The sequence below is a fragment of the Stenotrophomonas sp. YJH_SMC_12-1 genome, assembly GCF_059370935.1.
Genome location: NZ_JCAFUD010000011.1, coordinates 55669 through 102288 on the forward strand (window position 1 = coordinate 55669; position 46620 = coordinate 102288).

Sequence of the window (46620 nt, forward strand, 5' to 3'; positions counted from 1 at the left end):
CGTCGTTGCCACCGAGCATGCCGGCGGCCTGGCAGGCCAGTGCGCCGAGCCAGCCGGACGGATACTCGAAGTCCTGTGCGCGCATGCCTTCGATATCGATGCGCGCGGTGTCTTCATGCGCGGCGCAGTCGGTCCAGTGGCGCAGGATGATCGCCTTGGCGCGCTCCATCGAGCCGAACACCTCGACCATCTGCGCGCGCGAGTCCTGCAGCACGAAGCTGCGGTGGCGCACCTGGATGCCGAGTTCGGCCGAGACCTGCTGCAGGCGCGGGGCCAGCACGAAGCACCAGCCGCAGACCACGTCGTGGAAGAAATCGACCACCGGCGCTGCGGTGGCGGGGGAAGGAACGGAAGACATCTGCCTGCCATCGGTGAGAGGGGAGGCGGCAGATTAGGCAGCGCGGCGTAGCCGAAACAGCACGCCGCGGGCAGCTCAGTTTTCGCTGGCGGTTACGAATCCAGGCCGGCGCAGCCGGGCAGCTCGGCGTGCAGGAAATCGATGAAGGCACGCACCTTGGGCTGCAGGTGGCGCGAGGTCGGGTAGACCGCATGCACGAAGCGCGGCGGATAGTGGTGGTCGGGCAGCACCTGCTGCAGTTCGCCATGGGCCAGTGCGGGTGCCGCCAGGAACGAGGGCAGGGCGCCGATGCCCATGCCGGCCACCAGCAGGTCGCGCAGCAGCAGGCTGTTGTTGACGGTGACGCGCGCTGGCAGGGTGATCGTCACCTGGCCATCGGGGCCGAGCAGCGGCCAGCTGCCCGGTGAGTCGGACAGGCTGTAGGCCAGCACGCTGTGCGCCTGCAGATCGTCCACCGCCTGCGGTGCCGGATGCTGCCGCAGGTAGGACGGGGCCGCGCACAGCACCTGCTGCAGCGACGCCAGCCGGCGCGCCACCAGGCGTGAATCATCCAGCTCGGCACGCAGCCGCAGCGACACATCGAAACCCTCACCGACCGCGTCGAGCAGGCGATCTTCCATCACCAGGTCCAGCGACAGCTGTGGATGCTGCTGCAGGAAGCGCGGCAGCAGCGGCGACAGCGTGCTCAGTGCGAACGACTGCGGCGCATTGACGCGCAGGCGCCCGGCTACGTCGCCGCGCTGTTCGGCGATGCCACGTTCCAATGCGTCCAGCTCGTCGAGCAGGCGGCAGCATTCACGGTAATAGGCGTGGCCGGTCTCGGTCAGGCTCATGCGCCGCGTGGTCCGCTGCAGCAGTACCACGCCCAGATGCGCTTCCAGCGTGCGCAGCTGCTTGCTCAGGCCGGCGGGCGACATGCCGAGGTCTTCGGCAGCGCGGGCCAGCCCGCCGCGTTCGACGATGCGGCGGAAGGCACGCATCAGGTTGAAGGAATCCATGCCGGCCCCGGGCGCGATGAGGGCGCCATTGTAGAGCCGCGCCATGCGTGGATGTGGGAAACGCGGCGCCGACCAAGGTCGGCGTCTACCCGGTGCGTGCGGGTTGCGTCGTTTGTTCAAGCCAGCACCCCATACGCGGCGCCAGCATGCAGGCCCCTCACTTTCCGGGTTGCCCATGAAGCACTGGATGCTCCGCCTGTATGCCCCGCTGTTCCTGCTGGGCTTCGTTGCCACTGCCGTCGTCTGGGTCGGCCATTGCCACGGTGATCCGTTGTGGCTGCTGGCCTTGCTGGCGGCCGCCATCGCGGTCTCGTTCGCCGCCGAGCGTGCCTGGCCGTACGACCCCGCGTTCAACCACGACCACGGCGACAGCCTGCGTGACACCCTGCATGCACTGGTCAACGAAAGCCTGAACCTGCTGTCGATCGCGGCGGTGCCGCTGCTGGCGGCAATCATTCCGTGGCAGTTGTGGCCGGTGCAGTGGCCATTCGCGCTGCAGGTGCTGCTGGCCATCGTCTGCGCTGATCTCGGCATCACCCTGGTGCACTACGCCAGCCATCGCATCGGCTGGTTGTGGCGGCTGCATGCGGTGCATCACAGCGTCACCCGCATGTACGGCTTCAACGGGCTGATGAAACACCCGCTGCATCAGGCGGCCGAAGCGGTGGGCGGCGTGCTGCCGCTGCTGCTGTTGGGCCTGCCGATGCCGGTGGCTGCGGTGCTGGCTTTCGCCATTGCCATCCAGCTGCTGCTGCAGCACTCCAACGTGGACATGCGTCCCGGCGTGCTCGGCCGGGTGATGGCCTGGGCGCCGCTGCACCGCTTCCACCACATGCGTTACGGCACCGCGGGCGACGTCAACTTCGGCCTGTTCCTGACCGCCTGGGACCATCTGCTGGGGACCGCCTTCGATGCGCCGGGTTATCGGCTGCAGCAACGCGACCTTGGCATCGGCAGCCAGCCGGACTATCCGCGCGATTATCCGGGGCAGCTGCTGGCGCCGTTCCGCGAACTGCCGCATGGCGAGGTGCCGGAGTTGCCGGAAGGTCTGCGCAGGCGCGAATGATCGAACATGTCAGGCCGCGTGCAGCTGCAGGCCCTGCAGCTGCGCTGCACCGATGCCGAACATGCGGCGCAGGCTGCGCGAGAGATGGGCCAGATCGGCGAATCCAGCGGCATGCGCACTGTCGGTCAGGTTGTGACCGCTCAGATGATGCATCAGCGCGCGGCGCAACCGTTGCCACAGCACCCAGCCGCGCAGGGTCACTGCCAGCTCGGACTGGAAACGCCGGTGCAGCTGACTGGTCGACAGGTGCGCCGCCTCGGCGATATCGGCGGCCGGCACCGGGCCGGGCAGGTGCTGGGCGATCCTGGCCAATGCCGCCTGCACGCGGCGGTCCAGCGGTTGCGGGCGGCTCAGTCGTGGCAGCCAGTCGTGCAGTTCCATCGCAGTGCCGGGCAGCGAGTGCAGGTGCTGCTGGATCTGTTCGAGGTCGGCATGCGCCGGCTCAAGGAACACCGTACAGCCCGCTTCCGGTGCCGACAGGATTGCGTGCGGCTGGAAGGACGGCAGCCACAGCCGTTGGCCCTGCTGCCGTACGCCATCGACTTCGACCTGCCAGGGCGTACCGTCGCTCAACAGCAGTTGATGGGCGTAGTGCGCATGCGAGGCGCTGCCACCGGCATGGCCCTGCAGCACGGCCACGTGAGCATCCAGCAGCAACGTGCCATTCCAGGCCAGGGCGGGGGAGGACATGGAGGGATTGTAGATCCACGCCATGCGTGGATGAATCTCCATCGAAATCAAATATTTCGACAATGAAACGAAGAGCATCCACGCATGGCGTGGATCTACTGCAGGTCGCGAAAGACTGTCGAAGGCGGGGTGGGTCCGGTTGCGGGGGCGTGAGCGCCATGGATGGCGCGACCGAGCTTACATGGACGTACTTGCAGCGCCCCCGCAGCCGGACCCACCCCGCCATCCCACAGGAAGCCCGCTTTTGCTTCGGCTGTTGCTTCTGAGGTTGCCGGCCAGCGGCCGGCACTACCTCGGGTGCTGGGCGCAGCCTGGCCGTTCGCCCCCTCACCGCCCCTGCGGATCCGGCCGGTGATGCACGTACTCGACCACCGTGCCATCGGGATGCACCGCATTGAACGCCGCCCCGGTCGGGACCACCTGCAACGGGAAGATGATCTCGGCGCCGGCGGCAACCAGTTTGTCGTGATAAGGCCGAACGTCATCGACCAGCAGTGTCCCCGTGGTCGAGGTGAACGGCGCCAGCGCCGCCTCGCTGCCCTCGATCAACAGGAACGCACCGACCATGGCCAGGCGCAGCCCGGCCTCCGGAAACGGAAAGCCCGCATCGGCCACCACGCCCTGCAGCTGCTCGTAGAAGGACACGCTGCGCTCCAGCTCACCCGGGGCCACGAACACCCGGATCAACACGCGCGGCGCGCGCTGGCTGGAGGTGTCACAGCGGTCGCGCCAGAGATGGTCGAAGTCGCGATGGACGGTCATGGGCTCGGTTCGTGGCCAGGGACCCTCATTATCGGCAGCCTCGCGCGGCGCGCTGATGACCGCCGGTGATGGCCTGATAACCGCTGGCCGGGTTGCCCCTGTGACTTAGGTCCTGTTGACAGGTGTGAACGCCCTCGCACAATCTTCACAGGATTGGGTCGCCCTGCGCGGCCCGGGCAGGCAGGTTGTCACGCCGGGAGGAGGGTCCCGCGCGCAGACCGGCCCGTCCATCGGCCTGCGGGACGTTGCCTGGCAACCCCTGCGCGGCATGAACGCTGCACCCTTCGGCGGCACTTTCCCTGGACCGATTGCCTTGGCAACGGAATTACGCCTGCCGATGAAAACGTTTACAAAGCCGCTTGCACTGTCCCTGGCCCTGTCTGCCGCACTGGCCGCCCCGGCCTGGGCCGACCCTGCCGCGTTCACTGTGCTGACCCTGGAACAGGCCCCGACCGCCGAGGCGATGCCGGCCCTGGCCGCCCAGTTGAAGACCCTGCAGGTGGACGCGGTGAGCGTGCGCCAGGTGCAGCGCGGCATCGGCCAGGTCGATCCGCTGCAGGTGCTGGCCGATGGCCTGGGCTACGCGTACCGCTTCATTGCTGCCGGCAAGGATGATGGCCAGACCCAGCGCGGCCAGGCCGTGCTGACCCGGTTGCCGATCGCCGCTGAATCCGGCCCCGACCAGCCGGGCCTGAACTACCTGCGCCTGGACGACGGCCGCCACACCGTGGCGGTCTATACCGATGCCGGTGCAGGTGCGGCGCAGCTGCCGGCGCTGGTCACCCGTTCGCGGCTGGGTGCACCGGCGGTGCTGCTCGGCGCGGTGGCCGGTGAATCGGCCAAGGCCGCAGGCTTCGATCCGGCGCGTGTCGCGCTGGAAGCCGATGCCAGCTATTTCAGCGATGGCTTCCAGGCCGCCAGCAGTGCGCCGTTCAAGGTGGAAGGCAGTACCCTGCGCGCCACCCTGCTGACCCTGGCCTACGCCGCCGACACGCATGGCGACAGGCCGTGGATGGACACCACCCTCAACGCCGACGCGCGCGCTGCGCTGCTGCTGAAGGCGATGACCGAGGATGAGAAGTTCCAGATGCTGCACAGCTACTTCGGGCTGGGCAAGGACGGTGGCCCGCTGCCGCAAGGCGCGGTCGGTTCGGCCGGTTTCGTGCCGGGCGTGGCGCGGCTGGGCATTCCGTCGCAGCAGTCGGCCGATGCCGGCGTTGGCGTGACCAATCCGGGTGGCATCCGCCCGGGCGATTTCGCCACGGCGATGCCGTCGGGCCCGTCCACCGCATCGAGCTGGAACCGTGAAGTCGCCTTCGCCGGTGGCGCCACGATGGGCCGCGAGGCATGGCAGCAGCGCTTCAATATCCTGCTGTCGGGCAGCGTCAACCTGCAGCGCGACCCGCGCAACGGCCGCAACTTCGAATATGCCGGTGAAGATCCGCTGCTGGCCGGCTCGATGGTTGGCGCGCTGATCCAGGGCGTGCAGAGCCAGCACGTGATCTCCTCGATGAAGCACTTCGCGCTGAACGACATGGAGACCCGCCGCAACTTCCACGACGTGCGTATCGGCGAACAGGCCATGCACGAGTCGGACCTGCTGGCCTTCGAGATCGCGCTGGAAGCCGGTCGCCCGGGCGTGGCGATGTGCTCGTACAACAAGATCAACGGCACCTACGGCTGCGAGAACGGCTACCTGATGAACCAGGTGCTGAAGCAGGAATGGAAGTTCCCCGGTTTCGTGATGTCCGACTGGGGTGGCGTGCACAGTGGCTCGAAGGCGGCGCTGGCCGGCCTCGATCAGCAGTCGGCCGGTGAAGTGTTCGACGCGGCGGTGTTCTTCGACGAACCGCTGCGCTTGGCCGTGCACGGTGGCGTGGTGCCGCAGGCGCGCCTGAACGACATGGTGGCGCGCATCCTGCGCACGATGTTCCTGCATGGCAACTTCGACAACCCGCCGCAGCACCAGAAGGTCGATGCCGAGGCCGGTTTCGCCGTTGCCCAGCGCACGGTGGAAGAGGGCAGCGTGCTGCTGCGCAATGAGGGCAACCTGCTGCCGCTGGCCGACAGCGTGAAGCGCATCGTCATCATCGGCGGCCATGCCGACAAGGGCGTGATCGGCGGCGGTGGTTCGTCGATGGTGGGCGTGACCGCAAAGGGCACCAATGCGGTGCCGGGCGTGATGCCGACCACCTGGCCGGGCCCGGTGATCTTCCACCCGTCCTCGCCGCTGGAATCGCTGCGCGCCGCGCGCCCGGACGCGACCATCGAGTATGTGGACGGGACCAATGCCGCCGCTGCGGCCAAGGCCGCCGCGCAGGCTGACGTGGCCATCGTGTTCGCCACCCAGTGGGCCGCCGAATCGGTGGATCTGCCGGACATGCAGCTGCCGGACAACCAGGATGCCCTGATCTCGGCAGTGGCCAAGGCCAACCCGAAGACCGTGCTGGTGCTGGAAACCAATGGCCCGGTGCGCACGCCGTGGCTGGCGCAGGTGCCGGCGATGCTGCAGGCCTGGTACCCGGGCATCCGTGGTGGCGAAGGCATCGCCGCGCTGCTGACCGGCCAGGTCAATCCGTCCGGCCGCCTGCCGGTGACCTGGGTGGTGGATGAATCGCAGCTGCCACGCCCGCATATCGACGGCCTCGGCTTCAAGCCGGCCAAGCCGTTTGGTGATGTGTTCGATTTCGATATCGAAGGCGCCAACGTCGGCTACAAGTGGATGGCGGCCAAGGGCCTGACCCCGACCTTCGCCTTCGGCCACGGGCTGTCCTACACCTCGTTCGCCTATGAGAACCTGAAGGTGAGCGTGGAAGGCTCGCGCATGGTCGCCAGCGTCGACATCCGCAACACCGGCAAGCGTGCCGGTGCCGACGTGGCCCAGCTGTACCTGAAGCTTCCGGCTGGCAGCACCACGCCGATCCGCCTGATCGGCTATGACAAGGTGAACCTGCAGCCGGGCGAACAGCGCCGCATCCGCATCGAAGCCGAGCCGAAGACCCTGGCCCACTACGATGCACAGGCGCGCCAGTGGAAGATCGACGGCGGCACCTACCAGGTGCAGCTGTCGCGCAATGCGGCCGAGCCGCTGCAGAGCGTGGACGTGCAGCTGGTGGAGCAGGTGCTGCGCTGATGCCTGAAGACACGGCCTGCACAGGGCCGTGTCTGAAAAAGGGGACGGAGGGGATTAAGTCGTTTATGCACAAACGACTTAATCCCCTCCGTCCCCTTTTTTCATTTGCCAAACCACCCGCGCAGGAAATCGATCAGCTGCCGCACCTTCGGTGAGGGCTGCGTGCTGTGCGGGTAGACCGCGTATACGCTCTGCTGCGGGAAGCGGTGCTGGCGCAGCACCGGGCGCAGGCGGTCCTGGGCCAGGTCGTCCTCGATCAGCCAACGTGGCAGCACGGTGACCCCGGCGCCGGCCACGGCGAAGGCGCGCAGGCTGCTGGCACCATCTACGCGCACCACCGCATTGCCCGGGTTGGTGGCAAACAGGGCGTCGCTGCCATCCGGCGCCACCACCGGCACGTCGGCCAGGCGCGGGTAGCCGAGGCGGGGCAGGGTGCCCAGCTGCACCGGGTCGTCGGCAGCATCGGCAGAGGGCAGGCGTGCCAGCAGGGACGGAGCCGCCACGGGGCACAGTGGATGGCGTTCCAGTTCGCTGGCGTGCAGGCCCGAATCCGGCAGACGGCCAAGACGGATCGCCAGGTCGAAGCGCTCGGGAATCAGGTCCGCCGGCGCGGGAGACGTGGACAGGTGCAGCTGCAGCGCCGGGTGCCGCGCACGGAACGCCTCCAGCGCAGGAATCAAGCGTAGCTGGGCGTACTCCGGCGTGGTGGTCAGGCGCAGCACGCCCTGAAGCTGGTGCTGGTCGCGGCGCGCGGCATCGATCGCTGCCTGTGCGGCGTCCAACGCCTGCACGCAGTGCTGCAGGAACTGTTCGCCGGCCTCGGTCAGGGCCAGGTGGCGGGTACTGCGCAACAGCAGGGTCACGCCCAGCTCCTGCTCCAGCCGCTTCAGGTTGAAGCTGACCACCGCGCGGCTGAGGCCGAGCCGATCGGCTGCTGCGGTCAGGCTGCCGGCCTCGACCACGGCGCGGAAGATATCGAAGCGATCGAGGCTGACCATGGCAATTCATTGTCAAAATGGATTTGACAGTGTTGCAGTTGCTGTCGTGTTTTTCCAACAAGGCCCGCACGGCATGCTGGCCGCTTCCCTGCTGGAGCGCCGCCGATGCCGTCCCCCCGCCTGCGCCATGAGGCGATCTTCCTGCTGGTGTTCGCCCTGGATCTGGTCAACATGTTCATCGCCACGGTGGCCTATCCGGCACTGGCAGCGGAACTGCACGCTGATGTCGGTACCCTGGCCTGGGTGGGCACCGCCTACATGCTGGGCCTGAGCGTGGTGATTCCGCTGGCGCCCTGGTTGGCCGCGCGCTGTGGTGAGCGTCGCCTGCTGCTGGTGGCGTTGCTGTTGTTCGCGGTTGCCGCTGTGCTGGCCGGCGCAGCACCGGGTATCGGCTGGCTGCTGGGCTGGCGCCTGCTGCAGGGGCTGGCCGGTGGCCTGCTGATTCCGGTGGCACAGGCGGCAGCGTACCGACAATGCACGTCCGACCAGCGTGGCGCGCTGACCCGCCGCATCCTGCTGGTGGCGCTGCTGGTGCCGGCACTGGCGCCAGCGCTCGGTGGGCTGCTGGTGCAGTGGTTGTCCTGGCGCGGCGTGCTCTGGGCCAGCCTGCCGTTGGCGGTGGTGGCGATCAGCCTGGTGCTGGCCTGGATGCCGGCCGATGGCGCGCGCAGTGCGCCGCGCCTGCAGGCCTATGCGCTGTCCACCGCGATGCTGGCGCTGGGCGCGCTGCTGCTGGCGTTGACCTGGCTGGGTGAACCCGGCCATCGGGCCGCCGGTGCCGTACTGCTGTTGATCGCAATGCTGTTGGCGGCGGCCCACCTGCGGCATGCACGGCAGCAGACGCAGCCCCTGCTGCGCTGGTCGCTGCTGTCCCATCGGGGCCTGCGCCTGGCGATGCTGGTCTATCTGGCAGTGCCCGGTGTGTTCATCGGCAGCCAGCTGGTCAGTACCCTCCAGCTGCACCAGGCCGGTTACAGCGCGGCACGCATCGGCGGGTTGATGCTGCCCTGGGCGTTGGCCTCGGCCATTGCGATCACGGCCAGCAAGCGCCTGCTGGCGCGCTTCGGCCCGGCCACGGTACTGCGTGCGGGCATGCTCCTGCAGGCCAGCGGCCTGCTGTTGATGGCGCTGCTGCCGCAGCCGGCCTTCGCGTTGGCCGGGCTGCTGTTCGCGCTGATGGGCGCCGGCGGCAGCCTGTGCAGCAGCACCGCGCAGACGCTGGCCTTCCAGGGTGTGGAAGGTGAGGCGCTGGGCGATGCCAGTGCCCTCTGGAACCTCAACCGTCAGCTCAGTTTCTGCCTTGGTACTGCCGCCATTGCGCTGCTGCTGGCATTGGCCATGCAATGGCTGCCGGCCCACGCCACCGGCATGGCGCTGGGTCTGGCCGCGGTACTGACCCTGCTGCCCCTGGCGCTGTTGCGTCGGCCGCAGAGGATCACCCTTTCGCAACCGGAGAACACTTGATGGCTACCACCGCAGAACATGAAATCCACCACCTGCACGACAAACTGCAGGCCTGGTTCCGGGCCGAGGTGGCTGCGGATGCGCTGGAGGATCTGGTGGCGCACTTCTGTGCAGACTTCAGCATGGTCGGCATCGCGGGTCGCAGGCTGGACCGGAAGGCCGTGCAGGCACTGTTCGCGGGCGGTCATGGCGCGCGTCCAGGACTGCAGATTTCCATCGACGCCGTGCAGGCGGTGGAAGCGCCATCACCGCTGGCGGTGCTGCGCTATCGCGAAGGGCATTCGCTCGATGGCGGCCAGCCCACATGGCGAGAGTCGCTGGCGGTGCTGCGCCAGGAGCAGGGGCGTTGGCGTTGGCTTGCGTTGCACGAAGTGCCGATGGCCTGACCGGTAGTGCCGGCCGCTGGCCGGCAACCGCGTAACGCGCCCCAGGATCATGAAGTTGCCGGCCAGCGGCCGGCACTACCGGTTGTTGGCGAGCGCGGCGGCACTGCGGGCACATGTGCCATCAGTCCTGCCTGCATCCGCCGCAGAATGCAAAGCCCGCCCACACCTCACGGCTCAAGGCAGGAGTAGGCTTGAGGCTTTCCTGCCGGGAGGGGTTGTCCATGCGTGTGCGTGCCGTCGCTGTAGCCATTGCCCTTTGCCTGTCCAGCACCGTGCTGGCTGCCGATACCCCGCCGATGACCCCGGACATCAGCGGCAAGCCCTTCGTTGCCCCCGATGTCGGTCGTGACTACGACAAGCGCGTGGTGATGGTGCCGATGCGCGATGGCACCAAGCTGTATACGGTGATCGTGGTGCCCAAGGGCGCCCGCAATGCCCCGATCCTGCTGACCCGCACGCCCTACGATGCCGCTGGCCGCGCCAGCCGCAGTGATTCGCCGCGCATGCGCGACCTGCTGCCGCAGGGCGACGAGGTGTTCGTCGACGGCGGTTACATCCGCGTGTTCCAGGACATCCGTGGCAAGTACGGCTCCGAAGGCGATTACGTGATGACCCGGCCGTTGCGCGGGCCGTTGAACAACACCAAAGTCGACCACTCCACCGACGCCTGGGACACCATCGACTGGCTGGTGAAGAACGTGCCGGAGAGCAATGGCAAGGTCGGCATGCTCGGCTCGTCGTACGAGGGCTTCACCGTGGTGATGGCGCTGACCGACCCGCATCCGGCGCTGAAGGTGGCCGCACCGCAGAGCCCGATGGTCGATGGCTGGATGGGCGACGACTGGCTCAACTACGGTGCGTTCCGCCAGGTCAACTTCAACTATTTCGCGATGCAGACCGAGAAGCGCGGCAAGGGTACGCCGCTGCCCAGCCTCGGCTATGACGACTACAGCACTTTCCTGCGGATCGGTTCGGCTGGCGACTACGCGCGCTTCACCGGCGTGGACCAGCTGACCTGGTGGAAGAAGCTGGTCGAGCACCCGGCCTATGACGGCTTCTGGCAGGGTCAGGCGCTGGACGCGGTGATGGCGAAAACACCGTTGAAGGTGCCGACCATGTGGCTGCAGGGCCTGTGGGACCAGGAGGACATGTGGGGCGCCAACCACGCCTACCAGGCAATGGAAGGGCGCGACAGCGGCAACAACCGCAATTACCTTGTGATGGGGCCGTGGCGGCACAGCCAGGTGAACTACAGCGGCAGTGAGCTGGGCGCGCTGAAGTTCGACGGCGATACCGCGCTGCAGTTCCGCCATGATGTACTCAAGCCGTTCTTCGACCAGTACCTGGTGGACGGTGCGCCGAAGGCGGACACGCCGCCGGTGCTGATCTACAACACCGGCGAAAACCACTGGGATCGCCTGAAGGGTTGGCCGCGCAGCTGCGACAAGGGCTGTGCCGCCAGCAGCAAGCCGCTGTACCTGCGGGCCGGCGGCAAGCTGGCATTCCAGGCGCCGGCGGCGGGCGAGGGTGACTTCGAGGAGTACGTGTCCGACCCGGCCAAGCCGGTGCCGTTCGTGCCGCGTCCGGTCCGCTTCGGTGACCGCGACATGTGGACCACCTGGCTGGTCAAGGACCAGCGCTTTGTCGATGGTCGCCCGGACGTGCTGACCTTCATCACCGAACCGCTGACCGCGCCGCTGCGCATCGGCGGCGCGCCGGTAGTGCACCTGCAGGCCTCGACCAGTGGCACCGACAGTGACTGGGTGGTGAAGCTGATCGACGTGTATCCGGACCAGGAAGCGTCGACGCCGGAGATGGGTGGTTACGAGCTGCCGGTGTCGCTGGCGATCTTCCGTGGCCGCTACCGCGAAAGCTTCAGCGATCCGAAGCCGCTGGCGGCGAACCAGGTGCTGCCGTACCGCTTCGACCTGCCCAACGCCAACCACACGTTCCAGAAGGGCCACCGGGTGATGGTGCAGGTGCAGTCCAGCCTGTTCCCGCTGTACGACCGCAACCCGCAGACCTACGTGCCGAACATGTACCTGGCCAAGCCAGGCGATTACCAGAAGGCCACGCAGCGGGTCTGGCACAGCGCGGCGCAGGCGAGCTACATCGATCTGCCGGTGTATTGAGGCGGAGAGGATGACGCCGGGCATAGCCCGGCAGCACGCGGTAGTGCCGGCCGCTGGCCGGCATCCGCGATGGCGCGGGAGCGTGTCGACCAAGGTCGACACCTACCAGGGCACAGGCCTCACCCCACCTTCGAAGGGCCCGTGCGCCAGCGGCTGGGGACCAGGCCGAAACGCTTGCGGAATGCCGCGGCGAAGTTGCTGGGATGACGGTAGCCGCTGGCGGCGGCGGCCTGCTCGACCGTCCAGCCGTCCTCGCGCAGGCCCTGTTCGGCGTGGCGCATGCGCTGCTCGTGCAGGTAGTCGAACACCGAGCAGCCGTACTGCTGGGCGAAATGACGGCGCAGCGAGCTGGGGCTCATGCAGGCCAGCTGGGCCAGCTCGACCAGGCTATGGGCGTGACTGGGCTCGTCATGCAGGTAGGCACGCACGCGCTCCAGGCGCTCGCGCTGGCCGGCCCGCAGCGTTCGTACATGGTCGGTCTGCAGATCCTCGGCCTTCAGGCCAACGGCCAGCAGCTGCAGAGCAACGCCCTCGCGCCACAAGGCGTCGATGCCATCTTCCCATGGGCTGTCGAACAACTGGCCGAGTACCGGCAGCAGGGTATGCGGAATGGCCCAGTGGCGGCATTCCAGGTGGCTGTTGAGCGCGGTCTCCAGCTGCGGCAGATGGAACAGATCCGGATCGATCTGGCCGGGCACCATGACGCTGACGCCGCGCATGCGCGTTTCGCCGGGATGCGCACCGGTCATCTCGACCTGCTCGCGGTGGTGCGCGGTCATCGCCGTGCCGGCGCGCAGGGTGAAACCACCGCGTCGCGGAATGCGCACATCGACCTGGCCCTGCAGCATCACGCGGATGGCCAGGCCGGGACTCTGCTGGGCGGTCGCTACATAAGGAAAGCGATTATGGACGTCGGAGGCGATCAGGCTCATGCCGCCGCGCAGGAACTGCTCGTTGACCTCGCCATGGCCGGCCCACTGGTCGTCGCGCAGGTGTTCCGGGTCAGCGCGGTAATCGAAGCCATGACGGTGGCCGAAGCGGCGGTAATCGGCAAAAGTGAAGTATCGGGACATCGCTCGGCACGTACTTTGGAGGTGGACGCTGGCATTACCTCGCCCACGCGCTCTGCAACGCAGATGCAGATCCGGTCGTTACCCGCGCAGGCATGCTGGGAAGCAGTGGCGTGGGCACTCTGGATGGCTGGGGAAACGCCAGATTGAATGGAGTGTGTCGAAGAAACTGGAAACGTTTCCCATTGTCGCCTCGATTCGCGCGCTTTTGATTCCAATAGGGTCAAAACGATTGACGATTACGGCCAAAGTGAAAATGCCGCCGAGCATACGCCGGCGTTTTGCATGCATATCCGTACGTAATTCCATACATCAACTTGAGTTGAGGTTTCATGGGTGGAACGATCACCCGTAGACGCGGTGTCAGCCAGGCCATCACAGGCACGCGCGTAGGGTGGGGTAGTTGGCTGCTGCAGGCCACTTCGATACCCCCACTGATGGAGAACGCAGATGATTGATTACCAACTCACCGGCAAGACCGCGATCGTGACCGGCGGCGTGTCCGGCATTGGTCTGGCCGTGGCGCAGACCTTGGCGGCGTCCGGCGCGCGGATCTCGGTCTGGGACCTGAAGCAGGATGCGGTGGATGCCACCGTGGCGCAGTTGCGCAATGCCGGTGCACAGGCGATTGGCATCGCGCTGGACGTCACCGACGACGCAGCGGTGGAGGCGGCGGTGCAGCGCACGATCAAGGAACTCGACGGCCTGCATGTGGCGGTCAACAACGCCGGTATCGGCGGGCCGGCCGCCAGCAGCGGTGACTATCCGATCGATGGCTGGCAGCGGGTCATCGACGTCAACCTGACCAGCGTGTTCCTGTGCCAGCGTGCGCAGATCCGGGCAATGCGAGCCGCTGGAACCGGCGGCAGCATCATCAACATGGCCTCGATCCTGGGCCAGGTGGGGTATGCCGGTTCCACCGCTTATGCGGCCGCCAAGCACGGCGTGGTCGGGCTGACCCAGACCGCCGCCTGGGAACATGCCGCCGACGGCGTTCGTGTCAACGCGGTCGGCCCGGGCTTCATCAGCACACCGCTGCTGGAGAAGATGGACCCGAAGGTGCGCGCCACGTTGGAAGGCCGTCACGCCTTGAAGCGGCTGGGTACTGCCGAGGAAGTGGCGGCGCTGGTGGCCTGGCTGGCCAGCGACGATGCGTCGTTCGCGACCGGCGCGTACTACGCCATCGATGGTGGCTACCTGGCGCAGTGAGCGAATGCGGTCAGTAGATCCACGCCATGCGTGGATGAATGCGCGCGGTGAAGAAGGCGTGCCATCGCCTTCACCGCCGTCCCACGACCGCCGAGCAACGCTCCGGGAAAAACCCCCGGAGCCTTTGCCATGGAACTCACCCAGGATGTCTCGATCCTGCTGCGCGTTGCCGCAGCGATGCTGTTCGGCGGCGTGCTCGGCGTCGAGCGCGAGATGGGCAAGCACGCCGCTGGCCTGCGTACGCACATGCTGATCGCAGGGGCCGCCGCGTTGATCGTCGGCCTTGGCGACTCGGTGGCCGAGCATTTCCAGCAGGAGCGTTACCGCGACCTGCTGCAGGTTGATCCGGTGCGCCTGATCGAAGCGGTGGTGGCCTGTGTCGGCTTTGTTGCCGCTGGCACCATCCTGCGTGGGTCACGCGAGGACCAGGTCAGCGGCCTGACCACGGCCAGCTCGCTGATCATGGCGGCGGCCATCGGGATTGCGGTGGGGATCAGCAAGTACGTGATCGCGATCGGGGTGAGCGTGCTATGCGTGCTGGTGCTGGCGGTGATGCGGCGGTTGGAGAAACGGATCTCGTAGGGAATCTCGAATTGCCGGCCAGCGGCCGGCACTACCATGGCGATCTTTATGGTCGGACCAATATGGCATCTAGCCCTATGGTCTAATAGGCTCTCCGTCGGAGTGGCGGTTAAATCCGCTGCAAGTGGTCTGATCGAAACCATTATTGGTACGACCAATAATCAGCCACGGCGATCCACCGCCTGCGGTGGGGCACCTTCCGCATCCAGTCGAGAGTCTTCATGCAGCCCTGGCAACACCTGTACGACCCCGCCGGCAACCTGTGGTTGTCCAGCCTGATCGCGCTGCTGCCGATCGCGTTCTTCTTCGTTGCCCTGGCCGTGCTGCGCATGAAGGGCTGGCTGGCCGGCACCATCACCGTGGCCATCGCGCTTGGCGTGGCCCTGCTGTTCTACCGCATGCCGTTGAGCCAGGCGCTGGGCGCGGCCGGCTTCGGCTTCGTCTACGGCCTGTGGCCGATCGCGTGGATCATCATCGGCGCGGTGTTCCTCTACAAGGTCTCGGTCAAGACCGGTCAGTTCGACATCATCCGCGCCTCGATCCTGTCGGTGACTGAAGACCAGCGCCTGCAGATGCTGATGGTCGGTTTCGCGTTTGGTGCCTTCCTGGAAGGCGCGGCCGGTTTCGGTGCGCCGGTGGCGATCACTGCGGCGCTGCTGGTCGGGCTGGGCTTCAAGCCGCTGTATGCCGCCGGCCTGTGCCTGATCGTCAACACCGCGCCGGTGGCGTTCGGTGCAATGGGCATTCCGATCATCGTGGCCGGGCAGGTCACCGGCCTGGATGCCTTCGAGATCGGCCAGATGGCCGGCCGCCAGCTGCCGTTCCTGACCGTCATCGTGCTGTTCTGGATCATGGCGATCATGGATGGCTGGCGTGGCATCAAGGAAACCTGGCCGGCGGTGCTGGTGGCCGGTGGCTCCTTCGCCATCGCGCAGTACCTGACCTCCAACTTCATCGGTCCGGAACTGCCGGACATCACCGCCTCGCTGGCGTCGCTGGTCTGCCTGACCCTGTTCCTGCGCCGCTGGAAGCCGGTACGGATCTTCCGCTTCGATACCGAAACCAGCGCCGAGGCGACCGCACAGGCACTGGAGGCGCCGCGCTACAGCGTCGGCCAGATCGCCAGGGCATGGTCGCCGTTCCTGATCCTCACCGCGATGGTCACGCTGTGGAGCATCAAGCCGTTCAAATCGCTGTTCGCGGCGGATGGCCCGCTGGAAGGCTGGGTGCTGAAGATCCCGGTGCCAGGCTTGGACCAGCTGGTGCAGAAGATGCCACCGATCGTGGATGCGCCGCTGAGCTATGACGCCGTCTACAAGTTCGACTGGTTCTCGGCCACCGGTACCTCGATCATCCTGGCCGGGGTGATCGCCATCATCGCGCTGCGCATGCCGGCCCGGTCGGCGCTGCAGACCTTCGGCGAGACCGTGCGTGAGCTGCGCATGCCGATCTACTCGATTGGCATGGTGCTGGCGTTCGCCTTCATCGCCAACTACTCGGGACTGTCTGCCACGCTGGCCCTGGCGCTGGCGCATACCGGCGACGCGTTCCCGTTCTTCTCACCGTTCCTGGGCTGGCTGGGCGTGTTCCTGACCGGCTCGGACACCTCGTCCAATGCGTTGTTCTCGGCGTTGCAGGCGACCACAGCACAGCAGATCGGCGTGTCCGACGTGCTGCTGGTGGCGGCCAACACCACCGGTGGTGTCACCGGCAAGATGATCTCGCCGCAGTCGATCGCCATTGCCTGCGCGGCGGTCGGCCTGGCCGGCAAGGAGTCGGACCTGTTCCGTTTCACGGTCAAGCACAGCCTGGTCTTCACCACCATGGTCGGCCTGATCACCCTGGCCCAGGCCTACTGGCTGACCTGGATGATCCCCTGAGCCATGCACGGCTGGCCGACCACCCGCTGCGCGCTTCGGGCCACAATGGCGCCATGAGCATGCAACGCATTTCGGACAAGGTGGCCGCACAGCTGCGCGGCCTGGTGCAGGAACAGCGGCTGCAGCCGGGTGACCGGCTGCCGGCCGAGCGCACCCTGGCGGTGCAGCTGGGGGTCTCGCGCACGGCCTTGCGCGAAGCCATCGCGCAGCTGGCCAGCCAGGGCCTGCTGACCGCACGGGTTGGTGGCGGTACCTACGTGGCCGAACCGGCGGCGCGCGCGCGGCAGGCGCTGGATGAACCGCTGGCGCCGTACCTGCCGCTGTTCCAGGGCGACCCGGAATACCGCTTCGACGTACTGGAGATCCGCCATGCGCTGGAAGGCGCCACCGCCTGGCATGCGGCGCTGCGTGCCACCGACGAGGACCGCACGCGCATCGCGCAGGCCTTCCAGACCATGATGGACGCGCACGGCAAGGACGACCCCACCGGTGAAGCGGAGGCCGACGCAGCCTTCCACCTGTCCATCGCCGAGGCCTCGCACAACCTGGTCCTTCTGCAGGTGATGCGCGGCCTGTTCGAACTGCTGCAGACCAACATCTCGCAGAGCCGCGAAAAGCTCTACACCTCGGCGAGGACCTTCTCGCCGCTGTCCGACCAGCACCGCGAGATGATGGACGCGGTGCTGGCCGGCGACCCCGAACGCGCGCGCGCCGCCGCGCATGCCCACCTCGAGTTCGTGCACACCACGCTGCGCACGCTCGATGACAACGAAGCCCGGCGTGCGCGGGCCTCGCGTCTGCCTTCCCCACACGGTTGACCCCATGATCATCTCCGCCTCCACCGATTACCGTGCTGCAGCGCAACGCCGGCTGCCGCCGTTCCTGTTCCACTACATCGATGGCGGCGCGTATGCCGAGCACACGCTGAAGCGCAACGTTTCCGACCTGTCCGACATCGCGCTGCGCCAGCGCATCCTGCGCAACATGTCCGACCTGAGCCTGGAAACCGAGCTGTTCGGCGAAACGCTGGCGATGCCGGTGGCGCTGGCGCCGGTCGGCCTGACCGGCATGTACGCCCGGCGCGGTGAAGTGCAGGCAGCGCGCGCGGCCGACAGCCGCGGCATTCCGTTCACGCTGTCGACCGTATCGGTGTGCCCGATCGAGGAAGTGGCACCGGCCATCCAGCGGCCGATGTGGTTCCAGCTGTACGTGCTGCGCGACCGTGGCTTCATGCGCAACGCGCTGGAGCGGGCGCAGGCCGCGGGCGTGACCACGCTGGTGTTCACCGTGGACATGCCGGTGCCGGGCGCGCGCTACCGCGATGCACACTCCGGCATGAGCGGCCCGAATGCCTCGCTGCGCCGTATCGGCCAGGCCATCACCCATCCGCACTGGGCGTGGGACGTGGGACTGTTCGGCCGTCCGCATGATCTGGGCAACATCTCCACCTACCGTGGCAACCCGACCGGGCTGGAGGATTACATCGGCTGGCTGGGCAGCAACTTCGATCCCTCCATTTCCTGGAAGGACCTGGAGTGGATCCGCGAATTCTGGAAGGGCCCGATGGTGATCAAGGGTATCCTCGACCCGGATGACGCGCGTGATGCGGTCAGGTTCGGTGCCGATGGCATCGTGGTCTCCAACCACGGTGGCCGCCAGCTGGACGGCGTGCTGTCCACCGCACGCGCACTGCCGGCGATTGCCGACGCAGTACAGGGCGATCTGAAGATTCTCGCCGATTCGGGCATCCGTACCGGCCTGGACGTGGTGCGCATGTTGGCGCTCGGTGCCGATACCGTGCTGCTGGGGCGTGCCTTCGTCTATGCGCTGGCCGCGCAGGGCGAGGCCGGCGTGGCCAACCTGCTGGACCTGATCGCCAAGGAGATGCGCGTGGCGATGACACTGACCGGTGCGCGTCGCATCGCTGACATCGGCCGCGATTCGCTGGTCAGCCTGCCATGAGTGGCCACGATGCCGTGCTGGCACAGTTGCGCGACGCGGTCGGCAGCCGCCATGTACTGACCGGCGACAAGGCCACGCGCCGCTTCCGTCGCGGCTACCGCTTCGGCGATGGCCCGGTACTGGCGGTGGTGCGCCCGGGTACCTTGCTGGAACTGTGGCGCGTGCTGCAGGCAGCGGTGCAGGGTGGGGTGGCGATCATCCTGCAGGCGGCCAATACCGGGCTGACCGGTGGCTCGACCCCGGACGGCGATGACTACGGCCGGCCGATCGTGCTGGTCAGCACGCTGCGCCTGACCGGCATCCAGCTGTTGAACGAAGGCCGCCAGGTGCTCTGCCTGCCCGGTGCCACGCTCGACCGCCTGGAGCAGACGCTGGCACCGCTGGGCCGTGAACCGCATTCGGTGATCGGCTCGTCCTGCATCGGCGCCTCGGTGCTGGGCGGCATCTGCAACAACTCCGGCGGCGCGCTGGTGCGCCGTGGCCCGGCCTACACCGAGCTGGCGCTGTACGCGCGGGTCGATGCGCAGGGCCAACTACAGCTGGTCAACCATCTCGGCATCGCGCTGGGCGATACGCCCGAGCAGATCCTGCAGCGCCTGCAGGCAGGCGACTACAGTGCGTCGGATGTGGGGGACGGCGACGGCCGCGCAGCCTCCGATCCGCGCTACGCCGACGAAGTGCGCAAGGTCGACGCCGATACCCCGGCGCGCTTCAATGCTGATCCCAGCCGCCACTACGAGGCTGCCGGTTCGGCCGGCAAGCTGGCGGTGTTCGCGGTGCGCCTGGATACCTTCGAAAAGGAGGCCGCCGAAGTCTTCTACATCGGCAGCAACCGCACCGACAGCCTCACGGCGATCCGTCGCCAGCTGCTGACCGGCTTCAAGCGCCTGCCGATTGCCGGTGAGTACATCCACCGCGATGCCTACGACATCGGCGAGCGCTACGGCAAGGACAGCTTCCTGCTGATCGACCGCCTCGGCACCGCACGTGTACCTGCCGCGTTCGCATTGAAGAGCCGCGTCGACGGCTGGTTCGAACGGCTGGGCCTGCGTGGGGTGACCGACCGGGTGATGCAGGTGCTGACCGGCCTGCTGCCTTCGCACCTGCCCAAGCGCATGGGCGAGTTCCGCCAGCGTTATGAGCATCATCTGTTGCTGAAGGTCTCCGCGCAGGACGCAGCAGAAACCGAGGCCTGGCTGCGCGACTTCTTCACTGGCCACGAAGGTGGCTATTTCCACTGCACCGCGGAGGAGGGGCGCAAGGCGTTCCTGCATCGCTTCGCCGTGGCCGGTGCCGCGGTGCGCTACCGCGAAGTGCATCGCGGGCAGGTGCAGGACATCGTGGCGCTGGACATTGCCCTGCGCCGAGATGATGCCGATTGGTTCGAGCAGTTGCCGGCCGATATCGACGGTCGCCTGCTGCACAAGCTGTATTACGGGCACTTCCTGTGCCACGTGTTCCACCAGGACTACATCGCGCGCAAGGGTGAAGACCCGATGGCGATCGAGCACGCAATGTGGGCATTGCTGGACCAGCGTGGTGCCGAGTACCCGGCCGAGCACAATGTCGGTCACCTGTACCCGGCCAAGCCGGCGCTGGCCGGGTTCTACAGGCAGCTGGACCCGAGCAATACGTTCAATCCGGGTATCGGCCAGACCTCGAAGAAAAAAGGGTGGGGTGGCTGCGACTGCGGATGATGTAGAGCCGAGCCGGCGCTCAGCTGGTGTTTGTGGTGAGAAGCAGTCGAGCAGGCTCGACGCCGCCCGGTCAACGGTTACCATCGGAAGCCCATACGCAGGAGCCGTCCATGCCCACCGCTGCCGCCCGCGCCACCCTGTGCACTGCATTGCTGGCGACCCCGCTGCTGGCGCTGGCCCAGGGCGCGATCCTGCCGCAGCAGCGCGATGCCGCCGGCAACGTGATGGAGCCGCTGGGGCAGGTGCTGATCGCGAGTGAGACTGGACCGTCGGGGCTTTACGACTGCACCCGGGACGGCAACTGGTGCGTGCGCGTGCAGCCGGTCTCCGAGGAAGGGGACCGGCCCACCATGCTTGAAGTGCTGGAAAAGGTGCAGGGCCAAGGCAAGCCCCACAGCTATCACGTCAGCATCGATGTGCCGCAGGAAAGCGAGCTGAAACTCTGGCCCTGGATCGTACGCCTGGCCCCGGGTGTCGGTAGCGATGAACCGGTGACCGACCCGCAGCAGCGCGCCCGCCAGAACGTGCTGGTGGGCGGCATCGTCACGTTCAGCGCCATGTACTCCGGTGGCGGTGCCGATGCGTCCACGCTGCAGTTGGCACGGTTGCGCCATCTGCAGGACGACATCCAGGTGGACGATGATGTGCTGACCCTGCCATGGCTGGGCAACGCGATGATCCGTGCCTGCTTCAGCGAACAGGACAGCAAGCAGCGCGCAGGCGCCTGCCACGACGAGTACGGCTTTTCGGCGAAGCTGGCGCTGGACGTTGCAGAGCAGGGGATGCCGGTGCTGCGCTACCAGACGGTGGCGACCCGGTTCCCGGCCGGTGTTTCGCGCTTCGAGGATTCGCTGGCCAGGGGGCCGTTGAAGAAGCAGGATCTGCGCATCGAACAGGACCCGGCGTGTACCTACACGCGGCTGTTCCGCTTCGGGGCGGGGATGTTCCACCCGGACCAGGCACTGCCGGACTGTGCCGGCTATACCGAACCCTGAATTGTAGAGTCGAGCGATGCTCGACGGGTCTTCGGATGGGCGGCGCGAAAAGCCAGTCGAGCATGGCTCGACCCTACAAATGCGGTGGTGGCGCTTACTCGCAGCGCGTGGACGTGATGATGTTGTCCTTGTCCACGAACACGCGCAGGCGGTCCTGGCGGATGTCCTTGGTGGTGATGGTGCTGGGGCCGATCGGGTTGACCAGGCCGGCACCACTCTCGCGGGACAGGCGGCGGATGTTGGGCTCGTTGGCCGGCTGGCCGATCGCCCAGCCCAGCTGGCTGGCGTCGCAGCGGCCGCTGCCTTTGACCTCCGGGCCAGGGGTGCTGACGCAGGCCGACAGCAGCAGGGCAGAGGCTGGCAGCAACAGGGACAGACGGAATGCAGACATGCGAGCGCTCCTGCGCAGGGGAAGATGGCGGGAACGATAGCACCGAGCGTGCGAAAGGCGTCAGCACCCCGGTCATTGCCGGCACAGCGTGGTCATTGCATAGTGGGAGCAATGGCTGGCAATACGCCAGCGGGCAGGCCGGGCCTTTCCGGCGCAGGTGTTGGATACGGTATGACGGCAGGCAGTTTCCGCGGCAAGGACAAGACGATGACGGCGCTGGTGTTGTCGTTGCTGGGCGTAGCGTTTGCCGCCTCCGCCTCCGCCTCCGCCTCCGCCTCCGCCTCCGCTGCCGATCCGGAACCCGCGCCGGTCGAAACCCCGGTATTCGGTGCCTGGCGCAACCTGCAGACCGAATCCGGCTACGCACCGGCCCAGCGTAACCTGGCCTTCGCCATGCTGCCGCAGGCGGCCACCCGCGGTGACCGTTTCGCCATTCTTGACCGCGAAGGCAAGCGCACGGTGTGCTGCCTGCAGGTGGCCAGCCCCTCGCTGGGCGTGGCCGCGCTGCGCGAGCAGTACCACCTGCCGCAGGCCTGGGTGACCGACCTGAGCAATGGCCGCAGCCCCGCACGTCCCTATGTGCCGCACGTCTATGCGATGCAGCGGGTGGACGAGCTGGCCGACTACAGCTTCGCCGATGTGCCTGGCGCCTACAGTGACCTGGGCGGGCTGCTGATTCCGGAAGGTGCCGCGCTGGAGGCCGACGGCAGCGCCGTGCGCCTGGGGGACACCCGCTACCCGCTGCATTTCCAGCGCCAGCCGCACGCCGATGACGATGGGGCGCTGGACCGCTACAGCCTGCAGGCCGGCGAGGGTGCCGCCCCGATCGTGGTTGAAGTGCCGTTCGGCACCTACTGATTGCAGCTTCGCACTGGCTAGAATGCAGCGCGGCGCTGTCTGCCGTGCCTGCTTCGTGAGTCGTTGCCGTGTCCCTGCGCCCCTTCCTGCTGTCGTCCCTGCTGCTGTTGTCCGCCTGTGCCAGTGCGCCGCCGCCGCCCGCCCATTCCGATGCATTGTGGCGATTGATCGAACGTGACTGCCGGGGCCCCGAAGGTCCACGCGGCGACTGCCTGCACGTGGAGACAGCCGCAGACCGCCGCGATGTGCTGGTCAAGGATGCGCACGGCGACTACCAGTTCCTGCTGATGCCGCTGGACAAGGTGAGCGGTATCGAGAGCCGCAGCCTGTACCAGCGTGGTGCACCGAACTACTTCGCTGCCGCCTGGCAGGCGCGCAGCCACACCGAACAGGCCTTGCGGCAACCGCTGCCGCGCAACGTCGCCAGCCTGGCGTTGAACTCGCCGCACGGCCGCTCGCAGCACCAGCTGCATATCCACGTGGATTGCCTGCGTGCCGACGTGCTGCAGGCGCTGGACACGCATGCTGCCGCCCTCGGCAGCCGCTGGGCACCGCTGCCGGTGCTGCTGCGCGGCCATCAATACCAGGCACGCCTGCTGGCGGGCGCGGAACTGACCGCCAATCCGCTCAATCTGCTGGCTTACGACCTCGCAGGCGTGGACGACGTTGGTCAGTGGAGCCTGGTCGTGGCCGGCCGGGACGCCGTGCAGGGCGGCCCGGGCTTCATCCTGCTGGCGACCCGGGTGGACGCAGGCACCGGCAACGAGGCCAGTGCCGAAGAACTGCAGGACCACGTCTGCTCGGTGCTGACCGGCGCAGGCGACGCGTTGGAGCGGGTCCGCTAACCCGGTGGCTGCTGGCGGCTGCGCCAGACCGGTGCAGTCAGCGCCAGCAGCTGGCGATCCTGCCAGCCATCCAGATCCAGATGATGGTCGCGCAGCAGGCCTTCGTGCTCGAAGCCGAAGGCGTGCAGCGCAGTGGCGAACGGGTCACTGCAGTCCGGTGGCAGCATCACGAACAGGCGGTGCACGCCCACATCCTCGAACAGGAACGGGCACAGCGCGCGCAGCGCTGCATCCACGTGCGGGTGCCAATGCTGCAGCGACAGCAGCTCGGCGCAGCGCGTATGCAGGGACTGCAGGCGGACATGCAGCTGGTCCAGGACAGTGCCGTGCTCGTCATCGAACACACCCAGCAGCAGCTGGTCGTTGTCCTGCTCCAGCCGCGAGCGATGCATGTGGGCAAGGAAGCGGGCTTCTTCGTCGATACCGGCCGGATGGCGGCGGCCGCGCCGGCGGCGGTCATCGAACAGGCGCCAGCGCGGCAGGTCGGTACGCTGGAACGGGCGCAGGGTGACCGGTGCGGCCTGCAGCTGCAGCAGGTGACGGCGCAACACCGGGCGCAGCGGGGGGAGGGGGGATGTGGGGTACGGGGTCATCATCCCCGGAACGATGGCAATGCCCGGTTCGCCAGACCATTCAAAAGATTGCAAAAACGCGACGACCACCGGGCGGAGCCTGATTCGGTTCAGGCATAAGTCCATCAGGGCTGGTCATTTCCGTTGAAACCATCCATTCAGGACACTTTCGTTACGGGATCGTTATGCGCCGCGCAGGCCTCCGGTCCCATACCACCCGTCCAACTCCCCCAGGAAGCCCATGTCTGCCTCCCACAAGGCGCTGCGCCCGCGTCCGCTGGTGCTCGCGCTGTCGTCCCTGATGCTGGTCTCGTCGCCGGCCTTCGCGCAGGAAAGCGCACCCACCTCATTGCAGGAAGTGAAGGTCACCGGCTCGCGCATTCCGCGCGCCAGTGTCGAAGGGCCGTCGCCGGTGACCGTGATCAGCCGCGAGCAGATCGACGCGCAGGGCTACCGCAACGCGTTCGACGCGCTGAGCGCCCTGACCGAAAACACCGGCAACGTGCAGGGTGAGGACTTCGGCAACACCTTCACTCCGGCCGCCAACACCATCAACCTGCGCGGGCTGGGCCCGAACCGCACGCTGGTGCTGGTCAACGGACGCCGCCAGGCCGACTACCCGCTGGCCTACGAGGGCTCGGTGAACGTGGTCAACCTGGCCAACATTCCCAGTGCGCTGATCGAGCGCATCGAGGTCTTGGCGGCCGGTGCGTCGGCGGTGTATGGCTCCGACGCCATCGCCGGCGTGGTCAACATCATCCTCAAGGACCGCTTTGAGGGTGTGGACGTGAACGTGCGGGCCGGCGGCACCCAGCAGGGCGGTGGCGACAACCAGCGCGCGCAGGTGGTTGGTGGCAGTTCCGGCGAGCGCTGGGATGCGCTGTTCGGCTTCGAGTTCGATGTGCGCAAGGCGATCCATGCGCGCCAGCGCGATTTCATGGACTCGCTGGATGATGACCCGGCTGGCAAGGCGCCGCAGGCGACCGCGATCGCGTATCGCCGCAACGCCGCGACCGGTCGCAACATCGATCCGGGCGCCAATGGCTGCGACGCGGCGTCGGATATCTATGGCGGCAGCGTGTTCCGTGCCTTCAACCCGCGCCAGGGCTGGTATTGCGGCAGCAACGAGGCCGCCGCCAGCTACTGGACGGTGCAGACCGAGAAGCGCAACCTCAACGGCTACGGCCTGCTGACCTTCCACGTCAACGAGACCACCGACCTGTTCGCCGATCTGGCCGTGGGCAGCGCACGCATCACCAACAACACCCGTGCGCCCACCTGGACCTCGGCCCGCAACTACTTCTACAACCAGACCACCGGCAACCTGGAAAGCTGGTACCGCCGGTTTGCGCCCGAGGAAATCGGTGGCCTGCCGCGCAATGCCAACCGCTTCCTGGAAAACTCGTGGTCATTCAACGTCGGCGCGCGCGGCCAGATCGGCGACAGTGGCTGGGACTATGAGGCGGTCTACAGCCGTTCGCGTTACGAGAACCGCACCCGCCGCCCGGTGCTGCTGGCCGGTATCAACGAATACCTGCTGGGCCCGAAGCTGGGCGTGCGCAATGGCGTAGAGGTCTATGCGCCGGATCTCGCGCGCCTGTTCCAGCCGCTGAGCCCGAACGAGTACCAGAGCCTGTCCGGCTACCAGGAGAGCCGCAACGCGGCGTGGCTGCAGACCGTCAGCGCCAGCGTCAACGGCCGGCTGTTCGCACTGCCCGGTGGCGACGCTGCGCTGGCCGCGGTGGTCGAAGCTGGCAACCAGGGCTATCGTAATCGACCGGACCCGCGACTGGGCACCGGTGAATTCTGGAACACCAGCGCCGGTATTGGTGCCGGTGGCGAGCGCGACCGCTATGCTGCCGGCGTGGAGCTGCAGCTGCCGTTGCTGCAGTCGCTGACCACCACCCTGGCCGGGCGCTATGACCAGTACCGAGCCGGTGGTGAGCACATCGGCAAGGCGACCTGGAGCTTTGGCGTCGAGTTCCGCCCGATCGAGAGCCTGCTGATCCGTGGTACCGCTGCCACCAGCTTCCGGGCGCCGGACATGAACTACGTGTTCGCGACCGAGACGCGTGGTTACAACCCGGGCATGACTGATTACTGGCGCTGCCGCACCGCAGGCCAGTCGTATGACAACTGCGACTACAACGGCCTGTCGATCGATTACAGCAACCGTGCCAACCCGCAGCTGCAGCCGGAATCGGCCAAGTCGTATGGCTTCGGCGTGGTCTGGTCGCCGGCGGCTGGCTTGGATTTCAGTGCCGATTACTACGACATCCGCATCGACAACGAGGTGACCAGCCTCGATACCAGCCGCATCCTGCGCGACGAGGCCGATTGCCGGTTGGGAAAGACGCTGGGCGGCGAAGCGCGTGACATCGGCTCACCGCTGTGCCAGGACGCGCTGTCGCGTGTGATCCGCAACCCGTCCAATGCAACCGTGCAGCCGGACCAGGTGACCCGTGTGCTGATCAATCCGATCAACGCCGCCTCTGAATCGGTTCGCGGCCTGGACCTGAAGGGCAACTGGCGATTCGATGCCGGTCGCTATGGCCGCTTCACCACGCGCCTGGCCTACACCGTGGTGCTGGAGCACAAATACCGGCAGTTCTCCGATGATCCGGAGCGTGACATCCGCAATTCGCTGGATGACTACCAGTGGCGCAGCAAGGCCAACGGCAGCATCACCTGGAACCAGGGTGACTGGACCACCACGCTGTACGGCAACCGCTTCGGCTCGCTGCCGAAGACCGATGGCAGTGGCCGCATCGCGCCGTACATGACGTACAACGCCAGCGTGTTCCGCCAGTTCGGCGAGAACCTGTCGGTGGGCGTGATCGTCAACAACCTGCGTGACAGCCGCCCGCCGGCGGACAAGAACGGTGGCGGCTGGCCGTTCTACCCGGTCGGCAACTACGACCCGTATGGCCGCCAGTACTGGGTGCAGCTGGACTACCGGTTCCGCTGATCCGGCAGGCGAACGAAAGGCCCGGCATTGCCGGGCCTTCTGCTGTGTCGATATCCGCCGTGATGGCGCGCGCCGCTCGCCTAGGGCAGTGCCTGCTGCAGGTACGACTCGATGACGTAGCTGAAAGGCTGCTGCTGGCGGTCGCGCAACAGGGCACGCACCTCCAGGATCACGCCGCGGTCGCCTTTGCCCCGCGGCGGCCAGAACGTCTGGTCGGCCAAGGTCTGGCGCTGGAAACCGAGCGGGCCGACCACGCGACCGAACGGTTCATCGGTGCTGTCCAGCACCTGGTTCATGGCCGGGCTGAGGTGGCCAGGCAGGTACCAGTTGTCGGCCTCGGACAGTACGCGGCTACCGCAGACCAGCTGCACGCGGCGATAGCGCAGGTCGGTACCCGGCTTCACGCCCAGCGCCTGCAGCACGTCGGTGGGGGCAGGCTTGTCCTGGCCGTGTACGCGCACTGCACGCACCCGCGCCTGTTCGGCCAGGCCGTGTTCGGCACACCAGTGTTCCAGCGTGGCGGTGGCGCTCTGCCCGGACAGCACGCGCTGGTGCAGGCGCTCGACCAGCGCTGCCGGGGCGATGCGCTGCTGGCCCGGCGGTGACTGCAGCGGCGCGGCAGCCGCTGCATCGGTGGCGGACAGGCTGGCGATCGGGGCGGCGGCAAGCAGGGACGCGGCCTGCCAGCGGCGGAGACGATCGTGGCGGTCGGACGGGCCCATGCGGCATCACAGCGGAAACAGGTGCCCATGTTACCCGTTCAGGGGTGTGCACGGCGTGGCTGCGACCGGTTGTCGCAGGGCAGTCATCGTTCTGGTGAATGCGTGCCATCCAGATATTTCGTTGGCCGATGGCTGCGGCGAGGCGCACGATGGCGCCATTCTTGGCATTCCGGGAGTTCCCGATGACCCTCCAGTTCGTCCATGGCGGTGTCGACCGCGACGGTGCGCCACTGCATTTCCATATCCGTGATGGCCGCATCAGCGGGCTCAATGGCGAGGCCACGCCCGTCGAAGGGGCGGAATGCGTCGACCTGCAGGGCTTCGCGGTGCTGCCCGGGCTGATCGACGGCCACATTCACCTCGACAAGAGCTTCGTCGGCGACCGTTGGCACCCGCACCAGCCGGTGAACAGCCTGCGTGAGCGGCTGGCGGTGGAGAAGGCGGCGGTGGCGGGTGCGGCACCGATGGTGGACCGTGCCGAGGCGCTGATCCGCCAATGCAGTGCTTTCGGTACGGTGGCGATGCGCTGCCATGTCGATATCGACGGCAGCACCGGTCTCGGCCATCTCGAAGCGGTGCGCGAGGCGGCACTGCGCTGCGCCGACATCATGCGGATCCAGCTGGTGGCGTTTCCGCAGGCCGGGGTGATGTCCTGTCCCGGCACCGCCGCCGTACTGGAGCAGGCGCTTGCCGCGGGCGTGGAGGTGCTCGGCGGCATCGACCCGACCACGCTCGATGGTGATGCCGAAGGCCAGCTGGCGCTGCTGTTCGGCCTGGCCGAGCGTTACGGCGTGCAGCTGGACATCCACCTGCACGAGCCCGGCGAAACCGGCCTGGCCCAGCTGCTGCGCATCGCCGCGCGGACGCGGGCCGCCGGCCTGCAGGGGCGGGTTGCGGTCAGCCATGCCTATTCGCTGGGCGAAGTGCCGCTGGCGCGCGCGCTGCAGGTGGGCGAAGCACTGGCCACGGCGGGTGTGGCGATCATGAGCAACGCGCCGGGCGATCATCCGTTCCCGCCGCTGCGCGCGCTGCATGATGCCGGTGTGCGCGTGTTCGCAGGCAATGACAACATCCGCGACTGCTGGTGGCCGTATGGCAATGGCGACCTGCTGCAGCGCGCGATGTTGCTGGGCTACCGTTCCGGGTTCTACACCGACGCCGACCTGATGCTGGCGCTGGACATGGTCACCACCCACGCCGCGCAGGTGATCGGCCTGCCGCAGCATGGCATTGCCGAAGGCCGGCCGGCGACGTTCGTGGCCGTGCGTGCCGACCACGGCCCGGCCGCTGTGGCCGGGGTGCCGGTGGAGCGCCGCGTGGTGGTCGACGGCCGCTGGCTGTAGATCCACGTCATGGCGTGGATGGCACCATCGCGTGGTCTCATTCATCCACGCATGGCGTGGATCTACCCCGATGTGCCGTCAGGCGTAATCGTCGGCGCGGGTGGCGACGAATTCCTCAAGCCACGCAAGCAGGTGGGCGATGTCGATGATCTCGCCCTGCTCGGCGCGCTTGAGCAGCAGCGTGCTGGCGCCGATCTGCAGGCTGCTGTTGGCATAACGCAGCACCGCGTCGATGCCCCAGGCATCGGTGACCTGCATCCAGGCCAGGCCCGGCACGCGCTGGGCCAGGGTGTCACCGAATGCCACGCCCAGCGCTTCCCAGCCATCGCAGTCGGCACGATCGATCAGCTCGGCATCGACCACGCGCTGCAGTGTGCTGGCCGCCAGCGGCCACTGCACCGGCAACGTCGGGAAGCCGGCCGCCACGCGCGCGGCGATCAGCGAGCGCTGGTGCTGCAGATGCGTCTGCAGCGCCGCAGGCAGCGGATCGAAGCGGGTAGGGATTTCATCGGACATGGCAGGGCGCCGTGGGGCACGGAAACAACAGGCACTCTACGAGGCGATTGTTGCCCGCTATACGGCCGGAGTGACCATGTTTCGATGCGTGATGCGCGAAAGGCATCCACGCAAGGCGTGGATCTACTGTGGTCAGTCCGGTTCGCGTTGCACCTGCCGCCACAGCTCGCTGGCCAGTGCGCGCACGGCATCATCGGCGTCCGCGCGATGCAGCAGGCCGATCTCGTAGTTGTCGATCACCGGCAGCTCGCGCTCTCCATCGATGATGCGGTGCTCGCGGCTGACCGCGCGGCGCGGCAGCAGGCTGATGCCGATGCCATCGGCCACCGCGCCCTGGATGCCGCTCAGCGACGAGCTGGTGAAGGCGATGCGCCAGCGCAGGCCCAGCGCTTCCACGGCATGGATCATCTCGTCGCGGTACAGCCCGCGCGGGGGGAAGGTGACCAGCGGCAGCGGGTCCTGCTGCAGGCAGCTGCTGCGCAGGCTGTCGATCCAGTGCATCGGCTCGCGCCGGCAATGCACCGCCTGGCGGCTGTTGCGGCGTTGCTTGACCAGCACCAGGTCCAGCTCGCCGTGGTCGAAGCCCTGCGCCAGATCGCGGCTGAGGCCGCTGCTGATCTCCAGCTTCACCTGCGGGTGGCGACGGCTGAAGGCGGCCAGCATACGCGTGGTCTGTGCGTTGACGAAGTCCTCGGGAACACCGATGCGGACCGCGGTCTCCACCGTTGCACCGGCCAGCGCCTGCGCCATTTCCTCGTTCAGGTCGAGCATGCGCCGCGCGTAGCCGAGCAGGGTGTGGCCGGCATCAGTGGGGTGCACGTCGCGATGGCCGCGTTCAAGCAGGCGATGCCCGGCCAGTTCCTCCAGCCGGCGCACCTTCTGGCTGACCGTGGACTGGGTCGAATGCAGGCGCGTGGCCGCCGTGGTGAAGCTGCCGCAGTCGGCCACCATCACCAGCGCCCGCAGCAGGTCCAGTTCGAACAGGGTTCTATTCGATTTGGCACTGTCTTGCATTTGAACATTTCACTTCTGGATACCCAGGCCGACTTCTACCATGCAGGGCAGGGGCCGGCAACGCCCGGCTGTTGCTACCGTCGCACGGCGTTCCGTGGCGACGGACATGAGGAGACACTGTCATGCGCGTCCATCATTCCGCTGGCTGGCCTGCGCCGTTCACGCGCGTGCTGCTGTTGTGCCTGCTGGCCATGGTCACCCCCGCCTGCACCGCCACGTCCAGGGCCGACGCAGACGCGCGCCTGCAGGATGCTGCCAGCCGCGGCGACGCCGATGCGGTGCGACAGGCGATCGAGGATGGCGCCACGCTGGAGGCGCGCGATGGCCAGGGCCGCACCGCGCTGCTGCTGGCCACGCATGGCAACAACGTGGATGCCGCGCGTGAGCTGATCGAGGCCGGGGCAGACGTCAACGCCAAGGACGCTTTGCAGGACAGCGCCTACCTGTACGCCGGTGCGCGCGGCCTGGACGAGATCCTGGCGATGACCCTGGCGCATGGCGCCGATCTGCGCAGCACCAACCGCTATGGCGGCACCGCGCTGATTCCGGCCGCCGAGCGCGGTCACGTCGCCACTGTGCGCACGCTGCTGCGGGCCGGTGTGGCGGTGGACCATGTCAACCGGCTGCACTGGACCGCGCTGCTGGAAGCGATCCTGCTTGGCGATGGCGGTGCGCGCCAGGTGCAGATCGTGCAGCTGCTGCTGGAGGCCGGTGCCGACCCGGAGCTTGCCGACGGCGACGGCGTGACGCCGCTGGCGCACGCGCGCCAGCGCGGCTATACCGGAATTGAATCCCTGCTGCGCCAGCACGGCGCGGTGCGCTGAGCCGCAACCCCTTCCACCCGCACGCTAGGCGTGCCCACCAGGATGCTGTCCATGTTCCGTTCCCGTCCGTTGTCCCTTGCCATCCTCTTTGTGGTGGCGCCGCTGTCGGCATCTGCTGCCGAGCGCGCCGACCTGCTGATCCGTAATGCCACCGTGGTCGACGTCGAGCACGCCAGTACCCTGGCTGGTCAGAGCGTGGTGATCCGCGGCGACGACATCGTCGCTGTCGGCCCGGACGCGCAGCTGCGCAGCCAGTGGAGCGCGACCCGCCAGATCGATGCCAAGGGCAAATACCTGATCCCGGGGCTGTGGGACATGCACGTGCACTTCGGTGGTGGCCCCGCGCTGATCGAAGAGAACAAGGCACTGCTGCCGCTGTACATCGCGCATGGCATCACCACGGTGCGTGACTGTTCCGGCGATCTGCCCGAGCAGGTGCTGCAGTGGCGTGGCGAGATCGCCAAGGGCACCCTGTTCGGCCCGCGCCTGCTGAGTTCCGGCGCGAAGATCGAAGGCATCAAGCCGGTCTGGAAGGGCACGATCGAAGTGGGCAGCGAGGCCGACGCCGACAAGGCAATCGCCCGCCTGCAGCACGACAAGGTCGATTTCGTGAAGATCACCGACAGCACGCTGAAGCCGGAACTGTTCCTGTACTCGGCCAGTGCCGCGCGCAAGGCCGGATTCAAGGCGTCGGGCCACATCCCGATGGCGCTGACCGTGGAGCAGGCGGTCGATGCCGGCCTGGCCTCGATCGAGCACCTGGACTACGCGTTCAAGGCCGGCAGCAAGGACGAGGCGCAGATTGCCGCCGACTTCGGAGCTGGCCGCATCGACCGTGCCGAAGCCAACCGCCGCCTCGACGCCAGCTTCGACCGTGACACCGCAATGCGGGCCTACCGTGATTTCGCCAAGCGTGGCGTATTCGTGACCCCGACCCTCAACGGCGGTCGCATCCTCGACTTCCTCGACCAGGATGACCACGCCAACGACCCGTACCTGGCCTACATCGGCCCGGGCCTGCGCGCGACCTACCAGTGGCGCGTGGACCGCGCGGCGAAGGCGACGCCGGCGCAGATCGAAGCGCGCCACGCGCAGTACCACCAGGTGGCCGCCGTGCTGCCGCTGCTGCAGGAAGCGGGTGTGACGATCATTGCCGGTACTGATGCGGGCTTCCTCAACTCGTTCAACTTCCCGGGCATCGCCCTGCACCAGGAACTGCAGCTGTTCGTGAAGGAAGGCCTGAGCGCACCGCAGGCACTGTCGGCCGCAACCCGTTCCGGCCCCGCCTGGTTCGGCCAGATGGACCGCTACGGTGGTGTCGCACAGGGCAAGGCCGCCGATCTGGTGCTGCTGACCGCCAACCCGCTGCAGGACATCGCCGCCACCGGGAAGATCGACAGCGTGATCCTGCGTGGCAGCGTGTATGACCGCGCCGCACTAGACAAGATGCTGGCCGAGACCAAGGCCAAGGTCGCGGCGTGGAATGCCGAGGCGGCGAAGACGCAGTGATCGACAGGGTCAGAGCCCTTCCCGGGTGGGAAGGGATCCGACCCATGGAGTTGGACGGCATCCACGCCATGCGTGGATGACACGGCCGTTGGCCTAACGCGGTGCCGGCCGCATGCCATGCAGCTGCGGCAGTGCGGCCTTCATCGCATCGATGAAGGCGCGCAGCCGCGGCGGCTGCTGGCGCGCAGCAGGAAACACGACATGCACCGGCAGTGCCGGCGCCTGCCAGTCCGGCAGCAGCTGCACCAGCCGCCCTTGTGCGAGGTCGTCGGCCACCAGCCAGGCCGAGACCACGGCCGCTCCCAGCCCGGCACATGCGGCCTGCTGCACCACGAACAGGTTGTCGCTGAGCAGGCGCGGGCTGATCGAAAGGGTATGCGCGTGCCCCTGCGCGTCATGCAGCAGCAGTCGTTCGCGGTAGTAGGTGACCAGCGAGATCCACGGCAGTGACTGCGCCTGCTCCGGCGTATTGACTGCCGTGGCGTCCACCAGCGACGGCGCCGCCACGACGATGCGCGGCACTTCGGCCAGCGGCAGTGCGACCATGCGCGGTTCGTCGACCGGTCCCACCCGCACCGCGCAGTCGATGCCTTCTGCGATGAAGTCCGGGCGCCTATCTTCCAGGATCCACTCCAGGCTCAGCTGCGGGTGCTGGGCCAGGAATGCCAGCATGGTCGGCAGCAGCTGCGCCTGGCCGAACGCGTGCGGCACCATCACCCGCAGGCGTCCGCGCAGCGTTTCCGGTTCGCCGTGCAGTTCGGCCTGCAGCGACTCCCATTCGTCGACCACGCGTTGCGCATGGCGCTGGCAGCGCAGCCCATCTTCGGTCAGCTGCAGGCCGTGGGTGGAGCGCTGCAGCAGGCGCAGGCCGAGCTGTCGCTCCAGGGCCTGCAGGCGTCGGCTGACTGTCGGCTGGGTGGTGCCCAGCTGCACGGCCGCGGCAGACAGACTGCCGGCATCGACGATGCGCAGGAAGGTGCGCAGCAGATCCAGGCGATCCGCGCCGGTGGCGAGGTCATTCATGCGTTTCACGTATGAAGTGTATGTGCAGGAGCCTACTACAGACGCCGGGCGAATACCGGCAGGATACGTCCACTTCCTCCACCGGACTCCCCCATGTTTACCCCTTCGCTATCCGTCGCCGCCGCGCCCGCGACCGCACCCTCCACCCCGCTGGTGCTGGCAATGGCGGCCGGCGCCGGCTTCTCGGTCGCCTCCCTCTACTACAGCCAGCCGATGCTGGGCCTGATCGCCCAGGACCTCGGCGCAGGCGAGCGCGCCGCCGGCCTGGTACCGACCCTGACCCAGCTCGGCTATGCACTGGGCATCCTGCTGCTGGCACCGCTGGGCGACCGCTTCGACCGCCGCACCTTGATCCTGTTGAAGTCCGCGTTGCTGGCGCTGGCACTGGGCGCCGCAGCGATGGCCGGGCACCTGCCGGGGCTGCTGATGGCCAGCCTGCTGGTCGGGCTGATGGCCACGCTGGCGCAGGACATCGTGCCTGCCGCTGCGGTGCTGGCACCGGATGCACAACGCGGCCAGATCGTCGGCCGGGTGATGACCGGCCTGCTGCTCGGCATCCTGCTGTCGCGCGTGGTCAGTGGCGTGGTGGCTGAAGCATGGGGTTGGCGCACGCAGTTCGTACTGGCCGCGGTATCGGTGGCGGCGATGGGCGCGGTGATGGCGCGCGCGCTGCCGCGTTTCGTACCGACCAGCACGCTGCGCTATCCGGCGTTGTTGGGTTCGTTGCTGGCGTTGTGGCGCGAGCAGCCGCAGCTGCGCCGTGCGGTGGCCAGCCAGTCGTTGCTGGCAGTGGGCTTCAGCGCGTTCTGGTCGACGCTGGCGCTGATGCTGCATGCTCGTCTGGGCCTGGGCAGTGCGGCGGCGGGTGCGTTCGGTATCGCCGGTGCGGCCGGCGCATTGGCTGCGCCGTTTGCAGGACGTTTCGCCGATCGCCTGGGTTGCCATGCGGTGGCGCGGCTGGCGATCGCAGTGGCGCTGCTGGGTTTCGGGCTGCTGCTGGCCGAAGCCTGGTTGCCGGCCGCTGCGCTGCTGCCGCTGCTGGTGGTGAGTGCGCTGCTGTTCGACTTCGGTTTCCAGTCGGCGCTGGTGGCGCACCAGACGCTGGTCTATGGCCTGGTGCCGCCGGCCCGCAGCCGCCTCAATGCGCTGCTGTTCACGGGTATGTTCATTGGCATGGCCGCCGGTGGCGCGTTGGGCAGCCTGGCGCTGGCACAGTGGGGGTGGCACGGCGTGGCCTGGCTGGCGGTGGTGTGTGCGGGCGGCAGCCTGCTTCTACGTTTGAAGTAAGGGGTGGTGTTCGGCAGGGCTTGCAGCTCTGCACCTGCTGGAGGCAACAGCAACGGCGGGGTTTCTGTAGGTGGGCGGGGTGGGTCCGGTTGCGGGGGACGCCGTAAACCCCGCTTCGCGGTCCGGCCCAGCCGCTGGCGGCTGTGCGTTCGGGCGCTTGCGAAGCAGTGCTTCGCAAGCAAAGCGCCCTCACCCATCGGGGCTTGGCCGCGGCATCCATGCCTCGGACACCCCCGCAACCGGACCCACCCCGCCTTCGACAGTTTCCTGCGGTCTGTTGGAACGGCTCTTGGGGTCAGATCCGTTTTCCGGAGGAAAACGGATCTGACCCCTGATTGATTTCGATATCTGACCGCTTTCAGCCACGCGTGGCGTGGATCTAGCGTGTCGACCAAGGTCGACACCTACCAACAGCCATCGGAATCTGTCAGAGGTGGGGCGGTGTCGGAGTGCGGGGTGTCCGCGGCATGGATGCCGCGGCCAAGCCCCCAAGGATGGGTTCACGGCGTCCCCGCACTCCGACACCGCCCCGCCATCTCACGGAAAGCCCGCTTTTGCTGTTGAGGTTGCCGGCCCGCGGCCGGCACTACCGTGGGTGCAGGGCCGCAGGCCCTGCCGAACACTCCCTAATCGTGACCGCTGTCGTCCAGGCTGATGATGCCGCGCCGCAGCGCCTGGGTCACCGCGTGCGTGCGATCGCCCACGCCCAGCTTGTCCATCAGGCTCTTCATGTGCGCCTTCACCGTCTGCTCGGAAATCTGCATGCGCTCGCCGATGCGCTTGTTCGACAGGCCACCGGCCACGTGCCGCAGTACTTCGGTCTCGCGCGGCGACAACCGGTCTTCCACCACATGCGCGGCGATGCTCGCCGCCACCGCTGGTGGAATCGGCGCGCGCCGGCCGCCCGCAACCATGCGGATCGTGTCGACCAGCTCGTGGCGCAGCATGTCCTTCAGCAGGTAGGCGCTGGCGCCGGCCTGCAACGCCCGCACCGCACGTACGTCACCGCGGTAGGTGGTCAGCACGATGATGCGCGCGCGCGGGTCCATCGCGCGGATCCGCACGATGGCTTCCACACCATCCAGGCGGGGCATCTGCAGGTCCATCAGTACCACGTCGGGCTGCAGCTGCTGATAGCGTGCGATGGCTTCCTCGCCATCGGCGGCCTCGCCGAGCAGGCGCAGATCGGAATGGGCGCCCAGCAGCGCAGCCAGGCCGTCACGCAGCAACGGGTGATCATCGACCACCAGTACGCCGATCGGGGTAGGGGATTCAGTCATGGCTCGTTCTACTCCAGGGCCAGCGCCAACGCGATGGGCGGCGGTGATACAGGCGACGGGCGGGAACCGCCAGCGCGACCTCGGTGCCCAGCCCGGGGCGGGTCCACAGCTGCAGTTCCGCGCCGAGGCGCTGCGCGCGTTCGCGCATGCCCTGCAGGCCCCAATGGCCGTGGCCGGCATTTTCGTCGGCGATGCCCACGCCATCATCGCGTACGTGTAGAAGGAAGCACCGCGTGCCGTAGGACAGCTCCACTTCGATGGCGCTGGCATTGGCATGGCGCAGCGCATTGCGGATCGCCTCGCGTCCGATCAGGAACACTTCCTCGGCGGTATCGGCCTGCAGCGGTGGAGGGGTGCCTTCCACGGTCAGGCGCAGCGGATTGGTGCCGTGCCCGGCATACTCGGCGTGCACATCGGCCAGTGCCGAAGCGAGGTCGCGACCCGCGAACGGCCCCTCGCGCAGCGCATTGACCCGCTCGCGGCCCTCGGCCAGGTTGCGCTCGGCCAGCTGCATCGCCGACTCCAGCTGGCTGCGCACCGGCTCGGGGGTCTGGGGTGACTGGCTGATCGCATGCAGCCGCAGGATCAGGCCCTGGCTGCCCTGCAGCAGGGTGTCGTGCAGGTCGCGCGCGATGCGTTCGCGTTCGCCATTGCGTTCCTGCAGGCGCGCACGAAACAGCGCGGCCAGCTGCCCGCTGCGGATGCGTACCGCCAGCACCAGTAGTGCGAGCACGGCGGCGGTGCACAGCAGTTTGAACCACACGGTCTGGATGAAGGTAGGCGCGATGCGGAAGCTGCGGCTGGCCGGTGCGGTGCTCCAGATGCCGTCCTCGTTGGCCGCTTCCACCTCGAACCGGTAGTTGCCTGGCGCGAGGTTGGTGTAATACGCGCGGGTGCTGCTGCCCGCGTCCTGCCAGCCATCGTCAACGCCGGACAGGCGATAGCGATAGCGGTTGCGTTCCGGGCGTGCCAGCGACAGCGCCACGTAGTCGATCTGCAGCTGGCTGGTGCCGGCCGGCAGGCGCAGGCCGTCCCGCAGTGGTTGCTGTTCGCTGCCATGCAGCACGTCGCCGATGCGCACGCTGGGAGCCATCGCATTGACGTGCGACCGGGTGGTGTCCAGCCAGGCCAGGCCCTGGTTGGTGGCCAGCCATAGCAGGCCGTCGTCGGCCAGCACGGCGGTGGGGATCGGTCCGCTCTGCAGGGCGATGCCCGGCATGCCATCCACCGCATCGAACAGGCGTGGCGTCACCGGCTGCCCGGTACGCAGCGCCCGCCGCAACTGATCGCTCCCCAACCGGACCAGGCCACGACTGCCATTGAGCCACAGGTGACCGTGCGCATCGGCAACCATGCCGGTGATGCCCTCCAGCACGCCGGCCATGTCGGTGTTGACCGGCATGAAGCGGCCATTGCCGAGGCGGGCGGCCAGCCCGGCCTCACCGGCCACCAGCAACAGGTCCTGGTGGTGCAGCAGCGCGGTGACCGGGCCGACCAACAGCCCGTGGTTGGCATCGAAGGTTTCGATGCGGGTCGCGCCCATGCTGCGCAGCCGGCCGTCGGCATAGCCGAGCAGCAGCTGGCCATTGGCATCCAGCGCCAGTGATGAGCAGGCCTGTTCGGGCAGGCGCGTTTCGCGCTGCCACTGGCCGTGCAGATAGTGCAGCACGCCACGTTCACCGGTGCAGACCCAGGCCTGGTCGTCATCGGCGAACAGCAGGGCATGCAGCGGTTGCCCGGTGAAGGGCTCGGGCAGCGGAATCAGCGTGGTGTGGCCGGCCACCGTGCGTGCCAGGTTGACCCAGTCGAACTGCCAGATCGGCGTGGGCGCCCGGCGCGCGGCCGCCTGCAGTTGTGCGGCGCTGCCTTCCAGCAGTGGCCGGCGCAGGTCGTACGGCTTGAGGTCCTCGCCGTAGCCGTACACACGCCCATCGCTGGCCCGCACCAGCGAGCGATAGGGATCACTGGGGCCGACCGCCAGCGTGTGCACGCTGCGCACGCGGAAGCGGTTGAGGCCCAGATTGGTGCCGACCCAGAGATTGCCTTCGCGGTCGGCGATGATCGGCACGGCCGAGGTGGCGGTCAGCCCGTGCGGCGAATCGAAACGCTCCATGCGCACGGCGCGGCTGCCGTCGAACGTGACCCGGGCCACACCGCCATGCGGGCTCATCGTGGCCCATAACGCGCCGTCGGCAGTGAACTGCAGGCGTGCGGCGACCAGGTCCGGCAGGCGTCGCGCTTCGCGTTCGCTGTCCGGCAGCAGGCCCTGCGCATTGGCCAGCGGCGAGGTGCCGCGCACACGGTCGGCCAGCCAGACTTCGCCCTGCGGGCTCTCGGTCAGCGTCGCCATCTGGGATACAGCAATGCCGGTGTCCTCGAAACGCGGTTGGCCTGCAGGACGCATCCAGATCCTGAGGTTGGCCAGTACCCAGAAGGTGCCACGGCTGTCGTGCAGCACCCATTGCACGCGGTGTTCCGGAACGCCCGTGTCTGCGGGCAGCGGCTGCCAGCGCTGGCCATCGAACTCGCGCAGCCCTCCATTGATGGCTGCCCACATCCGGCCGTCTCGGTCCTGGCTGAAGTGCGGTACCACGCCAACCGGCACGCCCTGGCCGCGGCCGTAGTTGTACAGCTGGCCGCGCGCGAACTGGCTGATGCCTGCCTGGAAGTAGCCGATCCACAGTGCGCCATCGGCGCTGTGTTCCAACGTGACCATGTTGGTGGACGGGTAGCGGGTGCCAGCCGGTGGCGCCTGCCGTTCGAAGCGACGTCCGTCGAATCGGTACAGGCCCGAACCGGTAGCCAACCACAACAGGCCGTCACGGTCCTGGCTGATGTCCCAGATGTCACCGGGTGCACCCTGGCCGACCCGCCAGGCGGTGTGTTCGTAGCCGGGCAACCCGCTGCTCACGGCCGGCCGCTGCACGGCGAGGGCGGGCAGGGCGGTCCACAGCAGCAGGCACGCCAGCAGCGCCGGCAGGCGACGCAGGAACGGGAAGGGGCGGCGGTGCATGGCGCGCATTCTGGCAGGTGCGGGGCAGCCGCGGGTGACCCGAACGGGGTAGGCGCCTGGTGCCGTGGTCGGCTATCACGCCGGCATGTCCTGTGGAGTCCGGCCATGCAGCGCCTGTTCGTGATGTTCCCCGACCGCGGGCCGGGCATCGGCCTGCTGTGGCTGCGGCTGTGCGTGGCCGCTGCATTGTGCACGCCGGGCACGCACGCGGGCTGGCTGTCGGCGCTATGCCTGCTGGCGGTGGTGATGCTTGCACTGGGCATCTTGACGCCGCTGGCGGTAGTGCCGGCAACACTGGGCCTGTATGCACAGGCACTGCCGTGGCCACTGGTGGTGTTGCCGCTGGCCTTGCTGGCGCTGGGCCCTGGCGCCTATTCACTCGATGCGCGGTTGTTCGGGCGCCGCCTGCTCGGCCGTCGGCCTCCCCCATTCGGGTAGGTGCTGGCCTCGACCGACGGGGGTAGGGCATCACGCAGGGGTCACGCACCATGGGGCATCTCTTCGCGGCGTCCCGCATGGCCACCATCCTTCCGCCTGATCCGCCCGCCGCTTCACTGGCGCCGCAGCAGGTCGCCGCATTGCAGCGTGCATTGCGCTATGTCGATGAACACCTGTCACAGCCGCTGCGGGTCACCGAACTGGCGGCCGTCGCCTGCGTCAGTCGCTTCCATCTGGTGCGCCTGTTCCGCAGCGGTACCGGCGCCAGCCCGCTGCGCTATGTACGCCGTCGCCGTATCGAACGTGCGCGCCAGCTGTTGTCGGCCCAGCACCTGCCGATGTCCTGCCTGGCGCAGCAGCTCGGCTTCTTCGACCAGAGCCATTTCGTCCGCAGCTTCCGCGCCGAGACCGGCTGCAGCCCCGGCCAGTACCTGGCCGGCGATGCGGCCCTGTTGCTTCCCCCTGATCGTGTTTCCAACGGAGTCCACCCATGAGCCTTGCCACCGCCACGCCCGCCCCGGCCCTGTTGTCGCCCACCGACCATGCCCTGGTGCTGATCGACTTCCAGTCACAGATGGCATTCGCTACCCACACCATCGACATCTCCGCGCTGCGCAACAACGTGTCGTTGATCAGCAAGGGTGCCAAGGGCTTCAATGTGCCGGTGGTGCTGACCACGGTTGCAGAAGCGTCGTTCTCCGGCCCGATGTTCCCGGAACTGCCGCAGATCTTCCCAGGCCAGCCGGTGTTCGACCGCACCTCGATGAATACCTGGGAAGACCGGGCGGTGATCGACGAGATCAACCGCATCGGCAAGCGCCGCCTGGTGCTTGCCGGCCTCTGGACCAGCGTCTGCATCGTCGGGCCGGCGCTGTCGGCGCTGGCGCAGGGTTTCGAGGTCTACGTGATCACCGATGCCTGCGGCGATGTCAGCGAAGAAGCGCACGAGCGTGCGATCACCCGCATGGTGCAGGCCGGCGCGGTGCCGATGACCAGCGTGCAGTACCTGCTCGAACTGCAGCGCGACTGGGCACGCGGTGGAACCTACGACCTGACCACCGGCATTGCCCGCGACCATGCCGGCGGCTACGGCATCGGCATCCAGTACGCCAAGCGCATGTTCGGCGCGCAGGAAGGCGGGCACTGAGCATGCTGGCTGGCCATGGCCTCGACCTGGCCCTGCTGATGCTGCGCGTGGCGGCAGGAGGCTTCCTGCTGCCGCACGCACTGGGCAAGCTGTTCGGCTGGTTCGGTGGACCGGGGCTGTCCGGCTTCGCTACCGAGCTGCGCGGCTTCGGGCTGCCAGCGGTGGCACCGTTGCCGCTGTTGCTGGCCCTGCTGCAGGTGCTGTCCGGGCTGGCCGTGCTGCTGGGATGGCAGACCCGCATCGCCGCGCTTGCAGCGGCTGCTTTCATCGGCTTCACCGTCCTGTTGGCCCTGCCCAGGGGCTGGTTCTGGATGCGCGGTGGCAGTGAGTACCCGTTGATGTGGACCACGGTACTGCTGGCCATCGCGCTGGCCGGGCCCGGCACCTGGGCACTGGACGTCCACCGTCTTCCGGGAGACCTCGCATGAGTCACGATCCCCGAGATCACGGCCGCCGCAACGTGCTGCTGGCCAGCGGCGCCGCTGTTGCGCTCGGTCTGGCCGGCCGTGCCGGTGCCGCACTCGATTCCACTTCCAAGGAGCGTCGCATGAGCACGCTGGTCATCCGCAATGCCCGCATCACCACCCTCGACCCGCAGCAGCCGCATGCGCAGGCGCTGGCCGTGCAGGAAGGCCGCATCGTCGCCGTCGGCAGCGACGAGGAGATCATGCGTGGCTGGGGCAACGAAGCGACCTTGATCGATGCCCAGGGCCGGCGCCTGTTGCCCGGCCTCAACGACAGCCACACCCACCTGATCCGCGGCGGCCTGAACTACAACCTGGAACTGCGCTGGGACGGCCTGCGTTCGCTTGGCGACGCCCTGGACATGCTGAAGGCCCAGGTCGACCGCACGCCCGCACCGCAGTGGGTACGCGTGGTTGGTGGCTTCACTGCCGCGCAGTTCAACGAGAAGCGCTTGCCGACCCTGCAGGAGCTCAACGACATCGCGCCGGATACACCGGTGTTCCTGCTGCACCTGTATGACCGCGCACTCCTCAACCGTGCCGCGCTGCGCGCCTGCGGCTACACCAAGGACACGCCGGATCCGCCGGGCGGGCAGATCGTGCGTGACTCGCTGGGCAACCCGACCGGGCTGCTGCTGGCCAAGCCGAATGCGTTGATCCTGTACGCGACGCTGGCCAAGGGACCGCGCCTGCCGATCGAGTACCAGGCGAACTCGACGCGCCACTTCATGCGCGAACTGAACCGGCTTGGCATCACCTCGGTGATCGACGCCGGCGGTGGCTTCCAGAACTATCCCGAGGATTACCAGGTCATCGAACAGCTGCACCGCGATGACCAGCTGACGGTGCGCATTGCCTACAACCTGTTCACCCAGAACAAGGGCAAGGAAGTGGATGACTTCCGTGGCTGGAGCGAGATCCTGCAGCCGCGCCAGGGCGATGACCTGCTGCGCCACAACGGTGCCGGCGAGATGCTGGTGTTCTCCGCCGCCGACTTCGAACTGTTCAACGAGCCCCGCCCGGAACTGCCGCCGGAGCTTGAGCCGGAACTGCACGACGTGGTGAAGCTGCTGGTCGAGAAGCGCTGGCCGTTCCGCATCCACGCCACCTACGACGAGAGCATCACCCGCATCCTGGATGTGTACGAACAGGTCAACCGCGAGGTGCCGTTCGATGGCCTGCACTGGTTCATCGACCACGCCGAGACCATCACCCCGCGCAACATCGAACGCATCCGTGCGCTGGGTGGCGGCATTGCCGTGCAGCACCGCATGACCTACCAGGGCGAAGCCTTCGTCGAGCGCTATGGCGTGCAGGCCGCGCGGCACACACCGCCGGTCAAGCGCATGCTGGCCGAAGGCGTGCCGGTCGGTGCCGGTACCGACGCCACCCGCGTGGCCAGCTACAACCCGTGGGTGGCGTTGTCCTGGCTGGTGACCGGGCGCACCGTGGGTGGGCTGGCCCTGTATGGCGAGGAAAACCTGCTTGAACGCGAGCAGGCCCTGCGCCTGTGGACCCAGGGCAGCGCCTGGTTCTCCGGCGACGAAGCGGTGAAGGGCACGCTGAAAGCCGGTCAGCTGGCTGATTTCATTTTGCTCTCGGCCGACTTCTTCCGCGTGGATGACGCGCAGATCGCCGACATCACCAGCGTGCTGACCGTGGTCGGCGGACGCATCGTGCATGCAGATGCCGACTATGCAGGGCTGGCGCCGCAGCTGCCGCCGGCGATGCCGGACTGGTCGCCGGTCAACCGGTTCGGTGGCTACCACGTCGGCGGTGCCGCCCCCGGGTTGGCCACCGCCCATCGCCACCATCACGGCGTGGCCTGCAGTACGCATGGCGCTCACGGTCACGCCGCACAGCATGCGGCGCCCACCGATGACCTGACCGCGTTCTGGGGCGCGATGGGATGCTCGTGCTTCGCGTTCTGAGCCTGGCGCTGCTGACCGTGCCATCGCTGGCGCTGGCGTGCGGGGGTGGCCGCTGCACTGACGCCGGTGACGGCCAATTGCAGTGGGATGCGTCACTGCGCCTGCGTGGCCTGTACTACGATCCGACGCGGTTCGGTATCGGTGGCAGCGAAGATGGCCATGGCCTGCTGCGTGCGCTGGCCTCGGCCACCTATGTGGAGGACCGCTGGCAGGCAAAGCTGCAGCTGGGCGTGCATGCCGAGAATGGCAAGGCCGGCGGCCCGGGCCGCACCGACCGCAGCGCATTGGACGTGCAGCAGGCGTACTGGCGCTGGCAGCGCAGCGGCTTCCACCTGCAGCTCGGTCGGCAGGAAGCCGGCTACGGAAGCTCACGGCTGTTGTCGGTGCGCGATGGGCCGAACATCCGCCTGGCCTTCGATGGTGCGCGCCTGGGCTGGAAGGGCCGCCTCGGCACGCTTGATCTGATGGCACTGCGACCGGTGCAGAACCGGCCGGGCGCCTTTGATGATCGAGGGGAACACGGTGCCCACCTGTGGGGCGCCTACGCCACCACGGCACGCGGGCAGGGCGCGGGACAGTGGGACCTGTATCTGCTCGACTATCGCCGCGAGGGTGCGCGCTTCGCGGCGGGCTCCGGCATCGAACGCCGGCAGACCGTGGGTACACGCTGGTTCGGCCAGGCCGGTGCACTGGACTGGAACAGCGAGCTGGTGGCGCAGGGCGGTGAACTGCGAACGGCCGTCGGCACGCTCGATATCCGCGCCTGGACGCTGGCCACCGATACAGGGTGGCGCTGGGCGGAGCTGCCGCTGCAGCCGCGTCTGGGGCTGAAGGCCGACATCGCCAGTGGCGATGGCAATCCGCGTGACGGCCGCCTGGAGACCTTCAATGCACTGTTCCCGAAATCGGCCTACTTCAGCGAGGCCAGCCTGCTGACCCCGGCCAACCTGATGGACGTCCAGCCGACCCTGACCCTGCGCCTGCACGACACGGTGACGACGGAGCTGGGCGTACAGATGGCCTGGAAGCATCGTCGCGCCGACGCGGTCTATACCACGCCGGCGCCGTTGGTGGCGTTGCCAGGCAGTGCCGGTGCTGCGCGCCGCATCGGTAATCAATACAAATCCGAAACCCGCTGGCAGGCCAGCGAACACTGGCAATGGCAGCTGCAGCTGGCCTGGGTCGATGCCGGTCCTGCGCTGAAGCAGGCCGGTGGCCAGGACACGCTGTTCGCCTCGATCGTTGGAGCATGGCAATGGTGAACGCAAACGCGTCGCAACCCTCCGCACAGGCCGCAGGTGCCTGGTCCCCGCTGAAGATCCAGATGTTCCGTTCGATCTGGCTGGCAATCCTGGCCAGCAACATCGGCACCTGGGTCAACGACGTGGCCGCCGCCTGGGTGATGGCCGAACGCACCGGTTCGCCGCTGATGGTGGCGCTGGTGCAGTCGGCCACCACGGTGCCGATCGTGCTGCTGGCACTCGCCGCCGGAACGCTGGCCGACATCGTCGATCGCCGCAGGTACCTGTTGGCGACCCAGGGCTGGATGCTGCTGGTCGCGGCCGTGATGGCGGCGCTGACTGCGATGGACATGCTGACTCCGCAGCTGCTGGTACTGCTGACCTTCTGCATGGGTTGCGGTGCAGCGATGGCAATGCCGGCGCAGGCCGCGATCGTCTCCGAGCTGGTGCCGCAGCCGATGCTGGCCTCGGCGGTGGCGCTGAACTCGATCGGCATCAACATCGCCCGCTCGATCGGCCCGGCCATTGGTGGCGTGATCGTGGCGCAGCTGGGTGCGGTGTGGGCGTTCGGCTTCAATGCCATCACCTTTGCCGCGATGCTGTTCGTGGTGTGGGGCTGGAAGCGTGATCCCAAGCAATCCAGCCTTCCGCCGGAAGGTTTCGGTGCCGGCTTGAAGGCGGGCCTGCGCTATGCCAGCCGCGCTGGACGCCTTCAGGCCGTGCTGATCAAGTCGGTGGGCTTCTTCTTCTTTGCTGCGGCGATGAATGCACTGCTGCCGGTGGTGGTGCGCGGCCAGATGCAGGGTGGGGCGGGGCAGTACGGCATGCTGCTGGGTTGCATCGGTATCGGTGCAGTGGGCGGGGCCTTGCTGCTGCCGAAGCTGCGCGCGCAGTTGGATCGCGACCTGCTGGTGCTGCTGGCCACGCTGTCGCTGGCGCTCAGCCTGGTCGGGCTGGCGCTGACCCGCAGCTGGTACGTGCTTCCGGCTGTGATGCTGGTCAATGGCTTCGCCTGGATCACCGTGCTGTCGTCGCTGCAGATCGCCGCGCAGACGGCGGTGCCGGCATGGGTACGTGCGCGTGCGCTGGCGCTGTACATCATGGTGTTCTCGGCAGGCATGGCGGCCGGTGGCCTGAGCTGGGGCGCGCTGGCACAGCGCACCTCGCCGGAGCTGGCGTTGCTGGTGGCTGCCGCAGGTGCGGTGATCGGCGGACTGCTGGTGTGGCGCGTGCGGATTGCTGGCACCGAGGATCTGAACCTGCGTCCGGCCGGGCACTGGCCCGCACCCGAGCTGTCGGTGCCGGTGTCGAACGATCGCGGCCCGGTGCTGGTCACCATCGAGTACCGCATCGACGGTGCTGATCGCGCCGCGTTCCAGTCGCAGATGCGCGCGCTGGGCACGATCCGCCGCCGCGATGGCGCGGTGGTCTGGGGCGTGGTCGAGGACGTGGCCAGTCCAGGCATCCACCTGGAGTATTTCGTGACCCCGTCGTGGCTGGAGCACCTGCGCCAGCACGAACGCATCACCGCTGATGACAAGGCCATCCAGGAAGTGTTGCGGGAGCTGCATCGCGGTGAGCGTGCACCCGTGGTGCGTCACTTCGTGGGTGGGCATGACCCGCTGCCTGCCGCTGTGCCGCATCACCACACCGACATCTGACCCGCCGGTGGTAGAGCCGGCCGCTGGCCGGCTGCGCGTGATCACGATGGGTGATGGGGTTGCCGGCCAGCGGCCGGCACTACCGAAGCAGAGGCGGTTGACCCGCCGGTGGTAGAGCCGGCCGCTGGCCGGCTGTGCGTGATCACGATGGATGATGGGGTTGCCGGCCAGCGGCCGGCACTACCGAAGCA

At 67.7% G+C, this 46620-nt stretch carries 40 protein-coding genes (1 of these 40 only partly in view); 26 read left to right on the forward strand and 14 right to left on the reverse strand.

The features are described from left to right. Both AC5P8Y_RS18475 and AC5P8Y_RS18480 read right to left on the reverse strand, forming a co-directional pair. A protein-coding gene (locus tag AC5P8Y_RS18475) for a DsbA family oxidoreductase (protein WP_005410049.1) crosses the window boundary here: on the reverse strand, positions 1-358 show its 5' portion. It extends 293 nt beyond the left edge of the window; the window shows 358 of its 651 coding nt (coding positions 1-358); the start codon lies at positions 356-358; its stop codon lies beyond the left edge, outside the window. A gap of 92 nt (positions 359-450) precedes the next feature. Next, positions 451-1401 carry a LysR family transcriptional regulator gene (locus tag AC5P8Y_RS18480; protein WP_197629469.1) on the reverse strand — a complete coding sequence of 317 codons (951 nt, stop codon included), beginning with the start codon at positions 1399-1401 and terminating at the stop codon, positions 451-453. Between the two features lie 142 nt (positions 1402-1543). Here AC5P8Y_RS18480 and AC5P8Y_RS18485 point away from each other — a divergent pair, with 142 nt between their 5' ends. Next, positions 1544-2422, forward strand: coding sequence for a sterol desaturase family protein (locus tag AC5P8Y_RS18485; RefSeq protein WP_227843662.1), 879 nt, complete (start codon positions 1544-1546; stop codon positions 2420-2422). A 9-nt stretch (positions 2423-2431) separates the two neighbouring features. On the opposite strand, the gene AC5P8Y_RS18490 is transcribed toward AC5P8Y_RS18485, so the two are convergent. Both AC5P8Y_RS18490 and AC5P8Y_RS18495 read right to left on the reverse strand, forming a co-directional pair. After that, positions 2432-3136, reverse strand: coding sequence for a helix-turn-helix domain-containing protein (locus AC5P8Y_RS18490; RefSeq protein WP_049402512.1), 705 nt, complete (start codon positions 3134-3136; stop codon positions 2432-2434). A 303-nt stretch (positions 3137-3439) separates the two neighbouring features. Further along, positions 3440-3874 (reverse strand): VOC family protein, encoded by a 435-nt coding sequence (locus tag AC5P8Y_RS18495; protein WP_005417059.1) that lies wholly within the window; start codon positions 3872-3874, stop codon positions 3440-3442. Between the two features lie 337 nt (positions 3875-4211). Between AC5P8Y_RS18495 and AC5P8Y_RS18500 the strand changes: the two genes are divergently transcribed. Then, the gene (locus tag AC5P8Y_RS18500; protein ID WP_080356997.1) at positions 4212-7007 is read left to right on the forward strand and encodes a beta-glucosidase family protein; all 2796 of its coding nucleotides are present in this window, start codon (positions 4212-4214) and stop codon (positions 7005-7007) included. A 101-nt stretch (positions 7008-7108) separates the two neighbouring features. On the opposite strand, the gene AC5P8Y_RS18505 is transcribed toward AC5P8Y_RS18500, so the two are convergent. After that, entirely contained in the window at positions 7109-8005 is an 897-nt protein-coding gene (locus AC5P8Y_RS18505) for a LysR family transcriptional regulator (protein WP_005410042.1), read from the reverse strand. 105 nt (positions 8006-8110) lie between these two features. On the opposite strand from AC5P8Y_RS18505, the gene AC5P8Y_RS18510 reads away from it, so the two are divergent. The 3 genes from AC5P8Y_RS18510 to AC5P8Y_RS18520 all read left to right on the forward strand — a co-directional run bounded on the left by AC5P8Y_RS18510 (position 8111) and on the right by AC5P8Y_RS18520 (position 11987). Then, complete coding sequence (locus AC5P8Y_RS18510; RefSeq protein WP_049403510.1) at positions 8111-9469, forward strand: MFS transporter; 1359 nt, start codon at positions 8111-8113, stop codon at positions 9467-9469. Then, positions 9469-9855, forward strand: a complete 387-nt coding sequence (locus AC5P8Y_RS18515) for a DUF4440 domain-containing protein (RefSeq protein WP_033833907.1) — start codon at positions 9469-9471, stop codon at positions 9853-9855. The genes AC5P8Y_RS18510 and AC5P8Y_RS18515 overlap by 1 nt, the downstream gene beginning before the upstream one ends. 221 nt (positions 9856-10076) lie before the next feature. Further along, positions 10077-11987 (forward strand): CocE/NonD family hydrolase, encoded by a 1911-nt coding sequence (locus AC5P8Y_RS18520; protein WP_049403509.1) that lies wholly within the window; start codon positions 10077-10079, stop codon positions 11985-11987. Positions 11988-12106: 119 nt separating this feature from the next. On the opposite strand, the gene AC5P8Y_RS18525 is transcribed toward AC5P8Y_RS18520, so the two are convergent. Beyond that, on the reverse strand, positions 12107-13060 hold the full coding sequence (locus tag AC5P8Y_RS18525; RefSeq protein WP_049403508.1) for a helix-turn-helix transcriptional regulator: 954 nt from the start codon (positions 13058-13060) through the stop codon (positions 12107-12109). A 447-nt stretch (positions 13061-13507) separates the two neighbouring features. Here AC5P8Y_RS18525 and AC5P8Y_RS18530 point away from each other — a divergent pair, with 447 nt between their 5' ends. The 7 genes from AC5P8Y_RS18530 (at position 13508) to AC5P8Y_RS18560 (ending at position 21382) form a co-directional block, all read left to right on the forward strand. Next, positions 13508-14266: an SDR family NAD(P)-dependent oxidoreductase gene (locus AC5P8Y_RS18530; RefSeq protein ID WP_049403507.1), complete on the forward strand. Its 759-nt coding sequence runs from the start codon at positions 13508-13510 to the stop codon at positions 14264-14266. A gap of 129 nt (positions 14267-14395) precedes the next feature. Continuing rightward, on the forward strand, positions 14396-14848 hold the full coding sequence (locus AC5P8Y_RS18535; RefSeq protein ID WP_005413774.1) for an MgtC/SapB family protein: 453 nt from the start codon (positions 14396-14398) through the stop codon (positions 14846-14848). Positions 14849-15069: 221 nt separating this feature from the next. Further along, positions 15070-16728, forward strand: a complete 1659-nt coding sequence (lldP, locus tag AC5P8Y_RS18540) for an L-lactate permease (protein ID WP_111108301.1) — start codon at positions 15070-15072, stop codon at positions 16726-16728. 53 nt (positions 16729-16781) lie between these two features. After that, positions 16782-17546 (forward strand): transcriptional regulator LldR, encoded by a 765-nt coding sequence (gene lldR / locus AC5P8Y_RS18545; RefSeq protein ID WP_049403505.1) that lies wholly within the window; start codon positions 16782-16784, stop codon positions 17544-17546. A gap of 4 nt (positions 17547-17550) precedes the next feature. Next, positions 17551-18690 (forward strand): FMN-dependent L-lactate dehydrogenase LldD, encoded by a 1140-nt coding sequence (lldD, locus tag AC5P8Y_RS18550; RefSeq protein WP_049403504.1) that lies wholly within the window; start codon positions 17551-17553, stop codon positions 18688-18690. After that, entirely contained in the window at positions 18687-20387 is a 1701-nt protein-coding gene (gene dld, locus AC5P8Y_RS18555) for a D-lactate dehydrogenase (RefSeq protein ID WP_495202124.1), read from the forward strand. Before lldD ends, dld begins: the two co-directional genes overlap by 4 nt. A gap of 110 nt (positions 20388-20497) precedes the next feature. Next, on the forward strand, positions 20498-21382 hold the full coding sequence (locus AC5P8Y_RS18560; protein ID WP_049430999.1) for a hypothetical protein: 885 nt from the start codon (positions 20498-20500) through the stop codon (positions 21380-21382). Positions 21383-21476: 94 nt separating this feature from the next. Here AC5P8Y_RS18560 and AC5P8Y_RS18565 read toward each other — a convergent pair whose 3' ends face one another. Beyond that, complete coding sequence (locus AC5P8Y_RS18565; protein WP_005413768.1) at positions 21477-21773, reverse strand: hypothetical protein; 297 nt, start codon at positions 21771-21773, stop codon at positions 21477-21479. A 171-nt stretch (positions 21774-21944) separates the two neighbouring features. Here AC5P8Y_RS18565 and AC5P8Y_RS18570 point away from each other — a divergent pair, with 171 nt between their 5' ends. Both AC5P8Y_RS18570 and AC5P8Y_RS18575 read left to right on the forward strand, forming a co-directional pair. Next, complete coding sequence (locus AC5P8Y_RS18570) at positions 21945-22631, forward strand: hypothetical protein (protein ID WP_049452769.1); 687 nt, start codon at positions 21945-21947, stop codon at positions 22629-22631. Between the two features lie 68 nt (positions 22632-22699). Beyond that, on the forward strand, positions 22700-23476 hold the full coding sequence (locus tag AC5P8Y_RS18575; RefSeq protein ID WP_049403500.1) for a CDP-diacylglycerol diphosphatase: 777 nt from the start codon (positions 22700-22702) through the stop codon (positions 23474-23476). Here the strand turns inward: AC5P8Y_RS18575 and AC5P8Y_RS18580 are convergent. Next, positions 23473-24072, reverse strand: coding sequence for a GNAT family N-acetyltransferase (locus AC5P8Y_RS18580; protein ID WP_049403499.1), 600 nt, complete (start codon positions 24070-24072; stop codon positions 23473-23475). The two genes, AC5P8Y_RS18575 and AC5P8Y_RS18580, sit on opposite strands and share 4 nt — an antisense overlap. Before the next feature lie 217 nt (positions 24073-24289). Here AC5P8Y_RS18580 and AC5P8Y_RS18585 point away from each other — a divergent pair, with 217 nt between their 5' ends. Then, positions 24290-27016 carry a TonB-dependent receptor plug domain-containing protein gene (locus AC5P8Y_RS18585; RefSeq protein ID WP_495202125.1) on the forward strand — a complete coding sequence of 909 codons (2727 nt, stop codon included), beginning with the start codon at positions 24290-24292 and terminating at the stop codon, positions 27014-27016. 80 nt (positions 27017-27096) lie between these two features. On the opposite strand, the gene AC5P8Y_RS18590 is transcribed toward AC5P8Y_RS18585, so the two are convergent. Further along, the gene (locus AC5P8Y_RS18590; protein ID WP_033833898.1) at positions 27097-27738 is read right to left on the reverse strand and encodes a hypothetical protein; all 642 of its coding nucleotides are present in this window, start codon (positions 27736-27738) and stop codon (positions 27097-27099) included. Between the two features lie 182 nt (positions 27739-27920). Between AC5P8Y_RS18590 and AC5P8Y_RS18595 the strand changes: the two genes are divergently transcribed. Further along, positions 27921-29081, forward strand: coding sequence for an amidohydrolase family protein (locus AC5P8Y_RS18595; protein ID WP_111109148.1), 1161 nt, complete (start codon positions 27921-27923; stop codon positions 29079-29081). A gap of 78 nt (positions 29082-29159) precedes the next feature. On the opposite strand, the gene AC5P8Y_RS18600 is transcribed toward AC5P8Y_RS18595, so the two are convergent. Both AC5P8Y_RS18600 and AC5P8Y_RS18605 read right to left on the reverse strand, forming a co-directional pair. Beyond that, a complete protein-coding gene (locus tag AC5P8Y_RS18600; RefSeq protein ID WP_049403496.1) occupies positions 29160-29597 on the reverse strand; it encodes a DUF3806 domain-containing protein in 438 nt (145 codons plus the stop codon). A 132-nt stretch (positions 29598-29729) separates the two neighbouring features. After that, positions 29730-30611: a LysR substrate-binding domain-containing protein gene (locus tag AC5P8Y_RS18605; protein ID WP_033833894.1), complete on the reverse strand. Its 882-nt coding sequence runs from the start codon at positions 30609-30611 to the stop codon at positions 29730-29732. Positions 30612-30733: 122 nt separating this feature from the next. Here AC5P8Y_RS18605 and AC5P8Y_RS18610 point away from each other — a divergent pair, with 122 nt between their 5' ends. Beyond that, positions 30734-31435: an ankyrin repeat domain-containing protein gene (locus AC5P8Y_RS18610; RefSeq protein WP_049403495.1), complete on the forward strand. Its 702-nt coding sequence runs from the start codon at positions 30734-30736 to the stop codon at positions 31433-31435. A 51-nt stretch (positions 31436-31486) separates the two neighbouring features. Further along, positions 31487-32944 carry an amidohydrolase family protein gene (locus tag AC5P8Y_RS18615; RefSeq protein ID WP_111188669.1) on the forward strand — a complete coding sequence of 486 codons (1458 nt, stop codon included), beginning with the start codon at positions 31487-31489 and terminating at the stop codon, positions 32942-32944. 93 nt (positions 32945-33037) lie between these two features. Here the strand turns inward: AC5P8Y_RS18615 and AC5P8Y_RS18620 are convergent, their stop codons facing one another. Continuing rightward, a complete protein-coding gene (locus AC5P8Y_RS18620; RefSeq protein ID WP_111188670.1) occupies positions 33038-33967 on the reverse strand; it encodes a LysR family transcriptional regulator in 930 nt (309 codons plus the stop codon). Positions 33968-34060: 93 nt separating this feature from the next. Here AC5P8Y_RS18620 and AC5P8Y_RS18625 point away from each other — a divergent pair, with 93 nt between their 5' ends. After that, positions 34061-35254: an MFS transporter gene (locus tag AC5P8Y_RS18625; protein WP_111188671.1), complete on the forward strand. Its 1194-nt coding sequence runs from the start codon at positions 34061-34063 to the stop codon at positions 35252-35254. Between the two features lie 626 nt (positions 35255-35880). Here AC5P8Y_RS18625 and AC5P8Y_RS18630 read toward each other — a convergent pair. Together AC5P8Y_RS18630 and AC5P8Y_RS18635 are read right to left on the reverse strand one after the other, a co-directional pair. Then, entirely contained in the window at positions 35881-36534 is a 654-nt protein-coding gene (locus AC5P8Y_RS18630; protein ID WP_005417012.1) for a response regulator, read from the reverse strand. Then, a complete protein-coding gene (locus tag AC5P8Y_RS18635; RefSeq protein WP_111188258.1) occupies positions 36527-39556 on the reverse strand; it encodes a sensor histidine kinase in 3030 nt (1009 codons plus the stop codon). Before AC5P8Y_RS18635 ends, AC5P8Y_RS18630 begins: the two co-directional genes overlap by 8 nt. Positions 39557-39652: 96 nt before the next feature. On the opposite strand from AC5P8Y_RS18635, the gene AC5P8Y_RS18640 reads away from it, so the two are divergent. The 7 genes from AC5P8Y_RS18640 to AC5P8Y_RS18670 all read left to right on the forward strand — a co-directional run bounded on the left by AC5P8Y_RS18640 (position 39653) and on the right by AC5P8Y_RS18670 (position 46429). Then, on the forward strand, positions 39653-39985 hold the full coding sequence (locus tag AC5P8Y_RS18640; RefSeq protein ID WP_049402834.1) for a hypothetical protein: 333 nt from the start codon (positions 39653-39655) through the stop codon (positions 39983-39985). Between the two features lie 50 nt (positions 39986-40035). Next, positions 40036-40479, forward strand: coding sequence for a helix-turn-helix transcriptional regulator (locus tag AC5P8Y_RS18645; protein WP_049402833.1), 444 nt, complete (start codon positions 40036-40038; stop codon positions 40477-40479). Beyond that, on the forward strand, positions 40476-41132 hold the full coding sequence (locus AC5P8Y_RS18650) for a hydrolase (protein ID WP_049402832.1): 657 nt from the start codon (positions 40476-40478) through the stop codon (positions 41130-41132). The genes AC5P8Y_RS18645 and AC5P8Y_RS18650 overlap by 4 nt, the downstream gene beginning before the upstream one ends. 2 nt (positions 41133-41134) lie before the next feature. After that, the gene (locus AC5P8Y_RS18655; protein WP_005410009.1) at positions 41135-41560 is read left to right on the forward strand and encodes a DoxX family protein; all 426 of its coding nucleotides are present in this window, start codon (positions 41135-41137) and stop codon (positions 41558-41560) included. Positions 41561-41679: 119 nt separating this feature from the next. Then, positions 41680-43527 (forward strand): amidohydrolase, encoded by a 1848-nt coding sequence (locus tag AC5P8Y_RS18660; protein WP_184013631.1) that lies wholly within the window; start codon positions 41680-41682, stop codon positions 43525-43527. Then, positions 43506-44789 (forward strand): alginate export family protein, encoded by a 1284-nt coding sequence (locus AC5P8Y_RS18665; protein ID WP_104920795.1) that lies wholly within the window; start codon positions 43506-43508, stop codon positions 44787-44789. Before AC5P8Y_RS18660 ends, AC5P8Y_RS18665 begins: the two co-directional genes overlap by 22 nt. After that, positions 44783-46429 (forward strand): MFS transporter, encoded by a 1647-nt coding sequence (locus AC5P8Y_RS18670; RefSeq protein ID WP_108270433.1) that lies wholly within the window; start codon positions 44783-44785, stop codon positions 46427-46429. Before AC5P8Y_RS18665 ends, AC5P8Y_RS18670 begins: the two co-directional genes overlap by 7 nt. Positions 46430-46620 lie beyond the last annotated feature (191 nt).

Coding starts and splice junctions, on each gene's coding strand:
- AC5P8Y_RS18480 (WP_197629469.1), bottom strand. CDS start 1,401: ATGGCGCGGCTCTACAATGGCGCCCTCATCGCGCCCGGGGCCGGCATG.
- AC5P8Y_RS18485 (WP_227843662.1), top strand. CDS start 1,544: ATGCTCCGCCTGTATGCCCCGCTGTTCCTGCTGGGCTTCGTTGCCACT.
- AC5P8Y_RS18490 (WP_049402512.1), bottom strand. CDS start 3,136: ATGGCGTGGATCTACAATCCCTCCATGTCCTCCCCCGCCCTGGCCTGG.
- AC5P8Y_RS18495 (WP_005417059.1), bottom strand. CDS start 3,874: ATGACCGTCCATCGCGACTTCGACCATCTCTGGCGCGACCGCTGTGAC.
- AC5P8Y_RS18500 (WP_080356997.1), top strand. CDS start 4,212: ATGAAAACGTTTACAAAGCCGCTTGCACTGTCCCTGGCCCTGTCTGCC.
- AC5P8Y_RS18505 (WP_005410042.1), bottom strand. CDS start 8,005: ATGGTCAGCCTCGATCGCTTCGATATCTTCCGCGCCGTGGTCGAGGCC.
- AC5P8Y_RS18510 (WP_049403510.1), top strand. CDS start 8,111: ATGCCGTCCCCCCGCCTGCGCCATGAGGCGATCTTCCTGCTGGTGTTC.
- AC5P8Y_RS18515 (WP_033833907.1), top strand. CDS start 9,469: ATGGCTACCACCGCAGAACATGAAATCCACCACCTGCACGACAAACTG.
- AC5P8Y_RS18520 (WP_049403509.1), top strand. CDS start 10,077: ATGCGTGTGCGTGCCGTCGCTGTAGCCATTGCCCTTTGCCTGTCCAGC.
- AC5P8Y_RS18525 (WP_049403508.1), bottom strand. CDS start 13,060: ATGTCCCGATACTTCACTTTTGCCGATTACCGCCGCTTCGGCCACCGT.
- AC5P8Y_RS18530 (WP_049403507.1), top strand. CDS start 13,508: ATGATTGATTACCAACTCACCGGCAAGACCGCGATCGTGACCGGCGGC.
- AC5P8Y_RS18535 (WP_005413774.1), top strand. CDS start 14,396: ATGGAACTCACCCAGGATGTCTCGATCCTGCTGCGCGTTGCCGCAGCG.
- lldP (WP_111108301.1), top strand. CDS start 15,070: ATGCAGCCCTGGCAACACCTGTACGACCCCGCCGGCAACCTGTGGTTG.
- lldR (WP_049403505.1), top strand. CDS start 16,782: ATGAGCATGCAACGCATTTCGGACAAGGTGGCCGCACAGCTGCGCGGC.
- lldD (WP_049403504.1), top strand. CDS start 17,551: ATGATCATCTCCGCCTCCACCGATTACCGTGCTGCAGCGCAACGCCGG.
- dld (WP_495202124.1), top strand. CDS start 18,687: ATGAGTGGCCACGATGCCGTGCTGGCACAGTTGCGCGACGCGGTCGGC.
- AC5P8Y_RS18560 (WP_049430999.1), top strand. CDS start 20,498: ATGCCCACCGCTGCCGCCCGCGCCACCCTGTGCACTGCATTGCTGGCG.
- AC5P8Y_RS18565 (WP_005413768.1), bottom strand. CDS start 21,773: ATGTCTGCATTCCGTCTGTCCCTGTTGCTGCCAGCCTCTGCCCTGCTG.
- AC5P8Y_RS18570 (WP_049452769.1), top strand. CDS start 21,945: ATGACGGCAGGCAGTTTCCGCGGCAAGGACAAGACGATGACGGCGCTG.
- AC5P8Y_RS18580 (WP_049403499.1), bottom strand. CDS start 24,072: ATGATGACCCCGTACCCCACATCCCCCCTCCCCCCGCTGCGCCCGGTG.
- AC5P8Y_RS18585 (WP_495202125.1), top strand. CDS start 24,290: ATGTCTGCCTCCCACAAGGCGCTGCGCCCGCGTCCGCTGGTGCTCGCG.
- AC5P8Y_RS18590 (WP_033833898.1), bottom strand. CDS start 27,738: ATGGGCCCGTCCGACCGCCACGATCGTCTCCGCCGCTGGCAGGCCGCG.
- AC5P8Y_RS18595 (WP_111109148.1), top strand. CDS start 27,921: ATGACCCTCCAGTTCGTCCATGGCGGTGTCGACCGCGACGGTGCGCCA.
- AC5P8Y_RS18600 (WP_049403496.1), bottom strand. CDS start 29,597: ATGTCCGATGAAATCCCTACCCGCTTCGATCCGCTGCCTGCGGCGCTG.
- AC5P8Y_RS18605 (WP_033833894.1), bottom strand. CDS start 30,611: ATGCAAGACAGTGCCAAATCGAATAGAACCCTGTTCGAACTGGACCTG.
- AC5P8Y_RS18610 (WP_049403495.1), top strand. CDS start 30,734: ATGCGCGTCCATCATTCCGCTGGCTGGCCTGCGCCGTTCACGCGCGTG.
- AC5P8Y_RS18615 (WP_111188669.1), top strand. CDS start 31,487: ATGTTCCGTTCCCGTCCGTTGTCCCTTGCCATCCTCTTTGTGGTGGCG.
- AC5P8Y_RS18620 (WP_111188670.1), bottom strand. CDS start 33,967: ATGAATGACCTCGCCACCGGCGCGGATCGCCTGGATCTGCTGCGCACC.
- AC5P8Y_RS18625 (WP_111188671.1), top strand. CDS start 34,061: ATGTTTACCCCTTCGCTATCCGTCGCCGCCGCGCCCGCGACCGCACCC.
- AC5P8Y_RS18630 (WP_005417012.1), bottom strand. CDS start 36,534: ATGACTGAATCCCCTACCCCGATCGGCGTACTGGTGGTCGATGATCAC.
- AC5P8Y_RS18635 (WP_111188258.1), bottom strand. CDS start 39,556: ATGCGCGCCATGCACCGCCGCCCCTTCCCGTTCCTGCGTCGCCTGCCG.
- AC5P8Y_RS18640 (WP_049402834.1), top strand. CDS start 39,653: ATGCAGCGCCTGTTCGTGATGTTCCCCGACCGCGGGCCGGGCATCGGC.
- AC5P8Y_RS18645 (WP_049402833.1), top strand. CDS start 40,036: ATGGGGCATCTCTTCGCGGCGTCCCGCATGGCCACCATCCTTCCGCCT.
- AC5P8Y_RS18650 (WP_049402832.1), top strand. CDS start 40,476: ATGAGCCTTGCCACCGCCACGCCCGCCCCGGCCCTGTTGTCGCCCACC.
- AC5P8Y_RS18655 (WP_005410009.1), top strand. CDS start 41,135: ATGCTGGCTGGCCATGGCCTCGACCTGGCCCTGCTGATGCTGCGCGTG.
- AC5P8Y_RS18660 (WP_184013631.1), top strand. CDS start 41,680: ATGAGCACGCTGGTCATCCGCAATGCCCGCATCACCACCCTCGACCCG.
- AC5P8Y_RS18665 (WP_104920795.1), top strand. CDS start 43,506: ATGCTCGTGCTTCGCGTTCTGAGCCTGGCGCTGCTGACCGTGCCATCG.
- AC5P8Y_RS18670 (WP_108270433.1), top strand. CDS start 44,783: ATGGTGAACGCAAACGCGTCGCAACCCTCCGCACAGGCCGCAGGTGCC.